Annotated in this window: 55 protein-coding genes and 1 other RNA gene (1 of these 56 cut by a window edge); 28 read left to right on the top strand and 28 right to left on the bottom strand. The window is 40.2% G+C overall.

The genetic code is table 11. The features are described from left to right. Positions 1-843: the 5' portion of a serine hydrolase domain-containing protein gene (locus tag PL_RS06140; RefSeq protein WP_041883544.1), read on the bottom strand. It extends 525 nt beyond the left edge of the window; only the first 843 of its 1,368 coding nucleotides appear in the window; its start codon is at positions 841-843; the stop codon falls past the left edge of the window. A gap of 42 nt (positions 844-885) precedes the next feature. Beyond that, positions 886-1,593, bottom strand: coding sequence for an arylesterase (locus tag PL_RS06135; RefSeq protein ID WP_041883553.1), 708 nt, complete (start codon positions 1,591-1,593; stop codon positions 886-888). A 92-nt stretch (positions 1,594-1,685) separates the two neighbouring features. Here PL_RS06135 and PL_RS06130 point away from each other — a divergent pair, with 92 nt between their 5' ends. From PL_RS06130 to PL_RS06115, 4 genes are all read left to right on the top strand, one after another. Continuing rightward, positions 1,686-2,375: an ABC transporter ATP-binding protein gene (locus PL_RS06130; RefSeq protein WP_041883545.1), complete on the top strand. Its 690-nt coding sequence runs from the start codon at positions 1,686-1,688 to the stop codon at positions 2,373-2,375. Further along, the gene (locus PL_RS06125) at positions 2,368-4,968 is read left to right on the top strand and encodes an ABC transporter permease (protein ID WP_041883554.1); all 2,601 of its coding nucleotides are present in this window, start codon (positions 2,368-2,370) and stop codon (positions 4,966-4,968) included. The genes PL_RS06130 and PL_RS06125 overlap by 8 nt, the downstream gene beginning before the upstream one ends. A 79-nt stretch (positions 4,969-5,047) precedes the next feature. Beyond that, complete coding sequence (locus PL_RS06120) at positions 5,048-5,413, top strand: response regulator transcription factor (protein ID WP_041883555.1); 366 nt, start codon at positions 5,048-5,050, stop codon at positions 5,411-5,413. After that, positions 5,410-6,279, top strand: coding sequence for an aldose 1-epimerase family protein (locus tag PL_RS06115; RefSeq protein WP_235324578.1), 870 nt, complete (start codon positions 5,410-5,412; stop codon positions 6,277-6,279). Before PL_RS06120 ends, PL_RS06115 begins: the two co-directional genes overlap by 4 nt. A gap of 28 nt (positions 6,280-6,307) precedes the next feature. Here the strand turns inward: PL_RS06115 and PL_RS06110 are convergent, their stop codons facing one another. Both PL_RS06110 and PL_RS06105 read right to left on the bottom strand, forming a co-directional pair. Then, complete coding sequence (locus PL_RS06110) at positions 6,308-8,206, bottom strand: CocE/NonD family hydrolase (RefSeq protein ID WP_041883546.1); 1,899 nt, start codon at positions 8,204-8,206, stop codon at positions 6,308-6,310. A gap of 75 nt (positions 8,207-8,281) precedes the next feature. Next, a complete protein-coding gene (locus PL_RS06105) occupies positions 8,282-8,677 on the bottom strand; it encodes a MerC domain-containing protein (protein ID WP_041883547.1) in 396 nt (131 codons plus the stop codon). A gap of 188 nt (positions 8,678-8,865) precedes the next feature. On the opposite strand from PL_RS06105, the gene eco reads away from it, so the two are divergent. Then, positions 8,866-9,330, top strand: coding sequence for a serine protease inhibitor ecotin (gene eco, locus PL_RS06100; RefSeq protein ID WP_041883548.1), 465 nt, complete (start codon positions 8,866-8,868; stop codon positions 9,328-9,330). A gap of 42 nt (positions 9,331-9,372) precedes the next feature. Here the strand turns inward: eco and PL_RS06095 are convergent, their stop codons facing one another. Together PL_RS06095 and PL_RS06090 are read right to left on the bottom strand one after the other, a co-directional pair. Continuing rightward, complete coding sequence (locus PL_RS06095; RefSeq protein WP_235324579.1) at positions 9,373-10,164, bottom strand: carbon-nitrogen hydrolase family protein; 792 nt, start codon at positions 10,162-10,164, stop codon at positions 9,373-9,375. Between the two features lie 48 nt (positions 10,165-10,212). Then, complete coding sequence (locus tag PL_RS06090) at positions 10,213-11,937, bottom strand: DNA integrity scanning protein DisA nucleotide-binding domain protein (protein ID WP_200890766.1); 1,725 nt, start codon at positions 11,935-11,937, stop codon at positions 10,213-10,215. 192 nt (positions 11,938-12,129) lie between these two features. Here PL_RS06090 and PL_RS06085 point away from each other — a divergent pair, with 192 nt between their 5' ends. The 3 genes from PL_RS06085 (at position 12,130) to PL_RS06075 (ending at position 16,049) form a co-directional block, all read left to right on the top strand. Beyond that, positions 12,130-13,362, top strand: coding sequence for an MFS transporter (locus PL_RS06085; RefSeq protein WP_041883549.1), 1,233 nt, complete (start codon positions 12,130-12,132; stop codon positions 13,360-13,362). A 36-nt stretch (positions 13,363-13,398) separates the two neighbouring features. Continuing rightward, positions 13,399-14,388 carry an endo-beta-N-acetylglucosaminidase F3 gene (gene endOF3, locus PL_RS06080; RefSeq protein ID WP_348621227.1) on the top strand — a complete coding sequence of 330 codons (990 nt, stop codon included), beginning with the start codon at positions 13,399-13,401 and terminating at the stop codon, positions 14,386-14,388. A gap of 164 nt (positions 14,389-14,552) precedes the next feature. Next, positions 14,553-16,049: a gluconokinase gene (locus PL_RS06075; protein ID WP_041883551.1), complete on the top strand. Its 1,497-nt coding sequence runs from the start codon at positions 14,553-14,555 to the stop codon at positions 16,047-16,049. 66 nt (positions 16,050-16,115) lie between these two features. Here the strand turns inward: PL_RS06075 and PL_RS06070 are convergent, their stop codons facing one another. Together PL_RS06070 and PL_RS06065 are read right to left on the bottom strand one after the other, a co-directional pair. After that, the gene (locus tag PL_RS06070) at positions 16,116-16,796 is read right to left on the bottom strand and encodes a hypothetical protein (protein ID WP_041884400.1); all 681 of its coding nucleotides are present in this window, start codon (positions 16,794-16,796) and stop codon (positions 16,116-16,118) included. 158 nt (positions 16,797-16,954) lie between these two features. Continuing rightward, positions 16,955-17,176: a hypothetical protein gene (locus tag PL_RS06065; RefSeq protein WP_041884402.1), complete on the bottom strand. Its 222-nt coding sequence runs from the start codon at positions 17,174-17,176 to the stop codon at positions 16,955-16,957. Between the two features lie 113 nt (positions 17,177-17,289). Here PL_RS06065 and PL_RS06060 point away from each other — a divergent pair, with 113 nt between their 5' ends. After that, positions 17,290-17,772 (top strand): copper resistance protein NlpE, encoded by a 483-nt coding sequence (locus tag PL_RS06060; protein ID WP_041884403.1) that lies wholly within the window; start codon positions 17,290-17,292, stop codon positions 17,770-17,772. 93 nt (positions 17,773-17,865) lie between these two features. On the opposite strand, the gene PL_RS06055 is transcribed toward PL_RS06060, so the two are convergent. The 4 genes from PL_RS06055 to PL_RS06040 form a co-directional block, all read right to left on the bottom strand. Then, positions 17,866-19,275 carry a sigma-54-dependent transcriptional regulator gene (locus PL_RS06055; protein ID WP_348621224.1) on the bottom strand — a complete coding sequence of 470 codons (1,410 nt, stop codon included), beginning with the start codon at positions 19,273-19,275 and terminating at the stop codon, positions 17,866-17,868. Between the two features lie 66 nt (positions 19,276-19,341). Further along, positions 19,342-19,729, bottom strand: an RNA gene (rnpB, locus tag PL_RS06050) — RNase P RNA component class A. Positions 19,730-19,760: 31 nt separating this feature from the next. Beyond that, on the bottom strand, positions 19,761-20,180 hold the full coding sequence (locus PL_RS06045) for a c-type cytochrome (protein ID WP_041884405.1): 420 nt from the start codon (positions 20,178-20,180) through the stop codon (positions 19,761-19,763). 2 nt (positions 20,181-20,182) lie between these two features. Continuing rightward, complete coding sequence (locus tag PL_RS06040; protein ID WP_041884418.1) at positions 20,183-20,836, bottom strand: SCO family protein; 654 nt, start codon at positions 20,834-20,836, stop codon at positions 20,183-20,185. Positions 20,837-20,936: 100 nt separating this feature from the next. Here PL_RS06040 and PL_RS06035 point away from each other — a divergent pair, with 100 nt between their 5' ends. The 8 genes from PL_RS06035 (at position 20,937) to PL_RS06000 (ending at position 28,605) form a co-directional block, all read left to right on the top strand. After that, positions 20,937-21,938 carry a beta-ketoacyl-ACP synthase III gene (locus tag PL_RS06035; protein WP_041884406.1) on the top strand — a complete coding sequence of 334 codons (1,002 nt, stop codon included), beginning with the start codon at positions 20,937-20,939 and terminating at the stop codon, positions 21,936-21,938. Positions 21,939-21,945: 7 nt separating this feature from the next. Next, on the top strand, positions 21,946-22,320 hold the full coding sequence (locus tag PL_RS06030; RefSeq protein WP_041884408.1) for a hypothetical protein: 375 nt from the start codon (positions 21,946-21,948) through the stop codon (positions 22,318-22,320). Positions 22,321-22,447: 127 nt separating this feature from the next. Then, positions 22,448-22,882 carry a hypothetical protein gene (locus tag PL_RS06025; RefSeq protein WP_041884409.1) on the top strand — a complete coding sequence of 145 codons (435 nt, stop codon included), beginning with the start codon at positions 22,448-22,450 and terminating at the stop codon, positions 22,880-22,882. Next, a complete protein-coding gene (locus PL_RS06020; RefSeq protein ID WP_041884411.1) occupies positions 22,882-23,496 on the top strand; it encodes an SCO family protein in 615 nt (204 codons plus the stop codon). Before PL_RS06025 ends, PL_RS06020 begins: the two co-directional genes overlap by 1 nt. Position 23,497: 1 nt before the next feature. After that, positions 23,498-25,075, top strand: coding sequence for a PepSY-associated TM helix domain-containing protein (locus PL_RS06015; protein WP_041884413.1), 1,578 nt, complete (start codon positions 23,498-23,500; stop codon positions 25,073-25,075). A gap of 96 nt (positions 25,076-25,171) precedes the next feature. After that, positions 25,172-25,843, top strand: a complete 672-nt coding sequence (locus PL_RS06010) for a superoxide dismutase (protein ID WP_041884414.1) — start codon at positions 25,172-25,174, stop codon at positions 25,841-25,843. A gap of 54 nt (positions 25,844-25,897) precedes the next feature. Then, complete coding sequence (gene poxB, locus PL_RS06005; RefSeq protein WP_041884420.1) at positions 25,898-27,622, top strand: ubiquinone-dependent pyruvate dehydrogenase; 1,725 nt, start codon at positions 25,898-25,900, stop codon at positions 27,620-27,622. A 5-nt stretch (positions 27,623-27,627) separates the two neighbouring features. Next, positions 27,628-28,605 (top strand): 2-hydroxyacid dehydrogenase, encoded by a 978-nt coding sequence (locus PL_RS06000; RefSeq protein WP_041884415.1) that lies wholly within the window; start codon positions 27,628-27,630, stop codon positions 28,603-28,605. Here the strand turns inward: PL_RS06000 and PL_RS05995 are convergent. Together PL_RS05995 and PL_RS05990 are read right to left on the bottom strand one after the other, a co-directional pair. Further along, the gene (locus PL_RS05995; protein ID WP_041884417.1) at positions 28,602-28,895 is read right to left on the bottom strand and encodes a chaperone modulator CbpM; all 294 of its coding nucleotides are present in this window, start codon (positions 28,893-28,895) and stop codon (positions 28,602-28,604) included. The two genes, PL_RS06000 and PL_RS05995, sit on opposite strands and share 4 nt — an antisense overlap. A gap of 19 nt (positions 28,896-28,914) precedes the next feature. Beyond that, complete coding sequence (locus PL_RS05990; RefSeq protein ID WP_348621220.1) at positions 28,915-29,841, bottom strand: J domain-containing protein; 927 nt, start codon at positions 29,839-29,841, stop codon at positions 28,915-28,917. Positions 29,842-30,160: 319 nt separating this feature from the next. Between PL_RS05990 and PL_RS05985 the strand changes: the two genes are divergently transcribed. Next, entirely contained in the window at positions 30,161-31,174 is a 1,014-nt protein-coding gene (locus tag PL_RS05985) for a LacI family DNA-binding transcriptional regulator (protein ID WP_348621218.1), read from the top strand. Positions 31,175-31,248: 74 nt separating this feature from the next. Here PL_RS05985 and PL_RS05980 read toward each other — a convergent pair whose 3' ends face one another. After that, positions 31,249-32,982 carry a phospho-sugar mutase gene (locus tag PL_RS05980; RefSeq protein WP_041884565.1) on the bottom strand — a complete coding sequence of 578 codons (1,734 nt, stop codon included), beginning with the start codon at positions 32,980-32,982 and terminating at the stop codon, positions 31,249-31,251. A gap of 268 nt (positions 32,983-33,250) precedes the next feature. On the opposite strand from PL_RS05980, the gene PL_RS05975 reads away from it, so the two are divergent. Beyond that, the gene (locus PL_RS05975; protein ID WP_041884567.1) at positions 33,251-34,564 is read left to right on the top strand and encodes an aspartate kinase; all 1,314 of its coding nucleotides are present in this window, start codon (positions 33,251-33,253) and stop codon (positions 34,562-34,564) included. A 9-nt stretch (positions 34,565-34,573) separates the two neighbouring features. Here PL_RS05975 and PL_RS05970 read toward each other — a convergent pair whose 3' ends face one another. Beyond that, positions 34,574-34,714: a hypothetical protein gene (locus tag PL_RS05970; RefSeq protein ID WP_348621216.1), complete on the bottom strand. Its 141-nt coding sequence runs from the start codon at positions 34,712-34,714 to the stop codon at positions 34,574-34,576. A gap of 37 nt (positions 34,715-34,751) precedes the next feature. Between PL_RS05970 and lysA the strand changes: the two genes are divergently transcribed. Next, positions 34,752-35,906, top strand: coding sequence for a diaminopimelate decarboxylase (lysA, locus tag PL_RS05965; protein ID WP_041884568.1), 1,155 nt, complete (start codon positions 34,752-34,754; stop codon positions 35,904-35,906). 81 nt (positions 35,907-35,987) lie between these two features. Here lysA and PL_RS05960 read toward each other — a convergent pair whose 3' ends face one another. The 4 genes from PL_RS05960 to PL_RS05945 form a co-directional block, all read right to left on the bottom strand. After that, on the bottom strand, positions 35,988-38,309 hold the full coding sequence (locus tag PL_RS05960; protein ID WP_041884570.1) for a beta-galactosidase: 2,322 nt from the start codon (positions 38,307-38,309) through the stop codon (positions 35,988-35,990). A gap of 197 nt (positions 38,310-38,506) precedes the next feature. After that, positions 38,507-39,817: a M12 family metallopeptidase gene (locus tag PL_RS05955; RefSeq protein ID WP_082036007.1), complete on the bottom strand. Its 1,311-nt coding sequence runs from the start codon at positions 39,815-39,817 to the stop codon at positions 38,507-38,509. A 193-nt stretch (positions 39,818-40,010) separates the two neighbouring features. Next, positions 40,011-40,394 carry an SRPBCC domain-containing protein gene (locus PL_RS05950; protein WP_041884573.1) on the bottom strand — a complete coding sequence of 128 codons (384 nt, stop codon included), beginning with the start codon at positions 40,392-40,394 and terminating at the stop codon, positions 40,011-40,013. Between the two features lie 53 nt (positions 40,395-40,447). Further along, complete coding sequence (locus tag PL_RS05945) at positions 40,448-41,638, bottom strand: acyl-CoA dehydrogenase family protein (RefSeq protein ID WP_041884574.1); 1,191 nt, start codon at positions 41,636-41,638, stop codon at positions 40,448-40,450. Positions 41,639-41,808: 170 nt separating this feature from the next. Here PL_RS05945 and PL_RS05940 point away from each other — a divergent pair, with 170 nt between their 5' ends. The 3 genes from PL_RS05940 to PL_RS05930 all read left to right on the top strand — a co-directional run bounded on the left by PL_RS05940 (position 41,809) and on the right by PL_RS05930 (position 44,270). Beyond that, positions 41,809-42,177, top strand: a complete 369-nt coding sequence (locus PL_RS05940; protein WP_041884576.1) for a dihydroneopterin aldolase — start codon at positions 41,809-41,811, stop codon at positions 42,175-42,177. Positions 42,178-42,184: 7 nt separating this feature from the next. After that, positions 42,185-43,594: an FAD-binding oxidoreductase gene (locus PL_RS05935; RefSeq protein WP_052496488.1), complete on the top strand. Its 1,410-nt coding sequence runs from the start codon at positions 42,185-42,187 to the stop codon at positions 43,592-43,594. A gap of 112 nt (positions 43,595-43,706) precedes the next feature. Continuing rightward, positions 43,707-44,270: a dihydrofolate reductase family protein gene (locus PL_RS05930; RefSeq protein WP_348621213.1), complete on the top strand. Its 564-nt coding sequence runs from the start codon at positions 43,707-43,709 to the stop codon at positions 44,268-44,270. A 1-nt stretch (position 44,271) separates the two neighbouring features. Here PL_RS05930 and PL_RS05925 read toward each other — a convergent pair whose 3' ends face one another. After that, positions 44,272-44,754, bottom strand: coding sequence for an acyl-CoA thioesterase (locus PL_RS05925; protein WP_348621211.1), 483 nt, complete (start codon positions 44,752-44,754; stop codon positions 44,272-44,274). A 75-nt stretch (positions 44,755-44,829) separates the two neighbouring features. Here PL_RS05925 and PL_RS05920 point away from each other — a divergent pair, with 75 nt between their 5' ends. Next, positions 44,830-45,264 (top strand): Hsp20/alpha crystallin family protein, encoded by a 435-nt coding sequence (locus PL_RS05920; protein WP_041887236.1) that lies wholly within the window; start codon positions 44,830-44,832, stop codon positions 45,262-45,264. Positions 45,265-45,384: 120 nt separating this feature from the next. Here PL_RS05920 and PL_RS05915 read toward each other — a convergent pair whose 3' ends face one another. After that, a complete protein-coding gene (locus tag PL_RS05915) occupies positions 45,385-45,558 on the bottom strand; it encodes a hypothetical protein (protein ID WP_160292153.1) in 174 nt (57 codons plus the stop codon). A gap of 85 nt (positions 45,559-45,643) precedes the next feature. Then, a complete protein-coding gene (locus PL_RS05910) occupies positions 45,644-46,549 on the bottom strand; it encodes a hypothetical protein (RefSeq protein ID WP_160292154.1) in 906 nt (301 codons plus the stop codon). 163 nt (positions 46,550-46,712) lie between these two features. Between PL_RS05910 and PL_RS05905 the strand changes: the two genes are divergently transcribed. Then, on the top strand, positions 46,713-47,357 hold the full coding sequence (locus PL_RS05905; RefSeq protein WP_200890792.1) for a WG repeat-containing protein: 645 nt from the start codon (positions 46,713-46,715) through the stop codon (positions 47,355-47,357). Positions 47,358-47,449: 92 nt separating this feature from the next. Here PL_RS05905 and PL_RS05900 read toward each other — a convergent pair whose 3' ends face one another. From PL_RS05900 to PL_RS05885, 4 genes are all read right to left on the bottom strand, one after another. Continuing rightward, positions 47,450-48,142: a hypothetical protein gene (locus PL_RS05900; protein ID WP_041885707.1), complete on the bottom strand. Its 693-nt coding sequence runs from the start codon at positions 48,140-48,142 to the stop codon at positions 47,450-47,452. Positions 48,143-48,219: 77 nt separating this feature from the next. Further along, positions 48,220-49,074, bottom strand: coding sequence for an AraC family transcriptional regulator (locus PL_RS05895; protein ID WP_052496547.1), 855 nt, complete (start codon positions 49,072-49,074; stop codon positions 48,220-48,222). 93 nt (positions 49,075-49,167) lie between these two features. Beyond that, positions 49,168-50,727 carry an MDR family MFS transporter gene (locus PL_RS05890; protein ID WP_041885710.1) on the bottom strand — a complete coding sequence of 520 codons (1,560 nt, stop codon included), beginning with the start codon at positions 50,725-50,727 and terminating at the stop codon, positions 49,168-49,170. A gap of 161 nt (positions 50,728-50,888) precedes the next feature. Further along, positions 50,889-52,280, bottom strand: a complete 1,392-nt coding sequence (locus PL_RS05885) for an arginine decarboxylase (protein ID WP_041885712.1) — start codon at positions 52,278-52,280, stop codon at positions 50,889-50,891. A gap of 102 nt (positions 52,281-52,382) precedes the next feature. Here PL_RS05885 and rocF point away from each other — a divergent pair, with 102 nt between their 5' ends. The 3 genes from rocF to PL_RS05870 all read left to right on the top strand — a co-directional run bounded on the left by rocF (position 52,383) and on the right by PL_RS05870 (position 56,580). Then, a complete protein-coding gene (rocF, locus tag PL_RS05880) occupies positions 52,383-53,333 on the top strand; it encodes an arginase (protein ID WP_041885714.1) in 951 nt (316 codons plus the stop codon). Positions 53,334-53,337: 4 nt separating this feature from the next. Continuing rightward, positions 53,338-55,119: an arginine--tRNA ligase gene (gene argS / locus PL_RS05875; protein ID WP_041885721.1), complete on the top strand. Its 1,782-nt coding sequence runs from the start codon at positions 53,338-53,340 to the stop codon at positions 55,117-55,119. Positions 55,120-55,236: 117 nt separating this feature from the next. Beyond that, positions 55,237-56,580, top strand: coding sequence for a deoxyguanosinetriphosphate triphosphohydrolase (locus tag PL_RS05870; RefSeq protein WP_041885716.1), 1,344 nt, complete (start codon positions 55,237-55,239; stop codon positions 56,578-56,580). A 115-nt stretch (positions 56,581-56,695) separates the two neighbouring features. Here PL_RS05870 and PL_RS05865 read toward each other — a convergent pair whose 3' ends face one another. Further along, positions 56,696-57,346 carry a DUF6266 family protein gene (locus PL_RS05865; RefSeq protein WP_348621207.1) on the bottom strand — a complete coding sequence of 217 codons (651 nt, stop codon included), beginning with the start codon at positions 57,344-57,346 and terminating at the stop codon, positions 56,696-56,698. Positions 57,347-57,671 lie beyond the last annotated feature (325 nt).

Raw genomic sequence — 57,671 nt, 5'->3', positions numbered from 1 at the left:
TGAATATTCAGCTCTTAAACCCGGAAGTTCATCGGTTTCAAAATTTCTGAGATAGGTAAAGATCATTTCCCTGGTATAATTCCGGTACGGATTATCTTCATCATAGCCTGGGTAATCTTCAAAATCTTCCGGCAGCCCGGGTAAACCGGAAGTATGATTGCAGAGATCAATAATTTTTATTGGTGTATTTTCAAAATGCAAATCCGGATATTCACCAGGTAAGTATTTTCTGATATCATCTTTTAATTTGATTTTCCCTTCATTAACTGCATGAGAAAGCATCACAGCAGTAAATGTTTTGGAAATAGATCCTATTTCATAGAGAGACCGGCTATCGGACAGGCTCAGATTTCCACCCTGGGTCTCACCATAAAAGAATGTTTCAGTCCGGGTTCCGTTAATAACAGCTATGCTGAGTCCACGGCTATCCGGGTCTTTCAGATATTCGATAGCCAGCTGAGCGATGAAATGATGCAGCTCTGTTTGTCCCGGGTTATCTGACAATATGGTAAGCGGGTCTCTGGGGTTTAAAATAACCTCTTCTTTATGAAACGGCGCCCACTCCAGATAATTGATCAGGTTATCTGGAGTGATACCTGTTTTTAAGGATAGTTCTCCATCCTTGAAATTCACCAGATATTCAATGATTCCCTGATTGGTATCAATCTGTTCCCAGGAAATAATTTCTCCAAGAGCTCTCTTTATCTCATTTTTATAAAAGCTGATTACTGATTTTTCAGAAAAATACTGGCGGAATTCAGGAGCAAGCAAGGTATATATTTTAGCAAACTGGTTGCTGTTATAAAACTCGGTCAGCTGACTAATAACTAGACTGGAATCCATATCAAATCGAATTTCGGGGATAAACTGATTTCTTCGCTGAGATTAAAGTTCAGGTTGTAATTTTGACCATACATTTGCTGCAACGATCTGATGACCTTCAGGATTAGGATGTATGCCGTCTTTCTGATTTAACCGGGTGATACCGCCTACATCTTTCAATAGAAAAGGCAGTAAATCCATATTGTTTTTCTTTGCTAATGCAGGAAACATAGCCGCAAAAGGCTTTGTATATTTTTCTCCCATGCTGGGTGGCATTTGCATACCAGTTAGCAGGAGTCTTGCTTTCGGATATTTCTCTTTTACCCGATCAATTATTGCCTGCAGGTTAGCCGTTGTTTCTGTCACCGGGATACCTCTCAGGCCGTCATTAGAGCCTAATTCTAAAACGAAAATGTCTACTGGTTGTTTCAGTATCCAGTTAATACGGCTTTTTCCGGCAGCCGAAGTTTCTCCGCTTAAACCAGCATTAATAACTTTATAGGGTAAATGCAGGGAATCAATTTTCTTTTGTATCAGCGCAGGAAAAGCCTGTTCAGGATTTACACCCAGTCCGGCAGTCAGGCTGGTTCCAAAAAACAGAATATGTTTAACCTGATCTTTTTTAGCCGTAGATGTGATTTGCGCAGAATCTCCACTGGTAACCTGGGTTGATTTCTCCGTCTTACTCTCCATGTTTCCACAACTGGCCAGCAAACAGGCACCTATCATTAAAACGATGTAATTATAACGTAACTTATTGCTCTTTATCATATAAAAAGATTGGTTTTTGATATATTTAAAAGTTAACATTTACCAGTTGTTGTATCAAATATCAATAAATATCATCATTTAACCTTATTTCTTTGGAAACGATATTAAATATAAAAGGAATCAGTAAACAATATCAAAATGCCGCTGCTTCACTTACCATACTAGATCATATTGATTTTTCTATTTATAAGGGCTCTACAGTAGCTATAACCGGGCCGTCGGGTAGTGGAAAAACTACATTACTTGGCTTGTGTGCAGGCCTGGACCGGGCGACTTCGGGCAGTGTGGAACTTAATCATATCGTATTGGATCAGCTCTCAGAAGATGAAAGAGCCGCTGTACGCAACCGTTATGTAGGTTTCATTTTTCAGAATTTCCAGCTGTTACCAACGCTGACTGCTATAGAAAACATTATGGTTCCGCTGGAGCTCAGAGGAGAGAAAAACATTCGTCCGCGGGCCATGGAACTACTGGATAAAGTTGGGTTAACCGACCGTGCAAATCACTACCCGGTTCAGCTTTCGGGAGGAGAGCAGCAGCGGATTTCTCTTGCAAGAGCTTTTTCCAATACGCCCGCGATCTTATTTGCCGATGAACCGACAGGGAATCTGGATGGTGAAACCAGTGAAAAAGTGATTCGTCTGCTGTTTGATTTAAATAAGGAAGCAGGTACGACGCTGGTAATTGTAACACATGATTTAGAACTCGCGGCCCGTACTGACAGGGTGATCAGATTGAAAAGCGGAGTAATTATAGCTGATGAACAAAAGACATATGCCTGATCAACAACCCAATCTCCAAAAAAGGATCGCTGTTTCCTGGTTGTTTAAAATGGCCTGGAGAGATAGCCGTAAAAATCGTTCCAGATTGTTCCTTTTTACTTCTTCTATTATTTTAGGGATTACGGCTCTGGTTGCCGTATATTCTTTCGGGGATAATTTACAGCGGGACATTGACGAACAGGCTAAAACACTGACCGGTGCAGATTTGATTATTGACAGCCGTAAAGCGATCAGCGCACCTGCGATGGCAATGCTGGATACTTTGGGTAATCAGCAGGCTAAGGAACAGAGTTTCCCTTCCATGTTGTATTTTATTAAAGGACAGGGGAGCAGACTGGTTCAGATCAGAGCCTTACAAGGTAAATATCCGTTTTACGGGGAGATTGAAACCACGCCAAAGGTGGCAGCCAAAACCTGGGATCAGGGCCGGAATGCATTGGTTGACAAGACAGTCATGCTGCAGTTTAATGCCAGACCTGGAGATTCTATACAGGTAGGAAAACTTAATTTTGCCATTTCAGGCTATCTGGACCAGGCTCCCGGACAAATCGGTGTTATGGCTTCTATTTCACCGGTCGTTTATATTCCCTTTAAGTATCTCGCTGGTACCGGGCTGGCGCAGTTTGGCAGCCGTATTCACTATTCCTATTACTATAAATTTGACAGACAAAGCGACATTCCTCTGGTTCTGAAAAAAATCCGGCCGGTACTGGATAAAGAAGGGCTTGATCATGAAACCGTAGCGTCTAAAAAACAAAATACAGGACGTGCATTTCAGGATCTTACGCAGTTTCTTTCTCTGGCAGGTTTTATTGCCTTATTACTGGGATGTATTGGTGTAGGAAGTGCTATTCATGTCTATATCAGCGAAAAAATGGCGGCTATAGCAACCTTGCGCTGTCTGGGCGTAAGTGCTTGGCAGGCCTTCTTTATCTATCTGATTCAGCTTACATTTATTGGTTTTATTGGGGCTGTTGCAGGTGCTGCAGCCGGCACAGGATTACAGTTTCTGCTGCCTTACGCACTCCGGGATTTTCTGCCGGTAGATTTTAATATGCAGATCTCCTGGATGGCAATTTTGCAGGGCATTATCACCGGTGTGGTCATAGCGATACTTTTTGCCCTTCCATCTTTATTATCTGTCAGACGGATATCTCCGCTGAATGCGATAAGAGTATCATTTGAGCAATCAAAAGAAAAGGCTGATCCGATAAAAATGATGGTTTATCTGATCATCTTTTTATTTGTACTGGGTTTTACCTATTTGCAGATGAACAGCTGGTTACAGGCAGTAATATTCTCGGTCAGTCTGGTCGTAATCACAGGTATATTTTATGGGTTATCAGTTTTATTACTGACACTGGTCAGAAAAGTACTTCCTGCTGGTATAGCTTATACCTGGAGACAGGGTTTTTCTAATTTGTACCGGCCAAATAACCTGACATTGATGCTGATTGTAGCCATCGGTTTATCCACTACGCTGATTGCCACTTTATATTTTGTTCAGGGCATACTGATTAATAAAGTTACTTTATCATCCGGAAAGGTTCAGCCAGATATGGCTCTTTTTGATATTCAGAGTGATCAGGTTAAAGCGGTAAATGCACTTGCCGGAAAATACCATCTGCCGCTGATGAACCAGGTTCCTGTGGTCACTATGCGTCTGGAAGAAATTAATGGCAAAACTGCTGCCCAGCTAGCGGTCGCTGATAGTTTGAAAAATAAGCAAACAGCTGATAAAGGAAATGAAAAAAGGGAAAGTTCAGCTTCGGTCTTTAAAAATGAAATCAGAGCTACTTATCAGACCCGGCTGACTGGTGCAGAAAAAGTAACCAGCGGAACCTGGACAGGGCAGGTGAAATCTCCTGCAGATAAAATATATATTTCGCTGGATGAACGTTATGCGGAGCGCATAGGCGTGAAATTGGGAGATCAAATGCTCTTTAACGTGCAGGGAATGATGATCCCAACAGTTATCGGAAGTTTAAGAAAGGTAGAATGGGGCAGGGTACAAACTAATTTCCGGGTTGTATTTCCGGCAGGCGTACTGGAAGATGCCCCTCAGTTTCACGTACTGATGACTAAAATCGGGGATGCTAAAATTTCGGCGCAATTTCAGGCTGCAGTAGTCCGGAGTTTCCCTAATATCTCTGTGATTGATCTTGGGCTGGTTTTACAGGTACTGGATACGCTGCTGAGTAAAATTAGCTTTGTGATCCGTTTTATGGCTTCTTTTAGTATTGTTACCGGGTGGATCGTTTTGATTTCTGCTGTAAGGAGCAGTAAAAATCAAAGACTCCGGGAAATTGTTCTGCTGAGAACTATAGGTGCAAATGGTAAACAGATTCTGTCCATTACCGCAATAGAGTATCTGTTTCTGGGGCTGATTGCAGCTGTGGCGGGCGTACTGATTGCGATGACCGGAAGCTGGATCATGGCAGTATATCTTTTTGGAACAGATTTTACCCCTTCTTTCTTTCCGGTTTTGCTATTATTCAGTTCAGTAATCCTGATTGTAGTAATTACAGGAATGCTGAGCAGCAGAGGTGTGCTTACACAGCCTCCTTTAGCAGTCTTAAGGAAAGATAGTTAAGATAAAATAGCAATAATTAAAGAAACCGGAACAATGTTTGCATATTGCTGAGAATTAGATTTTGATCCTTAAAGCAATTATGAAGAAAAGAATACACGTACTGGAAGATGACCAGGATATCAGATATATTATTGAGTTTTTATTAAAAGATGAAGGTTATGAATTGCAGCTTTCATCCACTTTTGCAGAATTGAAAAGTAAACTGAATGAATCTCTTCCTGATTTATTTATTATAGATGTAATGCTTCCGGATGGAAATGGGATAGAAATCTGCGAAGATCTGAAAACAGACATTTTTACCAAACATATTCCTGTGATTGTGATGTCGGCAAATCCGGATAGTAAAGAACAAAGTGTTACTGCGGGTGCTGATACTTATATCAGCAAGCCATTTGATCTGGATTATGTAGTTAAAAGAATAGAAAGATTATTAGTTACCAAATGATGATTTTACTGGAAAACGAGCATATTAAAGTAGCTGTTGCGGCCAAAGGTGCAGAAATGCAGCATATTATAAGTAAACAGACTAACCTTGAGTATTTATGGAAAGGGGATTCAGCATACTGGGGTAAATTCAGTCCTGTACTTTTTCCTGTTGTAGGTGGATTAAAGAATAATACCTATAGTATCGGAGACCAGTCTTATCAGCTTCCACGTCACGGATTTGCCAGGGATCTTGAATTTGAGGTTCAGCAGATCAATGAGCAGGAGGCTTTATTTACACTTTCCAATAACAGTGAAACACTAAAAGTTTATCCTTTTGAATTCAGATTCAGTTTAAGATATAAGCTTTCAGGCGCTTCGGTTTCCTGTACTTATGAAGTGCATAATCCCGGAGTAAAAGATTTATTGTTTTCTGTTGGCGGACATCCTGCTTTCGCTGTGCCTTTAACATCAGATACAGTTTATGAAGACTATTATCTGGATTTTTCACAGGATGAAGCCCTGCATGTTCATGAAATAGAAGATAACCTGATTAGTGATAAAACTGTAGTTATACAGTTAAATGAGCGGAAGCTAAATCTGCAGCATGACTTGTTTTATAATGATGCATTGGTGATGAAAGACCTGAACAGTAAGTCAATTCAGCTTCGAAACACTAAAAATCAGCATGGGTTGACATTTCGTTTTATAGATTTCCCGTTTTTTGGTATCTGGGCAGCTAAAGATGCAGATTTTGTTTGTCTGGAGCCTTGGTGTGGTATTGCAGATGGCATTCATCATAACCAGCAGCTCAGCGATAAAGAAGGAATACAATCTTTATCGCCGGGTCTTGACTGGAAACGAAGCTGGGCAGTAGAAATTTTCTAATCTGCCTCTGAAATAAGGCTGATTATTCTTAATCAGCCTTCAATACACTAACCTTTACACTGGATGCCTGTCCTTTTTTAAAGTATACACGGTGGGTCGCTTTCTGAAAGTCGGCCTCAGTAGCTTTATAAATATTAACAAACTTTTGCGGATTGCGATCTACCAGCGGGAACCAGGAACTTTGTACCTGTACCATTATTTTATGCCCTTTTTTAAAGCAATGAGCTGCATCCTGCATGTCAAATTTAACCTCAGTTATCTGATCAGGGATCATTGCTTCTGGCGTTGAAAAACTATTTCTGAACTTGGAACGCATCACTTCGGCACGGACCAATTGCTGGAAGCCGCCCATTTTGGTCTCATGGACAGGACTGTCGTTGGGCGCGTCGCCAGGATATACATCAATCAGCTTCACGACAAAATCGGCATCGGTACCTGTGGTAGAAACAAACAGGTCGGCCAGCAGGTGACCTGAAATGACCACGTCATTTTCCAGTACTTCAGTCTGATAAACCAGTACATCAGGTCTGGATGCGGTAAAACGCTGATCTTCATACATAAAATCAGTACCTCTGTCTATTCTGATCTCTTTAGTATAGGGAACTGGTTTATCAGGATCACTGATAAATTCATCATAACCTTTTGTATTGTCTGCAGGCGCTTCAAAAGAAAGTTTTCCGCCGGCATGGAAATATAAACGCTGTTCCTTAGCTTCTGCAGGTGGCCAAGCACTATATTTTTTCCACTGATTGGAACCTGTTTCAAATATAGTGGCTTTTGGAAGATCAGGATTGGCTGTGCCTTTCAGGTAGTGATTGAAAAAGGCAAGTTCAATCTGTTCCCTGTAATACGGGCCGGTTTCTGAATAGAAGCGTACATTACCTAAAAAGTCATTTTTGCCTCTTGTCCAGCTTCCATGAGTCCATGGACCCATTACCAGATAGTTTGGGCTGGCTGGTTTATTTTTTTCAATACCAGCAAAAGTTTTAAGCGGTCCATACAAATCTTCCTGGTCAAACCATCCGCCAACAGTCATTACTGCAGGCTTGATTTTTTTTAAGTGTGGTACAGGTGTACGGGAAGCCCAGAAGTCGCTGTAAGATTCATTGTCTACCATCTCATTCCAGACCTGATTTTTTCTTTTGAAGTATTTCTCATTTACATTTTTTACCGGGCCAAGGTTTTTATAAAACTCATAGGCATCAGGTGTACCGAATGCTGTAAATGGTACCGCATGGTCAGGTGTAGGTTCTGGTCTTGGTGCACCGTAATAAGACAAAAAGGAGAAAGTACCCATCAGGAAAAATGCACCATTGTGATGGCGGTCATCTCCCATAAACCAATCTGTTACCGGAGCCTGGGGTGAGGCTGCTTTTAATGCCGGATGTGCATCAATGGTAGTCATAGTGGTATAAAAGCCAGGAGCAGAAATCCCCCAGGTACCAACTTTTCCATTGTTTGATGGTACATTTTTAATCAGCCAGTCTATGGTATCATAACTGTCAGAACTTTCATCTATATCAGTCTTTTTCTTTTTATCCGGAAAATAAGGACGGGTGGCTACAAATTCTCCTTCAGACATATATCTGCCTCTTACATCCTGATAAACAAATATGTATCCGTCTTTTGCAAAAACCATTGACGGGCCTAAACTGGTCTTATACAATTCGGGTCCGTAAGGGCCTGCGCTGTAGGGTGTACGGTTGTACATGATCGGATATTTTTTTGACCCGTCTTTTGGCACATAAATAATCGTAAAGAGCTTTATGCCATCCCGCATAGGGATTTGTTTCTCAATTTTTGTATAATGGGATCTGATATAGACCTGATCATCCATATTAGCTGCTGTTTTCTGGGCCAGAAGACCAAAAGATAACATTGACATTGCAGCTGATAAAATATAGGTTTTCTTAGCTAAGGATTTCATAGTGGCAAAATAAACATATTGTTTATACAATCAGAGAGATGAAAGGAAAATATATCTGAAGCTGAACTGTCAGAATCAATGTTTAGCAGTATGTGTACAAACTTTATTTAACCTCCAGTTGACCAGATGGGCAGCTGCCACGGTAAACCCACCCAGAGGAATCAGAATGGGCTCAAGACTTTCAATTCCGGAAAAATGGCCAATACCGATAAGTGCGAAACCCGTAAACAGGATAAAAAACGGAAGTAATTTATGATGCTGTTTCCGGTAAGACATACTCAGAGAAAGTACGCCCAGAAATACTGAAATGATAATCATAGAGATTTCTACCCATTCGTTGCTTAAAAATTCGAGTCCCAAAAGGGGTAGGGTAGTTAAAAAAATAGGAACCAGGGCACAGTGAACAGCACATAGAGTTGAAGCAGTCATTCCCAGACGGTCAAGTTGTTGAGAGGTTTTTGATAGGGCCATATACGTGAAAATTATTGAGTGATATAAAAATGCTATGCTGTATGATAAACGATATGCAAATATAAAAGCAACTATATTGCATTTAGTATGGTGTATGTCATTTTTGTGGATAATATCATTGGGAGCTAAAAAATCCCCTTCTGGCATCTTTCTTGTAAGTAGAATATGATAAATTAAAATATAACATTATGAAATTACTGCTCACAATCGCATTCGGATTAATTACAGCAACAACAGCCTCATTTGCTCAGGACAAACAGAATTTAAAGATCTATCCTGAACCAAAAGAGGGATTTGAGCGTTCGGTTATTCAATTAACCCCTAAAAAGAATGAAGCAGATTTTAAAGTAGAAATCATTGTAGGTAAAACCATGAAAGTAGATTGTAACCTGCACAATCTGATGGGGAAATTTGAAGAGAAAGATCTGAAAGGATGGGGTTACACTTATTTTGAGTACAATTCTGATGGCAAAACTACCTCTACGATGAGAGGATGTCCGGACAGAGTGCTAAAAGATAAATTTATTTATAATACAGAACTGACCCGTTATAACAGCAAATTGCCGATTATCGTTTATGCGCCAAAAGGTTTTCAGGTAAAATATAAGATCTGGACCAGAAGCCAGAAACAGCAGGATGCAACTGTTAAATAATATCTTTTAAAAAAGGGGCGGTATTGAATACCAGCCCCTTTTTTAGTTATACAGATGATTTTTAAATCTTTTTGCCAGGAAACCTGTAGCCAGGTCAGGGTCAATATCTGCGACAATAATATCTGCTTTTCCATATTTCTCGTGTACCAGACAAGTCCCGTCAGGGCCTATTACAGCACTTGCTGATTCAGGATGAAGAGAAGCGAAATTTGAACTGGCAAAATAGATCGTATTTTCCAATGCCCTCATCATCATTGCTTTTTCATAATAAGGGTTCTCTTTGGCTCCCCATTCTCTGAGCTGTATACCACCGGTATTGCTTCCACTAAAATGAGGATGAAAGACTATTTTAGCCCCGTTTTGTGCAGCCCATCTTACTGATTCAGGATAACGGAATCCCTCATGGCAAATTGTAATGCCAAATTTCATTCCTTTTACTTCAAAGATCTGACGTTTTTCACCAGGAATCCACAGTTGGTCTTCTGATGGATCGAGCTGGTTTTTTGCCTGATAACCTAATATTTTGCCTGTATCAGAAATCACGTGAGCAACATTTAAAATTCCTTCGGGCTCATGCCAGTCCATAGGCAGGATAACCGCAATGGCATGATCAGCTGCAATTGCACAAACTTTAGTGAGCGCTGCCTGTAATTTTTCATCAAGACGATCTTCCGGTTCATAACCCATTCCTGGATAACCTGGGATATAGGATTCTGGGAAACAGATGATTGAGGCCTTTTCAGTAGCAGCTTTTTTTACCAGTTTTTCAAGCCAGTACAAACCGTCGCTGATAGATTTTGGAAATGGAGGAGAGGCAATAGCTATTCTGATCATAGCAGCAAATATGATTAAAAATTGTAAAATGCTCAGGCAAAAACAATTTTATTCTCTTACATAATAACCAATATTCATATCGGCATTTGGCACTAAATTATTCCAGATCATTCTCACTCCGTCTTCGCTGTCTTTATATTTAAATTCAACAATTCGGCGCAGCCGGTTTACTGTTCCGCATTCTTTTGGTGAAAGATAGAAATCGTGTTCCTGGAAAAACTCCATGAGCCGGTTGAAGTTCTTTCTTAGATATTTGTCCGACTGGCTGAGACTGGTTAATTCTCTGATATGAGATACAATAACCGAGTGTTTAACCTGTGGTTTCAGATCGGGAATCAGATCGATCAGACCATCTTCAGAAATGACAACCAATATAGTCTGAGCCTTATTGATCATGTGCTCATAATATCTGATAGCAGAGTTATATCTGGCTCCCCTTGATGAATCGCCATTAGCAGAAGCTACACCGTCTAAAATAACACCGATAGCATGACAGGTACAATCAATATCAATTAATACTGCGCCGTCAATAGAGGTAATCTGATGAATAATATCTTTATTGATCCGCATGGGTTTAATCTTAAAACACTGACTGTTTAGTCGGAGTGCTTCTCCACTGGCTTCAGAAGAGATAGCCAGAATGGTTCCATGTTTTTGTTTTGTTGCTTCCATGGTAACTTCCCATAGTGCATTTAGTCTTGATTTATCGATGCCCTGAAAAACTCTTTTCAGGCTGGAATAGAACTTTTCTCTGTTGATTTTTTCATTATGCAAAGCCGGCATCCGGAAAGAAACGGACATCATGATATGGTTATGATGCAGCACTTCCCAGTGGAAATGTTTGGTGAAATGGATGATAAACAAAGACTCATCGTGAAAGTTATATTTTCCGGTTAACTGTCCGAGACCATATATCCAGACGGAATCAGAAAGCATCATCTGTTTATTGTCGGCCAGTTCCAGAAACTTCCTCATTTTCCTGAAATCTTTGATATGGATCGGGTTTTCGAGCAGCATAGTCACTTTTACATTAGGATGCTGCTGATGGGCAATGACCATTTTTCCAAACCCTTCTTCTCCTTCATATTTTAGCGAAGAGATCGTGTTACAAGCATCAAACAATACATGCAAACCTCCAGGATTTTGTCCGGCAAGAGAAATTGTGGTCAGAAAATTAAGGCCTGCCTGGCTGACCAGTTCATCCCGGCTTTTGGCCAGCACATTAAAATCTGATTTTGGTTTGGTCTTTAGGGCATTTGCACTGGCATCAAGATAAACCCTGATTATACTCTCTAAAAAAGAGCGGCTTATACACTGACCGCCAGGCAGGGTGTTTTTAGTCAGATAGTAAAATGTACTGAGTATTCTTTTACTGAGTTCCAGGACTGTATAAACCAGGTATCCGTTAATGAAAACCGGTTCAGAGATAAAATTCACATTGTTTTTACCATGTACATGTGATCTTAGAATATGTTGTATTTCTGTGATATAGGCAGTATTTAAAGTTCCGGTATGGCTCTCTTTTTGCTCGTCATTTTCCTGTTTCACTAAAAGGCTGTGTTGTATGCTTAAGGCTTTGAGAGAGACAAAATCCTTTTTGTAATATTCACAGTGCGGACATTCCAGGCTTACAAAAGGCAGGTGCATATCTGGTTTCAGCAATACCCCAATCAGGAACACTTTAGGCGAAAGCCTGTCGTCCAGAGAATCGAATAGTTCTTCTGCAGCTAGTTGTAATGAAATCTGGCAATGCTGCTGATGTTCCCAAATCATATGATTAGCACCTGTCATACTTTGATAGTGTTGTTAAAGTAGAGTTATGGCTATAATACGTTATGGGTTTAATTGATTAATGGACACTTGCCCACAAATATATTTGAATTTTAGCATCCCAATTGTTAAAGAAAGTTAATTACGTGAAGCATAAATTACTACATTAGTTATATAAAAACATCAATCGACCTAATGCAACCAAATAAAGCCTCAAACACTGCCCTAAGCGCAGCTATTCTTGTAGCCTCTCTGGGCTACTTCGTAGATATTTACGATCTTTTATTATTCAGTATTGTCCGTATTCCAAGTTTAAAATCCTTAGGGCTTAGTGGTACTCAGCTAACTGATACAGGTATTATGCTGTTAAACACGCAGATGATCGGTATGCTCATTGGTGGTATTTTATGGGGGATGCTGGGTGATAAAAAAGGACGTTTATCCGTATTATTTGGTTCCATATTTTTATACTCTATGGCTAATATCGCCAATGGCCTGGTACATTCTGTAAATGCCTATGCTTTCTGGCGTTTTATTGCCGGACTGGGACTTGCAGGAGAGCTTGGAGCAGGGATCACACTGGTCGCAGAACTGATGCCTAAAGAAAAAAGAGGTTATGCAACCACTATTGTCGCTTCTGTAGGCGTGAGTGGTGCGGTGGTAGCCTATTTTATTGCCCAGCTCTTTGACTGGCGGACTTCCTTTTTTATAGGCGGAGGTTTAGGCTTATTATTGCTTTTGCTCCGTGTAGGGGTTGCAGAATCGGGCATGTTCAGCGAATCTAAAGAAGCCAGTAACCGGGGTGATTTTTTTGCTTTGTTCAGGAATAAAATACAGTTTGTTAAATATGTAAGGTGTATTATGATCGGTATTCCTTTATGGTTTGTAGTAGGCGTGCTCATTACCTTATCTCCCGAATTTGGTAAAGTACTGCGGGTGCAGGGTGAAGTGAGTGCAGGAGCAGCGGTAGCCTGGTGTTACGGAGGGATTGTTATAGGGGACATTGCCGGTGGATTAATCAGTCAATGGCTAAAGAGCAGGATCAAAGTAGTTTATCTTTTTCTTGCTATGGCGACACTGGGGATTACGGCTTATTTTACCCTGTATGACCTCAGTTTACAGCATTTTTACTGGTTATGTGGTGGAATAGGCTTAACTGTTGGCTACTGGGTAATTTTTATGACCATTGCTACTGAACAGTTTGGTACCAATATCAGAGCGACAGTAACTACTACCGTTCCAAATTTTGTGCGTGGTGCTGTAGTGCCTTTAACTCTTCTTTTTCAATTGTTAAAAGGTGCTTTTGGCGGGAATATTATCCATTCAGGGATAACTGTTGCCATTATCAGTCTTGCTATTGCATTTTATGCATTAAGCCGTATGAAAGAGACTTTCTCTAAAGATCTGGATTACGTGGAAGAGTTCTAACCTGCGAATTCTTATTTTTTAATTAAATATACCTTTATGAAAAACAGTAAAAAAAATCTGGTCGCTTTAATCTGCCTGCTATTGCCTGCGCTGATTTATTCGAGTTGTAAAAAACAGGAGTCAGGTGCTGGTACTGACACAGGTACTGCAAAAACAGAAGCTGCGGTAAAGCAGAAATTTATTGCCTATTACATTACAGATGGCCGTAATCCTACTTTTAAACTCCGTGATATGCCTGATGGTGTAGATATGGTGGTCTTGTTTGGTGTTAAATACTGGCAGTATCTGGATACTTTGAAATATCCTGCCGGGACCGGTATGATGGCCAGTTACAAGTCTTACGGGGAGTATTTCAGTGATGTTAAGGCCTTACAGCAAAGAGGAATTAAGGTTTTACAAAATGTGGATGATGCGGCCAGCTGGCAGGATGCTAAGCCAGATGGATATGCCACTCCTGAAATCTGGGCAACGACTTTAAAACAAACACTGATTGATAAATATCATCTGGACGGAATCAGCCTGGATATAGAACATTCAGGAAAAAGACCAAACCCTATTCCTCCATTTCCAAAGTTTTCAGAGATCGGGTATAATGGCTGGTACAGCGGTTCTATGGACGCCAATCCTAATTTCCTTTCCTGTATAGGAGCACTGACCAAATATTTCGGGCCAAAAGCTGCTAACAATACACAGTTACATACAGCTACCGGACTGGATGTTTATTCCTGGAATAAAATTGCAGAGAAATATGTAGATGCGATCGACTATTTCCAGGTGCAGTCTTATGACAGAAAGATTACTGACTGTCAGCTGATGATGAACTATGCAACAGGTACCAATAAAATACCAGCTTCAAAAATGGTTTTTGGTTCTTATGCCGAAGGAGGGAAGTCGCAGACCGAAGATGTTAAACTGGCTAAATGGGTACCAACTCAGGGACAGAAAGGTGGTATCATGGTTTATACTTTTAATGCCAATGTAACTTACGCTAAAGCAGTTCTGGCTGGTCTCAGATCTAGTGACTAAATCGTTGTATCAACCTATCAAGATATCTTTGTGTCTATATCAGGGCCTGCTGTGAAATGATTTATTCCGGCAGGCCTTTTGATTATGCCATATCAAATCCATCTTTTGGAATTAAATTTTGCTTCAGTAGGGTTAAAGTATAAATTGCAGCTTAATCGATAATCATGCAATACATTTTAGGAACAGACATCGGAACCGGAAGTACTAAAGCTGTAGCAGTTGGAACAGATCACAGGGCTTTCGACAGCAGTCAGTATTTTTATCCAACAAATGTGGATCAGCCTGGTTATAGTGAACAGGACCCTGAGCTGATCTGGCAGGCTTTTCAGCAAAGTATAACCACCATAGTCTCCAGGCTGAAATCTGCTCCTGCAGCGATCAGTTTGAGCTGTGCAATGCATAGTTTGATTGCGGTTGATGAAGATGGTAAGGCATTAGCCCCAATGATGACCTGGGCAGATAGCAGAAGTACTGCGGTAGCATATTCGCTGTTAGCCTCCGGGCTTGGAACCGCTTTATATAAAGCTACCGGAACACCTGTTCATTCGATGTCTCCGTTATGCAAAATCATCTGGATCAGAGAAAATCAACCGGAGTTTTTTAAAAGCGTTTATAAGTTCATTTCTATTAAAGAATATATCTGGTATCGTCTGTTTGGTGTTTTTGAAGTGGATCATTCAGTAGCTTCCTGTACGGGGTTAATGGATGTGAATACATTGTTATGGCATCCTGAAGCTCTTGCAGCTGCCGGTATCAGGCCGGCGCAGCTGTCTGCACTGGTTAGCACCAACCATCTGAGGAAAAATACGGATACTTTAGCCGTATTGCCATTGCTCGCCAAAGAAACACCATTTGTGATTGGGGCAACAGATGGTTGTCTGGCCAACCTGGGAACCGGAGCTATACAGCCCGGAATTGCCGCTTTGACTATCGGGACCAGTGGTGCGCTGAGAGTTGCAGGGAATACTGCTGTGGTTAATGAAAAGGCTATGAACTTTAGCTATCGTCTGGATGAGCAGATATTTATCAACGGAGGACCGGTAAATAATGGGGGAGTGGCACTGAAGTGGCATTTGAAAAATATCTTTCAGAAGACGGAGCTTAAGAGAGAAGATTATGATGAGGCACTGGGTAAAATTGAGTCCATTTTGCCAGGAGCTTCCGGACTGATTTTTCTGCCTTATTTACAGGGGGAACGTGCACCTATATGGGACTCCAAAAGCTGCGGTACATTTTTTGGAATGCATCTGAATCATCAGACTCCTCATTTTACCCGGGCGGTGATTGAGGGAATTTGTTTTGCTTTAAATGATGTTTTGCAGTCACTTACTGCTTCCGGGCAGGAAATCAGGCAGCTGAATGTAAGCGGAGGTTTTGTTACTTCGGCTATCTGGCTGCAGATTATGGCTGATATTACTGGTAAAAAACTTTTGCTGTATAGTGCAGAAGATGCTTCGGCGGTTGGAGCTGCCTATCTTGCTTTTAAGACTATCGGGCTGTCAGCTGATTATCCACAGCCCGATCAGTTGAATCTTACTTATATCGAACCTGATGAAAAGAACCATCTGGTCTATCAGCAGGTCTTCGGGTTTTATAAAAAGATATACGGACAGTTAAAAGAAGTGATGCATGAAATGTATGATCTGAACAATCCATCCTGAAGCTGTAATGCAAAAGGCCGTTAACCTGATCAGGTTAACGGCCTTTTGCATTGAATTATAAGGAGGTTACTGATGAACCGAATTGTAGTTCTTTACCAGTGACACTATAGATTTTACATCAAAATATTCAGTTCCTTTAATGCGTTCAGTCAGATCTTTATCATCAGACATTTTCTCCATTAAGGTGTTTTTAATATACTGGGTATTGGTATCAGAGTTGTCCGGAGTAATTTCCAGCATCTCACCTGATCCTGGCTTTTCAATATAATATAATGCACGGCGTTCTCTTCTGGGTCTGTCATCATCATCCCGTCTGCCGCCAAAACTTACTCCTCCGCCAATTCCAACACCACTATAACCTCCGGTTCCAATACCAAGACCAATAGAAGGAGAGAAACGGACACGGCGTTTTGGTTTTTCAGCCAGACCTGTGCTGCCGCCCATAGAATACAAATTCAGCTTGCCAGCTTCTACGAGTTTAAAGAAACGGTAATCTGTTTTTTTATTGGTGACAAATGGTTTACTTACAAATGTTTCCCCATTCCATAAAAATTCTTTAATGTCTTTAGCACTATACTTTTCAAGTGTCCCGTCATCTTTTTTAAGACCGACAGTCAGGAAATCTGTCCCCTGGATTGTTCCACGGACAAAGTTGCCAGTATCAATAACTACTGCATCCTGTGCAGAAGCAGCAATCGCGAGCAGAGAAAAAAGTACCAGGGTACTCAAATATTTGATCAGTTTCATCTGTTTATCTTTTATAGTGACCGGAGCCTTTCATCACGTCAGGATCCTGTCAGCTCAAATAACGTAAATTATTTGCTAATTGTTGTCACAGGTAGTTCAGATATGTAAAATGCCCTGTTAACTAACAGGGCATTTAATTTGTATTATTCAGTTAACGATTATGCTGCTTTTTTTGCAGGAGGAGTCATTTTAACTGTAGTTGGTTTCTTAGTTTCTTTGTTTGCTTTGAAACGTTTGTCTGGTGTACCGTCTTTTTTCATTGGCTGCTTGTTCTTTTTATAACGCATATCCTTTGAGCCATCTTTTTTTGTCTGAGCGAATGTTTGCGTGGTTGTAAAAGCCATTACAGCCAACAGCATCATAACGATTAACTTTTTCATATTGTGGTTTTTTTAAATTTACATGAAGCTATAAAACATTTTCCAGATTTCATACCTGATTATTCTTTGGCGTGTTTCTTGCTTCTTGTGAATATACATAAAAATAACGTACCATGAAAAGACAAATTCTGGCAATTGCTATTACAGGCTGCACCTTATGGGGATGCGGCAATTCAAACAAATCTGAAAAACTAAATGCAGATAGTCTGTCTAAAGACAGCCTGACTATGGGAGCAGTTAAAACTGATACCGCAAAAACAGCTGACGGACATAACTCAATGAACTCTTTAGACTGGGATGGTACCTACAAAGGAGTTGTTCCCTGTGCCGATTGTGAAGGTATCGAAACTACTATAGTTTTAGGGAAAGATCTGACCTATAATGTGAAGACCAAATATCTGGGTAAGAGCGATACAAAGGTTTATGAAGAAAAAGGAAAGTTTACCTGGGATAAAGCAGGACAGGTTATTACACTGGATGGTATAAAAGATGCGCCGAATAAGTATTTTGTTGGAGAGAATCAGCTATTCCAGCGGGATATGGAAGGTAAAGAAATTACAGGTGCTCTTGCTGATCACTATATCCTGAAAAAATAGGTTTATACACTGGTCAGCTTTCAGCTGATCTTAAAAAAGGGATTAGCTTATTTTGCTAATCCCTTTTTCTATAGACCCGTCTTAAAAAATATACTATTCAGTTACTCTTTTTAAGCCGAATTTCTCAATTTTACTATACAGGTGACTTCGTTGAATATCAATGTCATCCGCGGTCTTAGATACGTTCCAGTTGTTCTTTTCCAGTTTGAATTTGATAAACTCTCTTTCTGCATGATCTTTATAATCCTGGAAATTTGTGAATTTATCATAATTGGTTACACCACCTGAAGAACCGTTGTTACCACCATTATGACTATGATTAGCAGCACCGATATTTGTACCTCCGCCCGGATTGGCAAATGCGATAACCTCATGTTCTGAGATTATTTTATCACTCAGAATAATCAGACGTTCAATCATATTATGCAGTTCACGCACATTACCTGTCCATGGTAAGTTTTGTAAAGCGACCATCCCTGCCTCACTGATTTTTTTGACTGGCATGCCGTAGTCTTTGCAAATGTCCTCCAGGAAGCTCATTGCAATTTCAGGAATATCTTCTCTGCGTTCAGTTAAATGAGGGACGTGAATATTGATTACATTCAGACGGTGGTATAAGTCCATTCTGAAATTACCGTCTTCAATTTCTTTCATCAGGTCTTTGTTCGTTGCTGCCAGCACACGTACATTAACTTCTAATTCTTTTTCGCCACCAACACGGGTGATTTTATGTTCCTGTAAAGCACGAAGTACTTTTGCCTGTGCAGAAAGGCTCATGTCACCAATTTCATCCAGAAACAGGGTGCCTCCATTAGCCAGTTCAAATTTACCGATCCTTTGTTTTACTGCAGAGGTAAATGATCCTTTTTCGTGACCGAAAAGCTCACTTTCTATCAGTTCAGATGGAATTGCTGCGCAGTTTACTTCAATTAAAGGGCTTTCAGAACGATTTGATTTCTCATGTAACCAACGTGCAACCAATTCTTTACCACTACCATTTGCACCGGTAATTAGTACACGGGCTTCCGTAGGGGCAACACGCTCAATTGTTTCCTTGATTTTATTGATATTCTCTGAACTTCCCAGAATATCTCTTGTTTTGCTAACCCTGCGTTTTAATACTTTGGTTTCAGTAACCAGGTTACCTCTGTCCAGTGCATTTCTTACAGTGATTAATAAACGGTTTAAGTCAGGTGGTTTAGAGATAAAATCAAAAGCTCCTTTTTTGCTGGCTTCAATTGCGGTCTCTACAGTACCGTGGCCGGAGATCATAATAAATGGAAGATCCGGACTGTATGCCAATGCCTGTTCAAGCACTTCCATACCATCCATCTTATTCATTTTTATATCACATAATACCAGGTCGTATTTCTTTTTTTTGATCAGATCAAGTCCGTCAACTCCATTATCAATATCCTCTACCTCGTAATTTTCGTACTCTAAGATCTCACGTAATGTGCTTCTTATCGCACGTTCATCATCAATTATTAATAATTTAGCCATAGGGTATGTTAATCTTTTATCGGATACGAATATATTTACTAATTATCAAATAATACAGATAAAATGAAAAAATGCAAGCCTGTAAGCCGGGTTCTGTACCCTGATAAATCAGGGCTTCTACCATTAATCTACTATAAACGTTGCCATTTATCTCTAACGACCTACCCACTGACATCGGACGAGCAGCCCTACATGCGTCAGCCTATTTGGTCTTTCAACTCCCGGGGTTTACCAGCTCTTCCAGTCACCTGGAAAATTCGTGAGCTCTTACCTCACGATTTCAACCTTACCTGTGCCTTGCGGCCATCGGCGGTATATTTTCTGCGGCACTTTCCATAATTCAGGTCTTCAATCCCAAACCTCTTCCCGTTAGGAAGCGAGATGCTCTGTGTTGCCCGGACTTTCCTCTTTAAGATGCCGGAGCATTACTTACAGCGATAGAACAGCTTGCATTTTGCGCAAAGCTACAGAAAAAAAACAAATTGCTATTTGCAGTTCTTAAGATCGTTTTCTACCTGCTGGTTGTTGTACATGCCTTGCCGATGTCCAAAGCCATTGGTGATATAAACAATCAGCTGAGCGATATCTATATCAGCCAGATTAAATTCAGGCATTTTACCTTCATAAACCTGTCCATGGACAGTAACCGGCGTAGAAATCCCATTTTTGATAAAGCAGGCAAGCTTTGCTTTGTTAGTCTTCATAAATACACTGTCCGTAAGCGGTGGGGTTAAAGCACCCAGTCCTTCGCCTTTGGCACCATGGCAATTCTGACAATGTTTGATATAAAGATCTCTTCCATTAACATAATAGGCATCCTGTTGTACTGTCTCTGCAGTCTGGCAAGAATAAAACATGCTGATCAGCGTTAGCGAAACCAGACTAATCAATATAAATTTTCTCATCTCTATTTTTTATCCTCTGCCAGTAAAACCGGAATATCTTTTTCCAGCTGTGCCACCTGTTCAGGATTTGTTCCGTCATAGGCACCGCGGATTCTTCTGTCTTTATCAATCAGGACTAAAAATCCCTGATGTACATAACCATCTCTGTTGGTGCTGTCTGCATTTACGGCAACCAGGTAACTCTTCCCGGCCAGCGTGTATACACTGTCCTTAGGGCCGTATACAAATTGCCATTTCGGGCTGTCGGCTCCCAGTTTTTGTGCATACTTTTTAAGTACAGAAGGTGTATCGTACTTAAAATCTATGGTATGTGATAAAAACATGACATCAGGATTATTTTTGAACTTATCTGAGATCATTTTCAGGTTTCTGTGCATAATAGGGCAGATACTGGTGCATGAAGTGAAAAAGAAGTCGGCAATGTAGATTTTTCCCTTAAAATGGTCATTTGTAATATATACACTATCCTGGTTCAGGAATTTAAAAGCAGGGATAGTCTGATATATTGTGTCAACACCTTGCGTTCCGTCGCTGTTTTTAACGGTTTTAGTGTCTCTTAAGCCATATATCGGAAGTTTTCTTTCTTCTTTGCAGGATGAAGCAAACAACGTGGCACTCAGTAAAATAGCGCAAATAACGGAGGATTGATGTCTCATAATAAAATTCATTGTTCCGGCAAAGGTACGCTACTGTAAAAATAAAGTGTAACGTAGCTGTAAATATTTATTAGTTTTGCGCCAAGAATTGTAATGCTTAATGAGAAAGAGATATAATGCTGCCATAACAGCTTTGGGAGGATATGTACCAGAAACCATTTTAACCAATCACGATCTGGAGAAAATGGTGGATACAAATAGTGACTGGATTATTTCCAGAACTGGTATTCACGAGAGAAGAATCCTTAATGATGATTCACTTGCAACCTCCGACTTAGCTACCATGGCAGTCAAAAGACTATTGGAAGATAGTCAGATCAACCCTGATGAAATTGAATGCGTAATTGTGGCTACTGCTACTCCTGATTATATTATGGTTTCTACAGCCAGTATAGTCTGCGAAAAGGCAGGGCTGAAAAATGCATGGGGTGTTGACTCCAATGCGGCCTGCAGTGGATTTCTTTATGCACTGACTCTGGGTGCAAGTTTAATTGAAAGTAATCGCTATAAAAATGTGATTGTTATTGGCGCCGATGCAAACAGTACTATTGTAAATTATGAAGACAGAAATACCTGTATCCTTTTTGGTGATGGGGCCGGAGCAGTTTTGCTTGAGCGTACAGAAGCAGAAATTGGGCTGGTAGATAATGTATTCAGAACTGATGGTGTAGGTAAGGAGCATTTGATTGTTACAGCGGGCGGATCACTTAATCCATCTTCACTGGATACCCTTGATAAAAAACAGAATTACATATCTCAGAATGGAAGGATAGTTTTTAAGGCGGCAATTGAAGGGATGACCCAGACCTGTACTGAGATTATGGATAGAAATCATCTGGAAACCAAAGATATCAACTGGCTGATTCCACATCAGGCCAACCTGAGAATTATTCAGGCAGTAGGTGATAAATTAGGTTTAACACAAGACCAGGTCAAAGTTAATATACAGCTTTACGGTAATACGACTGCTGCAACAATTCCACTGTGTATGTGGGAATTTAAAGAAGACTTTAAAGAAAATGATAATCTGTTGCTCACCGCTTTTGGTGCAGGATTCTCCTGGGGCGCAACATATTTAAAATGGGGTAAGTTAAGGGGGTAACCAATCAATGCTGAAACGCTTTACAGCTATATTACTTTTAATGTGTTCGGTTTCTGTAAACCTGTCAGGACTTTTTGTCTTTGCAGGTTTCGAAATGAACCAGGGATATATTGCTAAAGAGCTTTGTGTCAATAAAGACAAACCACAACTACATTGTAACGGTAAATGTTACCTCATTAAAAAACTTAAACAGGCAGAAGAGAAAGAGCAGAAACAGGATCGCCAGTTTCAGAAAATCCAGATGCAGGAAGCTGTCTTTTCTGCACCCTTTGTATTTAAACAATATTCATTTATTGCCAGACATCTGCGTGTTCCTTTAACAACAGGAAAACCGGTAACTCAGCTGAATTCTATTTTCCACCCTCCGCAATTCAGCTGCTAAATTCTTTTGGGCTTCCAGCCCTTTTAATTCAATTTTCTGATGTGTCTGCGAATAAGCAGACCAGTAATACATTTTTTTGCAGCCCGTTAAAAGGTTGCTGAAGACGTATTAATTAAACAATAATGATATGAAATTATTTTTAGCCGCAATCGTATTAGTTACAGGTGCAGTTGCCTGTACGCAAACTCCAAATTATAAGACAGAAAGAGATGAGGTCATGAAATTCCATGATACGGTAATGGAAGATCACGGGATTTTAGTGAACAACCAGATGAAACTGGATTCTATGCTGAAAGACCTGCCAGCTTTAAAAGCTAAATTTCCCGCAACAGATACGGTAAAAGAAAAAGTAGCCATGAAAGCTACTCTGGAAAGGTTAAACGGAGCTGAAGAGCTGATGAATGACTGGATGCATAAGTTTGAGCCTGATGTGACAGGGAAATCCAATGAAGATGCGATCAGTTATTTCAAAGCTGAGCGTATTAAAATTGGAAAAATAGACAGTTTGTACAAAGCTGAAATCCAATCATCTGATGCTTATCTGAAACAATTCAAAAAGTAATGGGAAAGAGACTGATTTATCTGTTGCTGCTGCTGGCAGTGGTGACAGGATGTAAGGACAAGCCAAAAAGACTTCCTTTTTTGCAACAGGATATCACAGGGACTGATACGACTTACCGGACTATTCCGGCTTTTAAATTTCTGAATCAGGATAGTGCAGTAGTGACCGGTAAAGATTTTGACGGTGCCATTTATGTCGCGGATTTTTTCTTTACTTCCTGCCCGACTATCTGCCCGACCATGCACCGCAATCTGTTAAAAGTATATAACAAATACTTAAATAATCCAGAGGTGAAACTGGCTTCACATACTATAGACGTGAAATACGATACACCTTCAAGAATGAAAGCTTATGCCACTAAACTGGGGATTAAGGGGACGCAATGGGAGTTTTTATGGGGCACAAAAGAACAAATTTATGCTTTGGCAGAACGTAATTACCTGGTCACTGTAGGGCAGGATAAAGCAGCACCAGGCGGTTTTATTCATCAGGGATATCTCGTGCTGGTTGATAAAGAAAAACGTATCAGAGGAGCTTATGACGGTACTGTAGATGAACAGGTAGCGCAGCTGATGAAAGATATGGATATTTTACTGGCAGAATATAAGCATTAACATGAGCACTGCAAATCTTAGCCGGACGGTCAAAAGGAATATGTATTCCTGGCACCGGATCCTGGGGATTATGACGATCATTCCGGTAATTTTCTGGACTTGTTCAGGTTTAAGTCATCCTATTATCGCCCACTGGTTCAAACTGCAGATCGCACATGAATATATTAAGCCGGTAGCGGTCAATAACAGTCAGATCAAACTGTCTGTTAACGATGTGCTTAGCAAAAACGGGATCAACTTATTCAAGAATTTCAGGATCATAAATTTCAAGGGAAAGACCTTTTATCAGGTCAAAGACAGGAAGAATGAAATACTGTATTTTTCTGCAGCAGATGGCGCAAAGTTACCTGACGGAGATCGTTTGTATGCGGAATATCTGAGCCGGTATTTTCTTGGAGACAGTACTGCTAAAATAGTCGCAGTAAATCAGGTCAGCAGTTTTACGGATGAGTATAAATATATCAACCGTTTGCTGCCGGTATGGAAGGTGAGTTTCGACAGAAAAGATAAGATGGATGTGTATGTGGAAACTTCACAAAGCAGGCTGGCAAATTATAATGATACCAACAGAAAGATTTTTCTTTGGGTATTCAGTAATTTTCACAGCTATGAATTCATCGCTAAAATTACGAATAATACAGCCAGGTATACCCTGGTGTTGGTACTGGCTTCAATTGTTATCTTTTCGACGCTGAGTGGATTACTGATCTATGGTTTTTTGTGGAAGAAGTTTAAAAAGCCTGTTACCGGGCAAAAAGTAGGGTTCTTACGTAAATATCACCGGAGTATCGGGTTATGGACTTCTGTTGTTACACTTACTTTTATGGGGTCAGGGGCTTATCATGCGACGCATAAATTTGCACCTGATGACAGGATTAATTACGTCGTTGAACCGGAAGTCAGACTGTGTGATCTGACTGTTGCTTCTACAGCTTTACCAGTGCAATGGGACCAGGTCAGCAATATTTCCCTGGCCAGATTTAATGATAAAACCTACTATCAGGTATACACTGTCAAAAAAGAAAATGACAGCTGGAAAAAGCAGCAGATAGCAAAAGCGGAAACTATGTTTGGAGAAAAGGATAAAAAAGATAAACCCAATGTCACTTATTATGATGCGGCCGATGGGCAGCTCTTAGCTGATGGGATTATGGAGCATAGCTATAGCCTGGTTAAACATTTTGTAGCACAGGGAGCTGCTGACGGTGAAGCTGCCTGTTGTGAAATGATGGCTAATGCTGCTGCGGATGAGACTGCTCCGCTGATTATTTCTTCCTCAGCTTATCTGACTAAATTTGATAATGATTACGGTTTTGTCAATAAACGTTTGCCGGTAGTGAAAATAGCGCTGAATACTCCAGGTCATCTTACTTATTATCTGGAAACGTCAACGGGCAGACTTGCTGCAAAAGTTCAGGATTCAGACAGGAGGGAAGGCCTGAGTTTTGCTGTATTCCATAAATTTTTACTCGTGGATTTTGCAGGAAAAAACTTTCGTGATTTTCTGACTGCTTTTTCCGCTTTTTGTGTGTTAGTAGTGAGTGTATTAGGGTTAATCCTGTTTATTAAAACGAAATAGGGAAAACAAAATAATTTAATAATCGTTTTGATTAGGTAGCTGTTTAAACTTATATCATAAGTTTAAACAGCTTTTCATATTAATCCCTATTCTAAGATGAAATTATTGAAGAGCTTTTTTCCTATTGTTCTGCTTTTGGCAGGAACGCAGACCCTCAGCGCGCAATTTAAACTTGCACCTCTACCTTATGCTTATAATGCTCTTGAACCTGCTATAGACAAGCAGACGATGGAAATCCATTATACTAAACATCATCAGGGTTATGTAACCAATTTAAATGCGGCAGTTAAAGGTACAACCGCAGAAGGCAAGACACTTGCACAGATACTTGCTGTGGCATCAACTTATCCTGCTGCGATTCGTAATAATGCAGGCGGACATTATAATCACTCATTATTCTGGCAGATTATGGCTCCTAAGCCAAAGCCAGCATCACCTGCTTTTTTGAAAGAGATTGACGCAAACTTTGGAACAATGGACAAGTTTAAAGCTGCCTTTGCTGATAGTGCAGCGAAACGCTTCGGTTCTGGCTGGGCCTGGCTGATTGTGCAAAATGGCAAGCTTAAAATAACTACTACGGCTAATCAGGATAATCCGTTAATGGATGCTGTAGCAGAAAAAGGCCGTCCTATTTTAGCACTTGATGTCTGGGAGCATGCCTATTATCTGAAATATCAGAATAAACGTGCAGACTATATTACCGCATGGTGGACCGTGGTTAACTGGCCGGAAGTTGAACGCAGATATAATGAAGTTGTAAAAAAATAATTACCAGATCAAAGCTGTCCCAATGGGATGGCTTTTATTTTATCCAGGAATATTATGGCAAAAACAGTAGCAGCAAAATTGGTAGAGATACTGATTCAGGCAGGAGTTAAACATGTACATGGTTTGGTAGGAGATTCGCTGAACGGAATTGTAGATGAAATACGTAATTCTAAAGAAATCAAATGGATTCATTACCGGCATGAAGAAGCGGCAGCATTTGCCGCAGGTGCCGAGGCTCAGTTAACAGGCAGATTAGCTGTTTGTGCAGGTAGCTGCGGACCAGGAAATATGCATTTGATTAATGGTTTGTATGATGCACATAAAAGTAATGCACCTGTACTGGCTATTGCAGCGCATATCCCGAGTGAGCAGGTTGGAACATCCTATTTTCAGGAAACCCGTCCGGAGTCTTTATTCCGGGAATGCAGTTATTACTGTGAAACTATAGCTTCGGCCAGACAAATGCCAAGAGTTTTGCAGATTGCGATGCAGCATGCAATAGGACAAAGTGGTGTAGCCGTGATCAGCCTGTCTGGTGATGTGGCCATGGAGAAGATGGAAAACGAAGAGTTGGATCATCCTTTATTTATCAGCCGCCCGTCAATCCGCCCTTCTGATGAGGAATTACAAAAACTCGCACAGCTGATTAATGAAGCTAAAAAGATTACCTTATTGTGTGGTGCGGGTTGCAGAGATGCACATGATGAATTATTAGCGCTGGCTGGTAAAATTAAATCACCAATAGTACATGCGCTCAGAGGAAAAGAACATGTACAATATGACAATCCCTATGATGTGGGAATGACCGGACTGATTGGTATTTCTTCAGGTTATCATGCCGTAGAAGAAAGTGATTTACTCTTGATGCTGGGGACGGATTTTCCTTATAAAGAATGGTATCCTTCCAAAGCTAAGATTGTACAGATTGATATCAGGCCGGAAAGACTGGGCCGCAGATGTAAACTCAATCTCGGGCTGACAGGTGACGTAAAAGAAACCGTTAAAGCTTTGCTGCCTTTTCTGCAGGATGTTGCTGATGCTTCATTTTTAGAAAAGTGTCAGGAACGTTATCGAGACAACAGGAAAAACCTGCTTGCACATGCACAGCCGGTTACCAATAAGCCAATTCATCCGGAATATCTGACCAGAATTTTAAGTGAGCAGGCCGCCGATAATGCGATATTTACAGCAGATGTAGGTACGCCTACGGTATGGGCAGCCCGGTATGTAGACATGAAAAAAGGCAGGAAATTGATCGGATCCTTTAATCATGGAACAATGGCCAGTGCAATGCCGCAGGCTATAGGCGCACAATTTGCTTTTCCTGACAGACAGGTTATTTCATTATCAGGTGATGGTGGTTTTGCCATGTTAATGGGTGATATTTTAACCATTTATCAATACAATCTGCCAGTAAAAATTATAGTCTATAATAATAGCTCACTGGGTTTTGTGGCTATGGAGATGAAAGTGATTGGTATGCCTCCATTCGGGACAGACCTTAAAAATCCGGATTTTGCAAAAATGGCACAGGCTATTGGGATCAGGGGAATCCGGGTAGAAGAATCTGATGGTGTGGAAGGAGCTATTGCAGCTGCATTGTCCCATCCCGGGCCAGTACTGGTAGATGTCGTTGTCAATCAGACCGAACTGTCTATGCCGCCTAAAATAGATTTTGAACAGGCTAAAGGATTTGGTATTTATATGCTGAAACAAACCTTAAAAGGAGATGGAAAAGAGGTTTGGGATACCATCAGTTCGAATTTTTTGAGTAAATAGCGCTCATGAATGTATTTATAACCAGGATAATTCCAGAATCAGGTTTACGTTTACTTGAAGACGCTGGCCTGAAAGTTAAACAATGGACTGAAAAAAGGAGTATGACAAGGGGGGAGCTGATTGATGCCTGTCAGGGCGCAGATGCATTGCTCAACGCCGGTCAGCGATTGGATGAACAGTTTTTAGAAGCCAGTAAACATTTGAAAGTAATTGCACTTCATTCTGTAGGATATGATAATATAGCTATCGAAACTGCAACACGACTCGGTATACCAGTAGGTAATACTCCGGGAGTATTGAGTGGGGCTACTGCTGATACTGCTTTCTTACTGATGATGGCGGCGGCGAGAAATGCTTTTTACATGAACCGTAAAATCACTGCCGGAGAATGGGACTTTTTTGAACCTACTGCAAATTTAGGAAAAGAACTGAGTGGTTGTACGCTGGGTGTTTTTGGATTAGGCAAGATAGGAGTGGAAATGGCCAGACGCTGTGCCGGTGCCTTTGGTATGAAAATCATTTATCATAACCGTAACAGAAATGAAGAGGCTGAGCATGAGCTGGGGGCAAAGCTTGTCTCTTTTGAAGAATTATTAAAACAAAGCGATGTATTAACCGTTCATACGGCATTAACAGCAGAAACCGAAGGTAAATTTGATCTTGAGGTGTTTAAGCAAATGAAACCCGGAGCAATTTTTATTAATACAGCAAGAGGGGCTATACATCAGGAAACAGATCTGATTTATGCACTCGAAAATAAGCTGATCTGGGGCGCAGGACTGGATGTTACAAATCCTGAGCCTATGCATGCGGATAATCCGTTGCTTTTTATGCCAAACGTTGCAGTCTTACCACATATAGGTTCAGCTACAGAAGGGACCAGAAGTGCTATGGCAAGATTAGCTGCTGAGAATATTATTGCAGTATCGAAAGGGGAGAGACCGCCATTTCTGGTTAATCCGGAAGTTTATGACAGTCTTTAGTGGCTTTCATGAACATGAATATGAGTTTTTAAAATCTCTATCTCATGCTGCATATGTTTCACTTTCTGTAAAAGGTTTACAATCGCTTCAATGCCCGCGATATTAATCTCCAGATCATAATGGAAATGGATGTAACGATCCATTTCCATTAATTGCTCAAAGTGTATGAATTTATTCCCGTCAATTATGGTCAGTGCGATTAATCCGGACTCTTCCAGTGCTTGAATAAAAGAAGGGTCTATGGCATAATTAACACAGTAATCTCTTATAGTTATTAATTCGTTTTCCATAGGATGATGAATTATTCCATTACGCTGACAGCTCTTTTAATTGTTTAAAGAGCTCTGTTTGTTTTTCTGTTAAGCCTACCGGTATATTAATGGTATAAGTTATGAAAAGATTTCCAAATTCTCCATCTTTCTTGTAAACCGGGAATCCTTTGCCTTTCAATCTGATCTTTGTTCCGTTTTGTGTACCTGCAGGCACCTTCAGTTTTACTTTGCCGTTTAAGGTATCTATAGTAGCTTCTCCACCAAGTATAGCTGTATAAAGGTCTATTTCTTTGGTGAGATAAAGATCGTCGGCTATTCTTTTGAATACAGCATCCTCAGCAATGGTAATTGTAATAAAAAGATCTCCTGAAGGGCCGTTATTAACACCCGGGCTACCCTGACCTTTAAGTTTAATGACCTGTCCGTTTGAAATCCCTGCCGGGATAGTAATCCTCAGATTTTTACCGTTAACGGTTATGGTAGGTTTATGTGTTTCAGCTGCTTCCCGGAAGGTGATTTTTAATTCTGCCTGTAAATCCTGGCCTTTGAATCTCGCACTGTTTCTTTGCTGACGGCCACCGCCACCAAACATCGATTCAAAGAAGTCTGAGAAATCTCCACCGCCAAAGTCGGCTGAACCGCCACCGCCAAATCCACCGTTAAATCCTCCTCCAAAACCAGCTGATCCTCTTCTGCCGCCACCAAAAGGATTACCTCCCTGTTGCTGGGCCTGATCAGCATGTTTCCAGTTTTCACCGTAATCGTCGTATTTTTTACGTTTTTCAGGATCACTCAAAGCTTCGTTAGCCTCGTTGATCTGCTGAAATAATTTATTGGCTTCTTTATCTTTGGGATTTAAATCGGGGTGATATTTACGTGCGAGCTTCCTGTACGCTTTCTTTATCTCTTCCTGCGTTGCCGTCTTGTCCACGCCCAGGACTTTATAATAATCAATGTATGCCATAGTCAAAAGATATCAATAGACAAATTTACGGTTTATCCGGGGAATATTGCGGGATTGATTTTTTTATCTCTTCTGATCCTGATCACAGGATTATTACAATTGACAGGAAACCGGAATTATAGATAAATTTAATCGATTCAGATTAGTTAGTGCGCGTGCAGGCCGTTTTAGCATATTTTATCGTGATAAAAGCAGTATTTGCCACATAAGCATTAGGCTTTGAGTTTGCCTGGTGAAATAAAATATTGTAGAGACTGTTGAGACTGTTTCATTAATAGTTTTTATTTTTCTAGATTGGTCATCTAAATTAAAAAACAAAATGAAACCCCTCTCTATAAAGGATATCGCAAAGAAGGCTAACGTATCTATTACTACTGTCTCTTTCATATTAAATGGTAAAGCAGAGAAGATGCGGATCAGCCAGGACATGATCGCAAAAGTCGAGGCAATTATTAAAGAAGTAGGCTTCAGGCCTAACCAGGTAGCAAGAAGTCTGCGTACAGGAAATACGAATACTATCGGATTGATTGTAGAAGATATTTCTAACCCATTTTTTGCCGCCATCGCAAGATTGATTGAGGATAAGGCTTATAAACATGGTTATAAGATTATTTATTCCAGTACAGAAAACAATCTGGAGAAGGCTAAAGGTCTGATCAGGATGTTTAAGTCAAGACAGGTAGATGGTTATATTATTGCCCCGATGGTGGGTATGGAAGAAGATATTCGTGAGTTATTGTCTGACCGTACCCCTGTAGTAGTATTTGACAGACATTTGCCTGGTCTGGAAGTTAGCAGTGTATTGGTTGATAATGTCAAAGGAACCTACATGGCTACAGATTCTTTAATTCATAAGGGAATGAAGAATATTGCTTTTGTAACTGTAGACGTTGATGTGGAGCAGATTAAGGACCGCTATAAAGGTTATGAGCAGGCATTGAAAGCAAATCATATCAAACTCAATAAAAAGTTATGCAAGCTGATTTCATTTAATAATACAGCCGATGAGACCACTGCAGAACTAACTGCATTTTTTACTGAAAATCCAGAGATTGATGCCGTTCTTTTTGCAACAAATTATCTGGCAGTAAGAGGTTTGTTCAGCTTCAGGGAAATGAATAAGAAATTGAATGGTACATTTAAGATGATTGCTTACGATGATCATGATATTTTTAAACTTCACTCTCCATCCATCAGTGCAGTAGATCAGCCAATAGAGGAAATTGCCGAAAACGTAATTAATTTTGTGCTGAAAGAGCTGGCTCTGGTAGATTCTTTTGAGAAAAAGGAATTGAATAATATAGTGCTGGCTTCAAAACTGATTGAAAGATAACACACATGAAATAGTAAATAAAAAAGGCGGAAAATCTGATTTTCCGCCTTTTTTATTTTATCCTTAAAGCTATTTTAAGCTTGTAAATCTTCCATCAGAGATTTTATTTTAGCTCCCAGAGCAGTATCGACAGTTTTGAACTGCGATTTGTCTGCCAGTGGTGCATTTACACTGCAATAGAACTTGATTTTAGGCTCTGTGCCCGAAGGACGTGCAGAAACTATACTTCCATCTTCAGTGATGAATTGCAATACGTCAGATTTAGGGAAATCAAGTTTGGTTTTCTCCTGTGTATCTAAATTAGTTTCTATGCCCAGTTCATAATCTTTCAAGGTCTTTACTTTAGAACCTCCAAGAACCAATGGTGGATTATTTCTGAATTTCTCCATCATCGCTTTGATTTCTTCAGCACCACTTTTTCCTTTTTTAGTCAGAGAAACCAATTCTTCTTTATACAAACCATACGTTACAAACATATCCAGCATAGCATTATATAAGCTGCTGCCTTTATCTTTATAGAAAGCCGTCATCTCAGCGATGAAAGCACATGAAATAACTGCGTCCTTGTCTCTTACCAGTTCACCGATCAGGTAACCGTAGCTTTCCTCGCCACCTCCGATAAAGGTTCTTTTACCTTGCAGGCTGGTAATCAGATGACCAATATGTTTAAAGCCTGTAAGTGTGTTAAAACACTCTACATTTTTAGCTTTTGCAATTTCTTCTACCAGGTTAGTGGTTACAACCGTTTTAACAATATACTGACTGCCATCCAGTTTGCCTTTTTCCTGCCATGCAGTAAGCAGATAATTAATCAGTATACTTCCGGTCTGGTTTCCATTCAGTAATACGAATTCACCATCATTATTTTTCACTGCAATACCTACTCTGTCTGCATCCGGGTCTGTTGCCAGAACCAGGTCAGCGTCAATTTCTTTAGCTTTATTTAAAGCCAGGGTCATTGCTTCTTTTTCTTCCGGATTTGGATAAACTACAGTAGGGAAGTTTCCATCTGGTGTACTCTGTTCTTCAACCAGCGTAAGATTGGTGAAGCCAAATTGAGCCAGTGCTTTAGGAACCAGCGTAATCCCTGTTCCGTGGATAGGAGAGTAAACAATTTTAAGATCTTTCTGTCTGGCAATCGCTTCAGGAGAAACTGAAAGCTCAGTAATTTTATCCAGATATAAAGTGTCAATTTCTTCGCCGATCAGTTCAATAAGCTGGTCATTGCGTTCAAATTTAACTTCGTCTATGCTTTTGATTTTAGCTACTTCGTCCATGACCATGGTATCATCAGGAGACGTAAACTGTCCGCCGTCGGCGCCATAAGCCTTATAGCCATTATATTCTTTAGGGTTATGAGATGCAGTAAGCATTACGCCGCTGCGGCAGCCTAACTGTCTGATGGCAAATGAGAGTTCAGGAGTAGGACGGAGTTCTTTAAAGAAATAGACCTGAATTCCATTAGCTGAAAAGACATCAGCCGTAATTCTGGCAAAAAAATCTGATTGGTTTCTGCTGTCATGTGCAATAGCAACTTTGATTTTTTCTCCAGGATATTTTTTTAGCAGATAGTTACTCAGGCCCTGTGTAGCTGTACCAATTGTATATTTATTGATTCTGTTAGAACCAGCTCCCATAATTCCGCGGAGTCCACCAGTACCAAATTCCAGGCTTCTGTAAAAAGCATCTACCAGTTCTGTGGATGCCTCACTGTCTATTAGCTTTTGGATTTCTTCTTTCGTTTGCTGGTCATAATTGCCATTAAGCCATTCGTTAATGGTGTTTTGTATTGCTGCTTCTAATTGCATGTTCTCCGTTAGTGTTTGATTATTCTGCTCTGTAAAACAAAAAATGGGATGGGATGTTTTTAAGAGTTTTAATTAAAAAGCTTTTTATAACCTATAAAAAATCCACTCTCCAAATTTAATTCTGTATATATAATGATTATTAAGCGCGTTTTGTTAATTTCACGCCCCAATGCAATTATATACCAAATTAATTGAATTAAAAATATCTGTTACAAATAAAATTAACTGTGACGGTAATTTTTACTCGGTTATTAACCCCTTTTAGAAAATGAAAATATTAAAGTTTGGCGGAACTTCCGTTGGAAGCCCTGAGCGTATGACGAAATTGCTGGATATCATTAATCCGGCCGAAGAGCAGATTGTAGTTTTATCAGCAGTGTCTGGTACAACCAATAGTTTAGTGGAAATTTCTGGCAAACTTTTAAAGGAGGATAAACAGGGGGCGTTAATTTTAATTAACGCCCTAAATCAAAAATATAATGAATTTGTAGCTGAACTTCTTCCGGAGGGTGATTTCCGTGAGCAGGGACAGGAAGTAGCAGATTATCATTTTCAGTTTTTAGCTACACTGGCGAATGATATTTTTACACCTGCTGAAGAGAAAGTAGTACTGGCACAGGGAGAATTATTATCAACCACCTTATATCACATTTATCTGAAATCTATCGGTGTACCTTCAGTATTACTGGCTGCACTTGATTTCATGAAAACGGATGAAGATAATGAGCCTGATATTCCATATGCAACAGCTAATCTTAAACCATTGCTGGAGAAACATAAAGGAAATAAATTATTTATCACACAGGGTTTTATCTGCAGAAACAGCTTTGGAGAAGTAGACAACCTGCGCCGTGGCGGAAGTGATTATACCGCTTCTTTAATCGGTGCTGCAATTTTGGCTGAAGAGGTACAGATCTGGACTGATATTGACGGAATGCATAATAATGATCCGAGGATTGTGAAAGGTACAAAACCAATTTCTCATCTTTCTTTTGATGAAGCTGCGGAGCTTGCCTATTTCGGGGCTAAAATCCTTCATCCCCAGTCTGTATTCCCTGCACAGAAATATAAGATTCCTGTGCGTTTGCTGAATACGATGGAGCCTTCTGCTGCAGGAACATTAATTTCTTCTGAAAGCGAAAAAGGTAAAATCAAATCTATAGCTGCAAAAGACGGTATCATAGCAATTAAGATTCAGTCCAGCAGGATGCTGCTGGCTTATGGTTTCTTGAGAAGGATCTTCGAGATTTTTGAGCGCTATAAGACACCTATTGATATGATTACAACTTCGGAAGTAGCCGTATCCTTAACAGTGGATTTTACAGATAACATTGATAAGATAGTTGAAGAATTACATTCTTTTGGTTCGGTAGAGTTAGATAAAGATCAGACGATTGTCTGTGTAGTTGGTGATTTTGGTGCAAGCAAACATGGTTTTGCATCAAGAGTACTTGACTCTATCAAACATATCCCGATCAGAATGATTTCTTACGGGGGCAGTAATTATAACATCTCTTTATTAATTAATACCGAGGATAAAACAGAAGTGCTGAGAAGTTTACATAACCGTATTTTTGAATAAAAATAAGGCTTATCTCTTTTTGAGGTAAACAAGGACGGCTATAATGATAAATAAGAGTACGATAAAGATCCTGATTCTTCTGTCGTATTCTTTTTTGCTGATTTTCTGACGCTGAAGATCGAAATAGTTGCCCAGGTAAATCAACATCATTCCAATTAGACAAAATACTATAAGATATTTAAACATTATGTTTTCTAACAAAGATATAGCACAGTTTGCAGATTTAGAAACCCCTTTCTATTATTATGATCTTAGTTTATTGCAGCGTAGCCTAAGTGCTTGTGCTAATGCAGCTAAAGTTTACGATTTTCATGTGCATTATGCCATGAAGGCAAACTTTAATGATACCGTGCTGAAAAAGATTAAAGAAGCAGGGCTGGGTGCGGATTGTGTAAGCGGTAACGAAGTAAAGAAGGCTATAGAGATCGGTTTCGCTCAAAAGCAGGTAGTCTTTGCCGGAGTGGGGAAATCTGATAAGGAAATCAATGAAGCACTTGATCTGGATATTTTCTGCTTTAATGTGGAGTCTGTTCAGGAGCTGGAGGTAATCAATGAGCTTGCCGGCAAAAAGAATAAGATAGCAAAAGTCGCTATACGTATTAATCCAAATGTGGATGCGCATACCCACCATAATATTACCACTGGTCTGGATGAGAATAAGTTTGGTGTAAACTCATGGGATCTTCCTGATTGCGCAGAGATGTTAAAAGCTTCAGCTAATCTGGAATTTATGGGGGTGCATTTTCATATCGGCTCTCAGATTACCAATCTGGATGTCTATAAAAACCTTTGTGTGCGTATCAATGAATTCGCAAAATGGTTTGAAGAACGTGGCTTTATGGTCAAAGTTTTAAATGTTGGCGGCGGATTGGGTATTGATTATCAGAACCCGGAACAGCAAATTCCTGATTTTGAAGCTTATTTTAAGATTTTCAATGACTTTTTGGAAAAAAGACCTAACCAGGAAGTACATTTTGAATTGGGCAGAGCGATTGTTGGACAGTGCTCATCGCTGATTAGCAGAGTCCTTTATGTAAAGAATGGTAAGAATAAGAACTTTATTATTCTGGATGCCGGTATGACCGAGTTAATGAGACCGGCGTTGTATCAGGCTTATCACCAGATCGAGAATCTGAGTAAGCAGGATGGAGAAGCAACGGTTAAATATGACGTAGTTGGGCCTATCTGTGAAAGTACAGATTGCTTTGGAAAAGAGGTGCTGTTACAGGAAACCAGCAGAGGTGATTTAATTGCGATAAGAAGTACAGGAGCTTACGGAGAGGTAATGAGTTCACATTATAATCTGAGAGAAAAAGTGAGTACAGCTTTTAGTCAGGAATAAGTTTTTTCAAAATACAAAAAAGCACCATGCACTAAAGGCATGGTGCTTTTTTTGTATAAGCTTTACAGTAATACCAGAGTTTTAAATATTTTTAAACGGATTTACCGAAAAATAAAGCTGATAGTCTCTGATCCGGCCATTAGGGTTATCCTGTCTTGGTAAAAGCTTCATGCCGCCTATCTTGTAATTTGCACCAAGGTCAATGACTAACTGATGGGGCAGCTTTGGCGAATTGTTTTCCCATTCGGTATGCCAGAAGCTGGTATACTGAAGATCAAAAACATTAGAAGCATTGCCGTCATTGCCATTTAATTCTTCACTATCAGCATAGACAACTTTCCAGCTGGTTCTCGGGATTTCTTTTCCCTGAGCATCTAAGAGCATAATTTCAGCGACTGTTGTATAAGGCTGACCTTTTTGTTCTGAAATGGCCTCCAGACAGAAATAACGTGCATTGACTGTCTTGAAATTTACTTCCTGCCATTTAGCAGAGTTTTCAAAGGTGCCTTTATAATCTGGTGTTTGAATTGCAGGATTCCATTGCTGGCCTTTCTTTTTATGAGCCTGCAGTTGTGGTTCATTAACCACATCCAGAATTGGTACTGACGTACTGCTTAACTCCGGATTTTTTGTCCCATAAAGATCAAAGATTATCACTTCGTTTTTTCCTGTTTTTAACCAGCTGCCAGGCAGAAACATCGTTTGAGTAGGGCCGATATTCCAGTACCGGCCAAGACAATGTCCGTTTACCCAGACTAAACCCTTGTTCCATTTGCTGAGGTTTAAATAGGTGTCTTCAGTTTTATTAGCAGCGAAACTCGCTTTGTAGAACCCTGCAGCGGGCTTTTGTCCGGTTATAGGTTTGTAGGTGACCGGGATATTATGATCTCCCAGTCTTATAGGATAATTTTTCCAGTGTTTAAGTTCGCTGGCAACGCCATCTGTGATCAGGTTAACTTTACCATGTATCCCTTTTCTGTCATGCATGGCATGACCATAGTTCACTCTTCCGGTTGCTTCTACCAGTATCTCCAGATTGGCGTTTTTGGGTCTTTCAGGGATTTCTATCGTGTAGTTGTTTTTACGTCTGTCTATAGTACCGATTAGCTTTTTATCAAGGTAGATTAAAGCGTAGTCATGAATTTCTTTAAACTGAAGTACTGCTTTTTTACCTGCATTGATATGGGTTTGATACAAGATACAGCCAAAGTCCTGATCCAGGTCTTCCATGAGTTTTACCGTATCCGAACTGACAGGTTTTGGGAGGTTCTGATCCATTGCCGCAAAAGCCGTAAAGGATACCGGACCTACAGTCTGGATCTTTTTCTGCTGCGGAATGTCAGGTAAGGTTTCTCCTTCCTGTAAATAATTACTGAACAGTTTGCGTAATTCATAGTATTTGGGAGTAGCATTTCCGGCCTCATCTATAGGAGCATCATAGTCATAGCTACTGGTCTGCGGCTGATAAGGCGGCGCATTTGCTCCACTGTAAGTTCCAAAGCTGGTACCGCCATGTACCATGTAAATACTGAAAGAAGCTTTATGATCAAGCATATATTTCAGCTCACTCACAATTCTTTTAGTATCACCTTTATGATGCGGCCTGCCCCAGCTGTCGAACCAGCCTGGATAATATTCTCCGCACATCAATGGGCCTTCCGGTTGTATTTTGGTTAATTCTTTGAAATTGGTTTCAGGGCTGCTTCCAAAATTGACTACAGCAAAAAGACCTTCCGGATGATCTGCTTTAAGCTGTTCCGGGCCATCGCAATGAAATAAAGGAACATCAAATCCAGCCTCTTTAAGATTGTCTTTGATGATATTCATATAAGCTTTGTCATTCCCGTAACTGCCATATTCGTTCTCGACCTGTACCATCAGGATATTACCGCCTTTGCTTAGCTGTAATGGTGCCAGATGTTTACCTACTTCCATCAGATATTTTTTTGCCCTGGCTAAATAATAGGGGTGCTGAGTACGTAATTGAAGCGTCTTGTCCTTTAATAACCACCATGGGAATCCGCCAAACTCCCATTCTGCACAGGAATAGGGGCCGGGTCTTAAGATGACATATAAGCCTTCTTCTTTTGCGATTTTACAAAACTCTGCTGCATCGCTCTGACTTGTCCAGGTGAATTCTCCTGCCTGTGGTTCATGCATATTCCAGAAAAGATAGGCGCAGACCGTATTTAGGCCCATTGCTTTTGCCATTTTCAGGCGATGCCGCCAGTCTGCTTTAGGGATTCTGGCAAAATGCATCTCTCCGCAACGGATAATAAAAGGTTTTCCATTTAATTCAAAGTCTTTTTTACCAATTTCAAAGGTTTTGATATTGGTTTGTGCTTTCAGTTGAAAGCAGCATGCTAGGAAAATCAGGATAGCAGCAATTTGCTTCTTATTCATTGGTTTTGTTTGGGTTTAGGTGAATTTCTGAAAAGGCTATCAGAATAAAGTCTGAATTTATATAAAATCCAGGTTTAATTGTTTGAATAAGAGATTCAAACAAGATTTTTACCTATAAAAAAAGTGCAGGTTTAATGGCCTGCACTTTTTAAGTTAAATTTTCTGTTTTTACGGTTAAGCTTTCTGCAATCAACTTGCTATTGTACTTTTTTAAGCTTCCATTGCTGAGGATCTTTGCTGGTAAAAGCAATAATCTTTGCTCTTGCATGATCAACACTGGTACCGTCATTCTGTACATCCACATCTAAACTACTTTTAGCATCGGCTTTATTGATAAATCTGAAATATCCCGAAGTATAAGTTGGTACAATTCTCCATAACTGACTATCGGATTGATCAGCTGTGCTAACCAGGACAGAATCAAGCTTCTTAGCCAGTTGCTTTGTTTTGGCATTCTGAGGGATTATTTTGTAATAACCATCTCTCACGTGTTTAATTTCCCATTTCTGATTCAGGTTACTGCTATCCTTAGCGATAGTTACCTTGTTTCCTTTTCCATCCACCTGAAGATCTGTTCCTACAGCATGTTTAGCTTCGAACTGGTAGATGCCATCCGGAGTATAGGTGCCAATATTATATTTGTAATTGATACCCAGAATATCGGTTTGGGTCAGATTAGCTCTGTTATATGCCCAGCCAGTTCCATCTAATTTGGTTAATATGCCTGTTTGACTAGGATACATCATAATTGAACTATAGTCAAACGGACCTACACCAATAGCATTTGACTTGATCAGATACTGATACTTCCAGCTGGCCGACAGGGTAGAGGTGTTTACGATGGTAAATAAATCACGGTCTGAACGGGTTTGTTCATGTTGCAGACCAAGTGCATGGCCTATCTCATGTGCCACATTACCAGCTGTCCATCCGGCTTTCTTGGAAGGGTCGATTGAAAGTTCCATTCTGCCGCCAACTTTTCCTATACCGGAAGTAAAGGCGCTACCATCGCTGTTCTGTGTTAATTCAACATAATCCGGATGAGTTACATCATTACTGTCAATAGCAACAAATTCTAATCCTAAACCAGCATCGGTCCACATTTTAGTAGCAGTGTTCCACATGGTTTTTAAATTGTCGGGGATGCCTTTGGCAAATTTGTAATACAATTTTTTGCCGGTCCACATGTTACCGTCTACTGTACTTTCTGTTCTGGGTTCTCCTGGTAGAGAGATATCCTTTTTGTTCAGTACAACATCTCCTTCAAAAAGATAGCGGCCATTGTCAATTTCTAACAGGTCTACTAAATTTCCACGGTAATATGCCTGTATGGCATTTCCAGTGTTCTTTGGATAGTAGGTTTCTGCTTTGACACCAGTTTCTGAAGCCGAATTCGATAAGGAATTCTCTGCATCAATAGATTTTTTACAAGAGGAGAGTGAGCTGACTGTAATCAGAGCAGCAGCTCCCAGTCCGATTGCCATTTGGGTGAATGGTTTTCTTTTCATAGTAGTTTTAAATAGGTTTAATCACTAATATATCGTTATCGTAGCTAAAACGATTAAATATTACGTGAAAGCCTGTTTTACTGATGTGAAAAAAGATTTTTAACCCAAAAAAGCCTTATTTTCCTGATTCATGTTCCCTTATTTGGGTTGTATAGCAGAAAAACAAGGCTTTTGCAGCTGGTATTAGCGGGAATTACTCTTCTTCAAAGAAATCCTGTAATCCTCCGATATAATATTCGTTTAATCCTGTTGTAAAGTCTTCATAGTCCTCATCAGGGATATTTGTTTGTACAAATTCCAGAGAAGTTCCTTTCTTATCCGCATGAAGCTTTATCGTTACAATTGAAGGCTCATTTTCTTCCCCAAAGTACCATTGCTGTACAATTTTTTTACCATAGTCGAACTCCAGGTTCTTTCCAATGATATCTCCTTCCCATAAAGAGAATTCTGTGTCCGGCTGATCCGTAAATTCTACTTCAGCACCAGTCCATAACTGTATGCTTTGTGCTTTGGTCATGGCCAGATAAACCTCCTCAGGGGGAGCGGGAAGATAATAGTATTTTTTAAAGGTCTTCATTTGTAAGCTATTGTTTATTGATGTACAGGTTATGAATCGATCATAACCTTTTTTTATTTAAAAGCATTAATGCCTGTGACATCCATTCCTGTAATCAGCAAATGTATATCATGTGTACCTTCGTAGGTAACCACCGATTCCAGGTTCATCATATGGCGCATAATTGAATATTCACCAGTGATTCCCATACCGCCAAGCATTTGTCTCGCATTTCTGGCTATATCCAGTGCAATCTCCACACTGTTTCTTTTGGCCATAGAGATTTGTTCTGCCGTTGCTCTGTTCTCACTTTTCAGCACACCCAGTCTCCAGACTAACAGCTGACCTTTGGTGATTTCAGTAATCATCTCGGCCAGTTTCTTTTGCTGTAACTGGAAACCTCCGATAGGTTTCCCAAACTGGATACGCTCTTTGGAATAACGCAAAGCAGTATCGTAGCAGTCCATTGCAGCACCCAGGGCGCCCCAGGCAATACCGTATCTCGCCTGGTTTAAACAGCCCAGCGGACCTTTGAGACCAGAGATTTCCGGAAATATATTTTCTTTCGGAACTTTCACATTGTCAAATACCAGTTCGCCAGTGGCAGAAGCCCGAAGACTCCATTTATTGTGTGTCTCGGGAGTTGAAAAACCTTCCATTCCACGTTCAACCACCATTCCTCTTATTTTGCCGGCTTCATCCTTAGCCCAGACTACAGCGATATCTGCAAAAGGAGCATTGGAAATCCACATTTTAGCACCGTTTAACAGGTAGTGATCACCTTTGTCTTTGATGTTGGTCACCATACCACCAGGGTTTGATCCGTGATCCGGTTCAGTTAAACCAAAACAGCCCATCATCTCTCCGGTAGCCAGTTTGGGCAGATATTTACGACGTTGTTCTTCTGAACCATAAGCGTAAATAGGGTACATGACTAAAGATCCCTGTACAGAGGCTGTAGAACGGATACCAGAGTCTCCGCGTTCTAATTCCTGCATCAGGATACCATAGGCGATATAATCCAGTCCTGCGCCACCATATTCCACAGGAATAGTAGGTCCGAAAGCACCAATTTCGCCAAGACCTTTGATTAAGTGTTTTGGGAATTCTGCTTTCTGTGCATAATCTTCTATTACCGGACTGATTTCTTTCTTTACCCAGTCACGGGCTGTTTGTCTGATCAGTTTGTGCTCTTCAGACAGAAATTCGTCTAACAGATAATAATCGGGTGCTTCATAAAGGTCTTTCTTTCCTGATTTGTTCATGGTTTACACAATATTTGGTTGAGCTGGCTTGCTGCCCGGCAACATTATATAAATCTTTTCGTATTATTATATAACTATTATCCGAAGCTTGTTTTCAAAGGTAATAATTTCGTGTAATGGCTGGCTAAAACCAATCAAAAAATTAATTTTGTTGCACAAATCCGATCTTTATGTATTTACAAACTGTTGCTTTAAATGATGTAAAATGTTTTGCTCTTCATGGCTATTATCCGGAAGAGCAACTTACAGGAACCGAGTTTCTGGTAAGTGTCGAAGTAACTTTTCTCCCTTCGGGCGATACTGAGGACTTACAGAAAACCGTGAACTACGAAATCCTGAATAACATTATCCTCGAAGAAATGAGGAATACCAAAAAAATGCTTGAATCTGTTGTTAAATTGATTTTAGACAGAACTATTTCGAGTTTTCCATTTGTACTGACTGCAGTGGCTGGCATCAAAAAAATGCATCCGCCTATGCCAGGAGAGATCCACCATTCTTTTGTTCAGTTATCCTATACGTCCGAAAAGAAACATTAAAATATATATGTCCAACCTTCCTAGTTATACAAAGATAGATCCCGGGTTTCTGGCCCAGCTTGTTTCAGTTTTGGGTGCAGAAAATGTATTCACTGATAACGTTTCGTTAGCCGATTACAGTCATGACGAAACTGAGGATCTTCATTATGAGCCTGAAGTTGTCGTTAAGCCGGTTGATACAGCCGCTGTATCCGCATTACTGAGGCTTTGTAATACGCATCATGTCCCGGTTACACCAAGAGGTGGCGGTACCGGACTGAGTGGTGGAGCATTGCCGGTTTATGGTGGTGTGTTGTTATCTATGGAGCGCTTCAAAGCTATTATTTCTATTGATACAGAAAACCTGCAGGCTACTGTAGAACCGGGTGTAATTACCGAAGAGTTTATGAATGCGGTGGATGCACAGGGACTGTTGTATCCTGTTGATCCCTCAAGCAAAGGTTCCTGTTTTATTGGCGGGAATGTGGCTCACGGCTCAGGAGGGCCAAGGGTGGTGAAATATGGAACGATAAGGGAATATATCCTGAACCTGGAAATTGTTTTACCTACCGGCGAAATCATCTGGACGGGAGCAAATACACTTAAATATGCTTCAGGATATAATCTTACACAATTGATGATTGGTTCTGAAGGAACGTTGGGAGTGGTTACTAAAATTGTAACCAAACTGGTTCCCAAAGTACAGAATACAGTAGTAATGCTGGGATCTTTTGCCGAAAATGAGCAGGCCTGTGCTGCGGTATCCGCAATTTTCAGAGCAGGAATTACGCCTTCGGCTCTGGAGTTTATGGAGCGCAGAGGAGTAGAGTGGGTCGTACAGTATGATGATATTCATTTTGATATTAAGGATGGCATAAATGCTTATCTGATGATAGAAGTTGACGGAGATAACCTGGATGCCATATTTAAGGATTGCGAAAAAGTAAATACGGTACTGGAAGAGTTTGGCTGTTCTGATGTGCTTTTTGCAGATACAGCAGGCCAGAAAGAAGAATTGTGGCGTATGCGCAGAACAATGGCCGAATCGGTGAAGTCTAATTCTGTTTATAAAGAAGAGGATACAGTTGTACCCAGAGCTGCATTACCAAAGTTAATCGGCGGGATTAAAGAAATTGGTTCCAGATATGGCTTTGAAAGTGTTTGTTACGGACATGCTGGTGATGGGAATCTGCATATCAATATTATCAAAGCAGGGATGAGTGATGAAGACTGGAAAAACAAACTGAAAGATGGTATTGTAGAATTGTTTGAGTTGACTGCTGCATTAGGAGGGACAATTTCCGGAGAACACGGAATAGGCCTTGTTCAGAAAGATTTTATGTCTATTAAATATAGTGAGGTCAACCTTAATTTAATGAGAGGGATTAAAAATGTCTTTGACCCGAATGGAATCTTAAATCCAGGGAAAATATTCTAGTTTTTTTATGGCATAAATTACCTCCTGATTGGTCGTGAATACACCCTCATTATCCTAAAGAATCTGTAGATATTTGTGATAACGAGGGTGTTATCAATTTAAAATTACTGCTATGCGAAAATTGAAATTACAGATGCAAATGACCATTGATGGCTTTGTAGCTGGACCAAATGGTGAACAGGATTGGGTTTTATTGGCCAAACCAGATGAATTAGGCTTCCAAAAGGTAATTGAGCTGGCCGACAGCTGCGATACACTATTAATGGGACGCAAGATGACTAAAGGATTTATCGGTTACTGGGAAAATCTGGCAGACAATGAGCCTGATAACCCGGCACGGCCTTTAGCACAACTCATCGTCAATATGAGAAAGATTGTTTTCAGTCGGACAGAGACATTTATTGCCGGCAGAAATGTGGAAGTGGAAAATGGCGATCTGGCTACTGTTGTACGGGCACTGAAAAAAGAACCAGGCAAGGATATTATGGTTTATGGTGGTGCCGATTTTGTCAGATCACTGATCAGCGAAGATCTTATTGATGAGTATTTTATTGTCAGAAATCCAGTCGCAATCGGAAATGGACTTTCTATTTTTAATGACCGGAAAAAATTAGAGCTGGTAGATTCAATCACTTTTAAAAACGGGAAAATACTGAATAAATACCTGCCGGTGTAAGTTAAAGCTGCTCAAAGGCAATCATTTTCTCTCTTTCTGTATCTGGTATAGGGATAGCTTTCTTCGTGGAATGTGAAAAGGCCACGCAGACGGTTTTTCCCTTACTGCAAATTTCCTCTTCGCCGTTAACATGTTTTACAATCATATAATCCAGATCAAAACTGCTGTTACCAATTCTTGACGTTCGTACATAGATACTTATTTTATCTTCTATAAGAACAGGGTTGATAAACTCCATAGAGGCCTGCGCAATCACAATGCCTGTCTCTCTCCAATTCCATGATATCGCATTATTCCAGTATTTTGTACGTGCAACTTCTATATAGGTGAAATATATGGCATTGTTCACGTGACCGAGCATATCAAAGTCTGCAAAACGTGTTTCTATCTCTGTTTTATACTTAAAACTGTCTAAATTACCTAGATTAACTGACTTTTTGTCTGTCTGTTTTGTTTTTGAATGCCAAAATGTCTTAAATATCATGAATTATTGGATTGGTATAAGAGTTGAACAGGTGGTTATATATTTAAAAATAAAAAATTAAAGGAGATTATAGCCATGACATTAGTAAATTTTAACAACCGTACAAGAAGCCACGCACCTTACTTTAACAATGTTTTTGATTCTTTGTTCAGTGAAGCGCTAAATAAAAATTATACTATAAATAAAGTTCCTGGAGTAAATATTCTGGAATCTGAAAGTAATTATACCATCGAAATGGCAGCACCTGGTTTAGAAAAAAGTGATTTTCAGATTAACCTGAAAAAAGACACGCTTTCTGTATGGGCTGAGAAAAAAGAAGCAGATGGTGCAGTAAAGAAAAATTATAGCAGAAAAGAATTCGATTATTTGTCTTTTGCAAGGTCGTTTAATTTGCCTGAAAGTGTTGATGCGGAGAAAATTTCTGCGGAATATGTGAACGGGATTTTGACGATTGCAATTGGGAAAAAGGTTGAAGTGAAGGAAGAAAATAAAGAGATTAAAGTTCTTTAAGTAATTCCGAAAGAAATCCTCTTTTCTGTTTCTAAGGAAAGGGGAAAATAAAATCGCCTGACACCTTTACGAACTACGCCCATGAAGAATGGCCAATGTTCGTAAAGGTGTCAGGCGATTTTATTTTTTCACCAGTATTCCACCCTTAGAAAATGTAAAAGCTGGATCTCTTTCTACATGTTGGTTGCAGGGTGCATAATGATTTGCTTGTTGGATGGCTATTTGGTTTACTTGTTGAATGGCCATTTGATTTGCTTGTTGGATGGCTATTTGATTTACTTGTTGGATGGCCATTTGGTTTGCTTGTTGGATGGCTATTTGGTTTACTGGTTGGATTACTATTAGGTTTGCTTTTTGACTAATTCTAAGATAGCCGGATTTAAATCACCTCAAATAAATGATCAAATAAGCTTGATTTTGTGATTACTACCCGATTTGATAGAGACATTAGATAATCTCTTTTTTGTTCGATATTCACCAGGCCAAACCAATTTGCAAAGCATTCAAAAAAACGTATTGCGTAAGCGTTATGATAATCTTTTATAGCTTCATTATTCATGTTTTCCTGATAGCTGTTCCATAACTCTTTTTCTAATGCCCTGATTATCTTTAAACTGTAAAACTCACTGGTATTGGACTTCATACCGTATTTTGATAATAAAACCAATGAATAAGCCCATCCCAGATTGCCACATTTTCCGTTGTCCTCAAGATCGTAAAAATTCGCCCAGTGAAAGTGGCTTGTAAAGTATGTGAGCAGATTATTAAAGCGGGTTGCCTTTGAGAATAGTATGAATTTCTCCCCATACTTGGTTAATGACAATCTATTGTTACGTTTTTTTAAAATTCCTTCATCTAATAGGTATTGTTTCAAAGGCCATATATAAGGAATTTCATCTTCTGTTACCTTCTTTACAAAATGCACGTATTCCCATTTTATCAGGTTTTGGTTATGAAGTAATTCACATACTTTTACTGGAAGATTACCTTTGGTGGTTAGTTTCAAAGTGCCGCTATTCCATATTTCTGAAATCAACAATTCTGATAGTCTAAATATTGGGACTTGATCGAGATAATCATCCATTCCCTTACGTAATTGCAATATTCCACCTGCCGTAAATGGTGAATGAAGCAAAGCATTCATCTGTTCTGGACTTAATCCATCAAAATCTGCTATTGGACTATTGTTTATTTTATCCTGATATTCAATCATCAGTTTATTCAACTCATCTATTGTAAGTCTACCGCTTTGGGCTTGTGGGTAATCTTCAAAGAATGAATTCATGAAATCATCGGTCATATTATTTATATCATTCCTTTTATTTGATAAATATAAATAAATAGTACAAGATTTCAAGAGTCTTTAGGCAGTCTATAACTTACTATCTGGAGTTAATTGTTTTTTTTGGAAAAACAATTTTATCTTGACCGGGATTTGAAAGATGAATATGTTGAAGAGATTGTTAACGCCACTGGTCATGTTTTTTGCACTAACCACCTTTGCCCAGAAAAAAGAAACTGCTTCTGACCCGGAAAAAAGAACGGATTTTTTACTGTCTTATACAGTGAAAACAAAAGATGGTGAACGCCTGGGCTACAAAAACCGCCACGGTAAAGTCGTTATTCCAGCACAATACTTCTCAGGCTTTGAACCGGATACACTCTATGAGCATACGTTTGTTTCCGGTAAAAATGGAGTACAGGGAATTGACAGGACAGGGAAGGTAATTCTAATCCCGTTTATTTATGATAATGGTCCCGATTACCCACAGGAAGGACTTTTTCGCTTTGTAGAGAATAATAAAATAGGATTCGCTGATCTAAACTGGAAAAAAGTTATTCCGGCCGCTTTTGATTTTGCCGAACCGTTTAAAGGTGGAATAACCAAATATACACTGGGAGGCCACAAAGTTATGGACGGCGAACACTGGTACTGGACCGGAGGATATGAGGAAGGATACATCAATCAATGGCAGCAACGCTTTTCTAAAGTGACTGGACTCAAAGCGGGAAAAAGAGAAGCCTGGACCAAAGAAGGAAAACATGTTCTGCTAAATCAAACAGGGAAGATTATTAAAGTTTTTCCGATGTAATAGTTCCAGGTTAACTATCCGGAACTTATCATCATAAACCTGCTCAATGACAGTAAATAACCTATAGGGTAAATAATCTCCCACCACATTACTCAGGACCAAAATCCCTTTACACGTGTATTGGGTAAACCCAGGCTTCTTAATAACGTACGTAACTCAGCAACCATACCTTGATTTCCTACCAGATAAAACCAGGTGTGCGCAGTGTTATAGCTCTGTTTCTTCAGCCAGCTAATCAATTCACTTCGCTTAGTCAGTGTAGTTACCGGAGAGGAGAAGTAATCCTTAAACAATTGTCCGGTATGCGGATTATCCAAGAGCACGGCTCCATCAAAACGGGTAGATGGCAGGGTCAGCTGCTGCATAGCCAACAGATGTCCAAGACTACTGGCATCGCCGAGAGCAACAATGAAATCCGTAGGATGTGGTGACTGATGTGTGCTTTCTATCTTCAGGTATTGAATGCGATCCCCGGTACGAAGCCGTTTCGCCCACTCACTCCCAGGTCCCTCATGTGCTGTATCAACAAGTAATGAGCAGGTATTCGTTTCCGCATCCCAGCCAAATGGTGTATAATCCCTGAAGGATAAATTGCCAACCCGGAATTTTATATAAGGCACTTCAATCCAATGCTGGATATCGGCAAATGGTAAATGCAGATCAATCTCTATCATAGCCGAGGACTCCCAGGCACGTACCTCCAGCACCCGACCGGTTTTAAGCAGCTGCAACTCAATGAGCCTGCCGGCTTTGTTTTTAATTTGTTGTAAAATAGACGTTTCCATGTTATATGTTTTTGAATGATACAAAGAAACCTGCTTTTAACGCCAAAAGAAATAGTCACTTCGCTGTAATGATTGGATTATTTGCGGTATTGATCGCGAAAAGCAATCGCTGTTGTGCCACTCTGTTTGCGAAACAGACGGGAAAAATAGGAGTGATCAGCATAACCCAGCTCATGGGCAATCTCTTTAACTGTAAGCCGGCTATAGTACAAAAGACGTTTGGCCTCGGTCATCACTTCCTGGTGTATCCAGTAACTTACTGGAAATCCCGTGGTTTTCTTAAGCACCTCATTCAGATAAGACTCTGATACATTTAACCTGGATGCATAGTCTGCAGGACTTTTGATAGACCGTAATTCAGTCGTCAGCAGGTTTTTAAACTGACCGGAGATTTCAGCCCGCCGTGATACTTTTAAGTTAAGACCTGAATGTTCATTATAATGACCAGCTACAATGGCTAAAAATGATTGTAGCAGGGCATGGATAACAGGTGCATAAAAGGGATCGGTATCGCTCTCTTTATATTTTTCATGAAACAATGTCATCAGGTTATTGCATTGCTTAAGCTGAACCTCATTGAGTTCATAAGGCCGTTGAAGCAATAACCCGCGTTCAAATACATTTCTGCATTCCTGAGGAATCAGCGCAATGTCAACAGCGAGATACCAGCCATCTACATTCACAGTGCGGATACGGTGATGTACCTGGGTTGGGAGAATATAATAAAGCATGCCTCCCAACAATTGAACTTCTTTAAAATCAATCATCAGATTGCCGGAACCAGTTTCCAGCAAAAAGAAAATATAGTGATCATCGCGGTGAGCCCCGTCAGTATCCGGATCATCTACCTGATGATCTTCCCTCCTGAATTTCTTAATCTGTAAACCAGAACTGGTTCTGTCTTGTAATATATGCAGAGGGATAGTCTTCATAAGTCAAATTTAATTATTTTCAATAGGTTTGGTAACGGATATGTTTTGCTGTAGCGATAAGTTTACCATCACGATTGTCGCGTTTGCATTAAGCTAGTGCGCATCGGGTACAGTTAACTTTCCGGCTTTTGCTTTTTCCCGTTTTTTTATCGTCATCAGGACCAGTGGGATACAACAGGCATTTAGCAGCGCTAACAGAAAAAAAGCATCCATATAACTGAGCAAAAAACTTTGTTTAACCACCGTGTTTTCCAGTGCACCCAGGGATTGCTGTACTGCACGAAGGTAAGTAGAGCCATGTGCCATAAAATTGCGGATCAAAATTTCCTGCCGCATCATCGTAAGCGGATCTGAAGTTGTAACATGTGTGATTAATGCAGTACGGTTATTAGCCTCGCGATGTGCGATATAGGTGTTTATTAAAGCAATGCCGAACGAACCGCCCATCTGACGCATCATATTATTCAGGGCCGCTCCCTGTGGGATCTCAGCTGGTTTGAGTTCTGATACCGCAAGTGCCGTTAAAGGGACAATCAATAATGCAGCGCCAAGACCCCTGCATACCAAAGGGATAAAAAAGTAAGCACTGCCGGTTTCCAGATTCGACCCCGACATCATATAGCCGAATACGGCAGACATACCGAAACCCAGAATAATCAGGTATTGCGGACGAATACCACTTTGAAGCATTTTGCCCAGAAATGGAGAGATCATAGCAGCCATCAAAGTGCCCGGCAAAAGCATGGTTCCCGTCTGGAAAGCAGAATAGCCAATGATACGTTGCGCATACAGCGGAAAAACAAATACTGCACTGAACAATCCGAAGCCCAAAACAAAAGTCATAATAGCCGAGATGGACAAGGTTGCACTCTTCAATACCCGCAGGTTGATCACCGGGAATGGTGTTTTAAGTTCCCACCAGACCAGTACAGTTAGCGAAATGATTGATAGGGTGGTTAATACAATAATATAAGTGGCCGAGAACCAGTCATCCGTTTCGCCGCGTTCCAGCACCACCTGCAGTGAACCTACGCCTGCAGCGAGCAGAAAAATTCCGGGCCAGTCGATACTTCGGCCGTCATCTGATTTTTTAGTAGGTTTAAGATAGATGTAAGAGAGCAGGGCTGCTAAGATCCCGATAGGAATATTCACATAAAAGATCCATTGCCACGACAGGTTATCTACAATGTAACCGCCCATTACCGGACCGATAGAAGGACCGATAATGATCCCAAGACTGAATATACCACTCGCAGTTGCGCGCTCTTTTGCAGGAAAGGTTTCAAACAGAATGGATTGTGATGTAGAGAGTAAAGCACCACCACCAATTCCCTGGAAAAACCGGAATGCAACCAGCTCCCAAAGATTATCCGAGAAGCCGCATAGGGCAGAGGCTACGGTAAACAAAACGATTGAACCTATGTAATACTGCTTCCTGCCAATCTTTTCCGCTAAAAAGCTGGTCATAGGGATAATGATCACGTTGGCAATCGCATAGGACGTAATCACCCAGGCCGTATCTTCTAACGCTGCACCTAAATTACCACTCATCGTATTGATAGATACGTTAACGATGGTAGTATCAATTAATTCAATAATAGTTGAAGTGATGATCGTAGCAACGATAATCCATTTTCTGAAACCGGTTTCCATGTATCTTGTTTTTTAACGATGCAAAGAAAACGGATATTCAGAGCCGGCGAAATAGATCCTTCGGTGTATTGATAGGACTATTTACGGTTTTCTGAAATAAAAAAATCCCGCTCTTTCCAGAACGGGATTTGATGTTTTTATGATACCGGTATAACCCGGGGCTAGGTATAACCCAGAATTTTCAGAACCTGCTTGCTGTTTTGCTCTTCTCCAAATACCTCAAAGTTGAAAGTCTCATCGCGGTTACGACGGATAATCACATGTTTCGGACTTGGTAACAGGCAGTGGTGAATTCCACCATATCCGCTCAGTACTTCCTGGTAAGCCCCTGTATTAAAGAAACCAAGATATTGTACTTTACGTGTTTTTGGCATAAATACCGAGTTCATATGCGCTTCCTGGTTGTAGTAATCCTGACCATCGCAGGTAATACCACCAAGATTGACTCTTTCGTATTCCGCATCCCAGTTATTGATAGGAAGCAGGATGTATTTCTGGTTTAAAGCCCATACATCAGGAAGATTAGTGATGAATGAACCATCAAGCATCAACCATTTTTCACGGTCATTCTGCTGTTTACGTCCCAATACTTTATAAAGTATACCAGATGCTTCTGCAACTGTGTATTTACCAAATTCAGTAATGATATCCGGTTCTACTACATCGTGTTCAGCACAAATTTCTTTGATACGTTTAACGATCTCGTTAACCATGTATTCATAATCAAAGTCGAATACCAGGGAGTCTTTGAATGGCATACCACCACCAATATCTAAAGTATCCAGCTCAGGATTGATTTTTTTGAATTTACAGTAAAGGGTTACGTATTTCTCCAGCTCATTCCAGTAGTATGGAGAATCCGTAATCCCAGAGTTGATAAAGAAATGCAGTAATTTAACCCTGAAGTTAGGGTTTGCAGAGATTTTATTGTTGTAGAACTCAATTACATCTTCCATACGTACACCTAAACGGGAAGTATAGAATTGCGAGTCCGGCTGCTCTTCTGCGGCAATACGGATACCTAAATTACAAGGTGTTTCCAATTCCACTTCGTCATCAAAAAGATTGAATTCTTCTTTGTTGTCTAATACGGGAATGATGTTCTTGTATCCGTCATGCAACATATCAATGATATATTGTTTGTACTGATACGTTTTAAAACCATTGCAAATAACGGTGATGTCTTTGGTCAGGGCTCCTTTTTTCTCAAGGGCCTCAATCATCGGCATGTCGAACGCGGACGATGTCTCTAAGTGAATGCCATTCTTTAAAGCTTCTTCAACAATGTGTCTGAAGTGTGAGCTCTTTGTACAATAGCAATACTTGTAATCTCCACGGTAATTGTTCTTGATGATCGCAGTCTGAAACAACAGTTTCGCCTGCTGGATTTTTTTAGTGATCATCGGAAGATAAGTGAAACGCAATGGTGTACCATAAGTTTCAATCATTTCCATTAAATTCAGATCCTGAAAGTATAGTTCGTCATCTATGACACTGTATCCTTCTTGAGGAAAACCTACACTTAGATCAAGAAATTCGGAGTAACTCTGCATTTTTTATATTTTTGAACAATTATTTAAAGGGTTGACAAATTAAAATGAGTTAATTTTGGTGCCAAAGATAAACACTTTAAAATACACTGGTAATTTTATTTTATGACGAAGAGCTTAAAGATTATAGAAGTTAAGTCGGAGTTGGGCGCAGGTACACGTGGTGCCAGCCTGGGCGTTGACGCGATAAAGATTGCCGCACTAGATTTTGGGAGTAGATTTTTTAAAAAACATAAGTCAGTTGAGGTTCCGAATGAGAACCATTTATTGCTTGAAAACACCGGTAGCCCGTTCGCAAAGCGGATTTCCGGAATTTTAACCATGGTAGAAAGAGTTGCTGATGAAGTGACCGAAACTCTGGGAAGAAACGAGTTTCCAATTGTTTTAGCCGGCGACCACAGCACAGCTGCAGGTACAATCACAGGAATAAAAAAAGCATATCCTAAATCGAAATTAGGTGTAATCTGGATCGATGCACACTCAGATATGCACTCTCCTTATACTACACCGTCCGGAAATATGCACGGAATGCCTCTTGCTATGGTGCTTGATGAGGACAATCTTGATGCTAAAGTTAATGAACTTGACCAGGAGACACTAAACTACTGGTATCAGTTAAAAAATGTAGGTAAAATTGCACCGAAGATTAGTTATAGCGATCTTGTGCTGATTTCTGCGCGGGATATGGAGAAACCGGAAGAGTCTTTACTGCGGAAAAACAAAGTAAAGATGTACAGCACTGCTGAAGTCCGGAAAAGAGGAGTAGAAAGAATCGTTATTGAAACCATGCAATATCTGGATCAATGCGATTTGATTTATGTATCTTTTGATGTGGATTCTATGGATCCTACAGCTTCAAGAGGTACCGGAACCCCGGTAGCTCAGGGGCTTACTGAACGTGAAGCAGGTGGACTGATGTCCAGATTCCTTGCTTATCAAAAGGTATGTTGTTTTGAGATAGTAGAAGTTAATCCCACCCTTGACCGGGAAAATCAAATGGCTGAGCACGCATTTGAGATTTTAATTAAGGCAACGAATGCCTTTAGAAACGAATAGAATTATGAATATCCAACAACATATTATTACCGCGACTGTTAACGCAGTCAAAGAACTATACCAACAGGATTTACCGGAATCACAAGTGAGTCTTCAGGATACGCGCAGCGAATTTGAAGGCGAAATCACTATCGTTGTGTTTCCTGTAGTCCGCTTTTCTAAAAAATCACCTGAAGTAACTGCTACCGAACTTGGGGAATACCTTAAAGCACATATCGAAGAGGTTACTGCTTTTAATGTGGTAAAAGGGTTTTTAAACCTGAGCATCGCCACAACTTACTGGGTTGATCTTTTCCAGACTGACCTGCTTAAGGAAGAATTTGGTACGATTCCATCAACAGGAAAAAAAGTAATGGTCGAATATTCTTCGCCAAATACGAATAAACCACTTCATTTAGGACACGTACGTAATAACTTATTAGGCTATTCTGTTTCTGAACTGCTTAAAGCAAACGGGGCAGAGGTATTTAAGGTTAACCTTGTCAACGACAGAGGTATACACATCTGTAAATCTATGCTGGCCTGGCAGAAATGGGGCAACGGAGAGACTCCTGAAAGCTCTGGCTTAAAAGGCGATCACCTGGTTGGCAAGTATTATGTGATCTTCGATAAAGAATACAAAAAGGAAATCGAAACACTTAAAGAAGCTGGTCAGACTGAAGATGAAGCTAAAAAGAATGCGCCTTTAATCAAAGAAGCTCAGGCTATGTTATTAGCCTGGGAAGCTGGTGATGAAGCGGTTATCACATTGTGGAAGAAAATGAACGGGTGGGTTTATGATGGCTTCGCTGTAAGTTATAAAAACCTGGGTGTTGATTTTGATCAGTATTATTATGAAAGTAATACATACCTACTGGGCAAAGATACTGTCGAAGAAGGCCTGGCCAAAGGTGTTTTCTTTAAGAAACCTGATGGTTCAGTATGGATCGACCTGACTGAAGATGGTCTGGATCAGAAACTGGTGCTGCGTGCGGATGGTACTTCTGTTTATATCACCCAGGATCTGGGAACTGCCCAGATGAAATTTGATGACTTCAAAATGGACGAGTCTATTTATGTGGTAGGTAACGAGCAGGATTATCATTTTAAGGTTTTATTCCTGATTTTAGATAAGTTAGGTAAAAGCTGGGCGAAAGGATTATATCATTTATCTTATGGAATGGTCGATCTGCCCAGCGGAAAAATGAAATCCCGTGAAGGTACTGTAGTTGATGCGGATGACCTGATCGCTGAAATGATCGCCACTGCTAAACAGAAAACTGAAGCACTGGGTAAAGTTGATCATTTTGAGGAGGAAGAAAAAGCAAGTCTTTACTATAAAATTGGTATGGGCGCGTTGAAATACTTCCTGCTAAAGGTTGAGCCTAAGAAACGTTTGTTATTTGATCCTGCAGAGTCTATCGACTTCCAGGGGAATACAGGGCCGTTTATTCAATATACGCATGCAAGGATTAAATCGCTGTTAAGCAAAGCGGATTATAAAAAAGGGGAGCATGTAGCCAATGATATCGAATTATCAGCTACTGAGCTTGAAATGATAATTTTATTATCAGGATATCCTGCAGAGATCGCTGCTGCGGCTAAAGCTTTCAGCCCGGCAAGTTTAGCCAACTACATTTATGAGGTAGCTAAAATGTTCAATAAATTCTATCATGAGATTCCACCGATTGTGAAAGAAGAGAACGCAGCCATGAAACAGCACAGATTAAACCTGAGCTGGGTAACTGCTAATATTCTGAAATCAGGAATGCGCATTTTAGGAATTGAGGTTCCTGAAAGAATGTAATCATACCTTTCTGCATAATAATTATGCAATTTTAATAAAAGAGGTGCTATTAAATGAGCACCTCTTTTTTTTTGCGCCCGAATAAAAGTAATATTGCGGCTCATTATTTTATCTTTTATGAATTGGAAAAAATTATTGTCTGCTAAGCGTTGGGGAAATGAAGATCGTTTTGCCGGAAATGAAAAAGAGGCAAGATCTGAGTTTCAGCGTGACTATGACAGAATTATCTTTTCTTCTCCATTCAGGAGGTTACAGAACAAAACACAGGTATTCCCTTTACCGGGAAGTGTGTTTGTTCATAACAGACTGACTCATAGTTTGGAAGTGGCAAGTGTAGGGAGATCTCTGGGAACTATTTTTTATAACAGAATGAAAGAGGCTGATCCGAATATAGATGAAACCTGTCCTTTACTGGTAGAGGTTGGTAATATCATTGCTTCGGCTTGTCTGGCACATGATCTGGGAAATCCGGCTTTCGGACATTCCGGCGAATCCGCTATCTCTCATTATTTTACTACCGGAGACGGGAAAATTTATAAAGACAGGGTCAGTGAGGCGCAGTGGGAAGACCTGATCAATTTTGAAGGAAATGCGAATGCACTAAGAATATTGACTCATGCTTTTGCCGGAAAAGGTACGGGCGGCTTTGCTTTGACCTATGCGACACTGGCTTCGATTGCAAAATATCCCTGCGCTGCTGTAGCAGGGCACGACAGAACGAATATTTATACCAAGAAATATGGCTTTTTCCAGGCCGAACAAAGTGGATTTAAGAAGATAGCGGAAGAAATGGGGCTGATCAGGGTTCAGGATGAACCGCTGGTTTATAAGCGCCATCCACTGGTTTACCTGGTTGAAGCTGCGGATGATATTTGTTATAATATCATTGATCTGGAAGATGCACACCGCCTCAAAATTCTTTCTTATGAGGAGGTGGAAAGTCTGCTTCTTCCTTTATGTAATGATGTGAAATTGCCGGCACGTTTAGCTGAAATGGAGGATGATGATGCAAAGATTACGCTGATGCGTGCAAAATCTATCAGTACATTAATCGGGCAATGTTCTCAGGTATTTTATGATAACCAGGAAGCTATTTTAAATGGTGACTTTAATGTGAGTTTAATGGATGCGATTCATGAGCCTTTCTTATCCATTATGAAGTATATCGAGCGGATCTCTATCAAAAAGATTTATAATTACTCTTCTGTTGTACAGATCGAGGTTGCCGGTTATAAGGTTATGGGAGGCTTGCTGGAAGAGTTTATTCCTGCTTATCTGAATAATGAGTCGAAGTATCATAAAAAACTGGTTGAGCTGATACCTAATCAGTTTAAAACGAAAGAGACGGATGATTATACAAAGATACTTTGTGTGCTGGATTTCGTTTCCGGTATGACCGATATTTATGCGGTTGAAATGTTTAGAAAAATAAAGGGTATATCGTTTCCTTCGATGAGCTAGAAAGGTTTTTATAGTGTAAAGCTACGGCTCTGTTGTAGCCGTTGCAAAGTATTATACGGAATGGCTGAATGACTCTGGAGGAGTTGTTCGGCCATTCGTTTTTTGGTATGGTGGGCTAGGTTATGAATCTGCCGCAATACACACTTTTAGATACTTTGTCACTCATGACATCTTTAAAGGCTATAAATACTTCGTAAGTATTCTTTTTCAGGTAAAAAGGATCGAGGTAAAAGGTGTCTTTTAACTCGTCTCTGCGGGCGCCACTGTAATTGATATGGGGGCGCCTGTAGGTTTTACTGTATAACAGGATAATGGCTCTGTCATTTGGATTGCTTTCTGCGGTCTTATCCTTGTCCCAGGTGAAATGAAAGGCGTTTTCTGCTACCTGAACGGTTACATTTTCTGGCTTTTGCAGTGGCCCGTCGGCGACTAAAATAGTGTCCCAGCTGATCTCCTGGTTAGGAAATTCACCCTTTATACCTGTTAACAGGTTGGCAGATTTGGCTGCATTGTTTGCCGTAATGTTCCTGCCTGCGGCTATTTGTTTGAAACCCGTTCTTAAGAAGGGCTTAACAGCATTTAAAAACGGACTTAACACTTTCATTTTATTAGCCTGAGCCTGCTGAGGTATAGTTCTTGGCCTTTTTTTGCGGGGTTTGGCGGGTAATGAACGAGCGCATACCTTGTTCTTCCAGGTATAAATAACGACGTTTCCGATTCTTCCTCTGATACCTGCCAGTACGGTGCCTTCCTGTATAATTGCCATAATAGATCTGATTGGTGTTACAATATAGGGGAAAAGGTGTTCTGGAATTATAGTTATAAGTGTATAAATAAGAAATTATTAAAAGCTTATTCAGCTGTTATTCGAATGGAGCTGAACTTTGTCTGTATAGCCTCTGAACCTTGTCTGAATGATGTCTGAACAAGGTATGGGTAGTGTGCTTATTATCAGTGAGTTGCAAAGGTGATTTTTTAGATGTTTTTCGGTTGTTTTTTTAGCCGGTTTTGGAAGGTAATTCCGGGTTTTGAAGCGCTTATAAAAGGGGTGTTTACAACAAAACCACAAAGATTGCTCTTCGTGGTTTTGT

It is taken from the genome of Pedobacter lusitanus, assembly GCF_040026395.1.
Taxonomy (GTDB): Bacteria; Bacteroidota; Bacteroidia; order Sphingobacteriales; family Sphingobacteriaceae; genus Pedobacter; species Pedobacter lusitanus.
The sequence above is the reverse complement of the archived record's forward strand: the minus strand, read 5'-3'. Positions and strand labels throughout refer to the sequence as shown.

Coding starts and splice junctions, on each gene's coding strand:
- PL_RS06030 (WP_041884408.1), top strand. CDS start 21,946: ATGCTGAAACGCTTTACAGCTATATTACTTTTAATGTGTTCGGTTTCT.
- PL_RS05870 (WP_041885716.1), top strand. CDS start 55,237: ATGAATTGGAAAAAATTATTGTCTGCTAAGCGTTGGGGAAATGAAGAT.
- PL_RS05885 (WP_041885712.1), bottom strand. CDS start 52,280: ATGCAGAGTTACTCCGAATTTCTTGATCTAAGTGTAGGTTTTCCTCAA.
- PL_RS05920 (WP_041887236.1), top strand. CDS start 44,830: ATGACATTAGTAAATTTTAACAACCGTACAAGAAGCCACGCACCTTAC.
- PL_RS05905 (WP_200890792.1), top strand. CDS start 46,713: ATGTTGAAGAGATTGTTAACGCCACTGGTCATGTTTTTTGCACTAACC.
- PL_RS06000 (WP_041884415.1), top strand. CDS start 27,628: ATGAATGTATTTATAACCAGGATAATTCCAGAATCAGGTTTACGTTTA.
- PL_RS05865 (WP_348621207.1), bottom strand. CDS start 57,346: ATGGCAATTATACAGGAAGGCACCGTACTGGCAGGTATCAGAGGAAGA.
- PL_RS06060 (WP_041884403.1), top strand. CDS start 17,290: ATGAAAAGACAAATTCTGGCAATTGCTATTACAGGCTGCACCTTATGG.
- PL_RS05980 (WP_041884565.1), bottom strand. CDS start 32,982: ATGCAATTAGAAGCAGCAATACAAAACACCATTAACGAATGGCTTAAT.
- PL_RS05925 (WP_348621211.1), bottom strand. CDS start 44,754: ATGATATTTAAGACATTTTGGCATTCAAAAACAAAACAGACAGACAAA.
- PL_RS06070 (WP_041884400.1), bottom strand. CDS start 16,796: ATGAAACTGATCAAATATTTGAGTACCCTGGTACTTTTTTCTCTGCTC.
- PL_RS05910 (WP_160292154.1), bottom strand. CDS start 46,549: ATGAATTCATTCTTTGAAGATTACCCACAAGCCCAAAGCGGTAGACTT.
- PL_RS06115 (WP_235324578.1), top strand. CDS start 5,410: ATGATGATTTTACTGGAAAACGAGCATATTAAAGTAGCTGTTGCGGCC.
- argS (WP_041885721.1), top strand. CDS start 53,338: ATGAATATCCAACAACATATTATTACCGCGACTGTTAACGCAGTCAAA.
- PL_RS05995 (WP_041884417.1), bottom strand. CDS start 28,895: ATGGAAAACGAATTAATAACTATAAGAGATTACTGTGTTAATTATGCC.
- rocF (WP_041885714.1), top strand. CDS start 52,383: ATGACGAAGAGCTTAAAGATTATAGAAGTTAAGTCGGAGTTGGGCGCA.
- PL_RS06075 (WP_041883551.1), top strand. CDS start 14,553: ATGCAATACATTTTAGGAACAGACATCGGAACCGGAAGTACTAAAGCT.
- PL_RS05915 (WP_160292153.1), bottom strand. CDS start 45,558: ATGGCCATCCAACAAGTAAATCAAATAGCCATCCAACAAGCAAATCAA.
- PL_RS05895 (WP_052496547.1), bottom strand. CDS start 49,074: ATGAAGACTATCCCTCTGCATATATTACAAGACAGAACCAGTTCTGGT.
- PL_RS06035 (WP_041884406.1), top strand. CDS start 20,937: ATGAGAAAGAGATATAATGCTGCCATAACAGCTTTGGGAGGATATGTA.
- PL_RS05960 (WP_041884570.1), bottom strand. CDS start 38,309: ATGAATAAGAAGCAAATTGCTGCTATCCTGATTTTCCTAGCATGCTGC.
- PL_RS06095 (WP_235324579.1), bottom strand. CDS start 10,164: ATGATCAGAATAGCTATTGCCTCTCCTCCATTTCCAAAATCTATCAGC.
- PL_RS06105 (WP_041883547.1), bottom strand. CDS start 8,677: ATGGCCCTATCAAAAACCTCTCAACAACTTGACCGTCTGGGAATGACT.
- PL_RS06010 (WP_041884414.1), top strand. CDS start 25,172: ATGAAATTATTGAAGAGCTTTTTTCCTATTGTTCTGCTTTTGGCAGGA.
- poxB (WP_041884420.1), top strand. CDS start 25,898: ATGGCAAAAACAGTAGCAGCAAAATTGGTAGAGATACTGATTCAGGCA.
- PL_RS06090 (WP_200890766.1), bottom strand. CDS start 11,937: ATGATTTGGGAACATCAGCAGCATTGCCAGATTTCATTACAACTAGCT.
- PL_RS06120 (WP_041883555.1), top strand. CDS start 5,048: ATGAAGAAAAGAATACACGTACTGGAAGATGACCAGGATATCAGATAT.
- PL_RS05935 (WP_052496488.1), top strand. CDS start 42,185: ATGTCCAACCTTCCTAGTTATACAAAGATAGATCCCGGGTTTCTGGCC.
- PL_RS05890 (WP_041885710.1), bottom strand. CDS start 50,727: ATGGAAACCGGTTTCAGAAAATGGATTATCGTTGCTACGATCATCACT.
- PL_RS06045 (WP_041884405.1), bottom strand. CDS start 20,180: ATGAGAAAATTTATATTGATTAGTCTGGTTTCGCTAACGCTGATCAGC.
- PL_RS05900 (WP_041885707.1), bottom strand. CDS start 48,142: ATGGAAACGTCTATTTTACAACAAATTAAAAACAAAGCCGGCAGGCTC.
- PL_RS05970 (WP_348621216.1), bottom strand. CDS start 34,714: ATGATGTTGATTTACCTGGGCAACTATTTCGATCTTCAGCGTCAGAAA.
- PL_RS06040 (WP_041884418.1), bottom strand. CDS start 20,836: ATGAGACATCAATCCTCCGTTATTTGCGCTATTTTACTGAGTGCCACG.
- PL_RS06020 (WP_041884411.1), top strand. CDS start 22,882: ATGGGAAAGAGACTGATTTATCTGTTGCTGCTGCTGGCAGTGGTGACA.
- lysA (WP_041884568.1), top strand. CDS start 34,752: ATGTTTTCTAACAAAGATATAGCACAGTTTGCAGATTTAGAAACCCCT.
- PL_RS05950 (WP_041884573.1), bottom strand. CDS start 40,394: ATGAAGACCTTTAAAAAATACTATTATCTTCCCGCTCCCCCTGAGGAG.
- PL_RS05990 (WP_348621220.1), bottom strand. CDS start 29,841: ATGGCATACATTGATTATTATAAAGTCCTGGGCGTGGACAAGACGGCA.
- PL_RS05975 (WP_041884567.1), top strand. CDS start 33,251: ATGAAAATATTAAAGTTTGGCGGAACTTCCGTTGGAAGCCCTGAGCGT.
- PL_RS05940 (WP_041884576.1), top strand. CDS start 41,809: ATGTATTTACAAACTGTTGCTTTAAATGATGTAAAATGTTTTGCTCTT.
- PL_RS05955 (WP_082036007.1), bottom strand. CDS start 39,817: ATGAAAAGAAAACCATTCACCCAAATGGCAATCGGACTGGGAGCTGCT.
- eco (WP_041883548.1), top strand. CDS start 8,866: ATGAAATTACTGCTCACAATCGCATTCGGATTAATTACAGCAACAACA.
- PL_RS06085 (WP_041883549.1), top strand. CDS start 12,130: ATGCAACCAAATAAAGCCTCAAACACTGCCCTAAGCGCAGCTATTCTT.
- PL_RS06055 (WP_348621224.1), bottom strand. CDS start 19,275: ATGGCTAAATTATTAATAATTGATGATGAACGTGCGATAAGAAGCACA.
- PL_RS05985 (WP_348621218.1), top strand. CDS start 30,161: ATGAAACCCCTCTCTATAAAGGATATCGCAAAGAAGGCTAACGTATCT.
- PL_RS06135 (WP_041883553.1), bottom strand. CDS start 1,593: ATGATAAAGAGCAATAAGTTACGTTATAATTACATCGTTTTAATGATA.
- PL_RS06125 (WP_041883554.1), top strand. CDS start 2,368: ATGCCTGATCAACAACCCAATCTCCAAAAAAGGATCGCTGTTTCCTGG.
- PL_RS06065 (WP_041884402.1), bottom strand. CDS start 17,176: ATGAAAAAGTTAATCGTTATGATGCTGTTGGCTGTAATGGCTTTTACA.
- endOF3 (WP_348621227.1), top strand. CDS start 13,399: ATGAAAAACAGTAAAAAAAATCTGGTCGCTTTAATCTGCCTGCTATTG.
- PL_RS06110 (WP_041883546.1), bottom strand. CDS start 8,206: ATGAAATCCTTAGCTAAGAAAACCTATATTTTATCAGCTGCAATGTCA.
- PL_RS05930 (WP_348621213.1), top strand. CDS start 43,707: ATGCGAAAATTGAAATTACAGATGCAAATGACCATTGATGGCTTTGTA.
- PL_RS06025 (WP_041884409.1), top strand. CDS start 22,448: ATGAAATTATTTTTAGCCGCAATCGTATTAGTTACAGGTGCAGTTGCC.
- PL_RS05945 (WP_041884574.1), bottom strand. CDS start 41,638: ATGAACAAATCAGGAAAGAAAGACCTTTATGAAGCACCCGATTATTAT.
- PL_RS06015 (WP_041884413.1), top strand. CDS start 23,498: ATGAGCACTGCAAATCTTAGCCGGACGGTCAAAAGGAATATGTATTCC.